The 53,887-nt window shown below is 33.5% G+C and carries 71 protein-coding genes and 2 pseudogenes; 55 read left to right on the plus strand and 18 right to left on the minus strand.

The annotated features are described in order from the left end of the window. Positions 1-239: 239 nt before the first annotated feature. The 8 genes and pseudogenes from D2K62_RS15340 (at position 240) to D2K62_RS15375 (ending at position 6,673) form a co-directional block, all read left to right on the plus strand. The gene (locus D2K62_RS15340; RefSeq protein ID WP_117161686.1) at positions 240-1,220 is read left to right on the plus strand and encodes an alpha/beta fold hydrolase; all 981 of its coding nucleotides are present in this window, start codon (positions 240-242) and stop codon (positions 1,218-1,220) included. A gap of 109 nt (positions 1,221-1,329) precedes the next feature. After that, on the plus strand, positions 1,330-1,929 hold the full coding sequence (locus D2K62_RS15345) for a hypothetical protein (protein ID WP_117161687.1): 600 nt from the start codon (positions 1,330-1,332) through the stop codon (positions 1,927-1,929). A gap of 121 nt (positions 1,930-2,050) precedes the next feature. Then, complete coding sequence (locus D2K62_RS15350) at positions 2,051-2,626, plus strand: histidine phosphatase family protein (protein ID WP_117161688.1); 576 nt, start codon at positions 2,051-2,053, stop codon at positions 2,624-2,626. Between the two features lie 168 nt (positions 2,627-2,794). After that, complete coding sequence (locus tag D2K62_RS15355; protein WP_117161689.1) at positions 2,795-3,304, plus strand: GNAT family N-acetyltransferase; 510 nt, start codon at positions 2,795-2,797, stop codon at positions 3,302-3,304. A 239-nt stretch (positions 3,305-3,543) separates the two neighbouring features. Further along, positions 3,544-4,371, plus strand: a complete 828-nt coding sequence (locus D2K62_RS15360) for a hypothetical protein (protein ID WP_198671312.1) — start codon at positions 3,544-3,546, stop codon at positions 4,369-4,371. Positions 4,372-4,550: 179 nt separating this feature from the next. After that, positions 4,551-5,437 (plus strand): annotated as a pseudogene (locus D2K62_RS15365) (SMP-30/gluconolactonase/LRE family protein). Positions 5,438-5,634: 197 nt separating this feature from the next. Continuing rightward, positions 5,635-6,168 (plus strand): hypothetical protein, encoded by a 534-nt coding sequence (locus D2K62_RS15370; RefSeq protein WP_117161690.1) that lies wholly within the window; start codon positions 5,635-5,637, stop codon positions 6,166-6,168. A gap of 229 nt (positions 6,169-6,397) precedes the next feature. Continuing rightward, positions 6,398-6,673 carry a hypothetical protein gene (locus D2K62_RS15375; protein ID WP_117161691.1) on the plus strand — a complete coding sequence of 92 codons (276 nt, stop codon included), beginning with the start codon at positions 6,398-6,400 and terminating at the stop codon, positions 6,671-6,673. Between the two features lie 843 nt (positions 6,674-7,516). Here D2K62_RS15375 and D2K62_RS15380 read toward each other — a convergent pair. Together D2K62_RS15380 and D2K62_RS15385 are read right to left on the minus strand one after the other, a co-directional pair. Next, positions 7,517-7,945, minus strand: coding sequence for an RDD family protein (locus D2K62_RS15380; RefSeq protein ID WP_117161692.1), 429 nt, complete (start codon positions 7,943-7,945; stop codon positions 7,517-7,519). A 43-nt stretch (positions 7,946-7,988) separates the two neighbouring features. Continuing rightward, a complete protein-coding gene (locus D2K62_RS15385) occupies positions 7,989-8,504 on the minus strand; it encodes a hypothetical protein (RefSeq protein ID WP_117161693.1) in 516 nt (171 codons plus the stop codon). 44 nt (positions 8,505-8,548) lie between these two features. On the opposite strand from D2K62_RS15385, the gene D2K62_RS15390 reads away from it, so the two are divergent. Further along, positions 8,549-8,803, plus strand: coding sequence for a hypothetical protein (locus D2K62_RS15390; RefSeq protein ID WP_117161694.1), 255 nt, complete (start codon positions 8,549-8,551; stop codon positions 8,801-8,803). Between the two features lie 116 nt (positions 8,804-8,919). Here the strand turns inward: D2K62_RS15390 and D2K62_RS15395 are convergent, their stop codons facing one another. The 5 genes from D2K62_RS15395 to D2K62_RS15410 all read right to left on the minus strand — a co-directional run bounded on the left by D2K62_RS15395 (position 8,920) and on the right by D2K62_RS15410 (position 11,335). Further along, positions 8,920-9,195, minus strand: coding sequence for a hypothetical protein (locus D2K62_RS15395; RefSeq protein WP_117161695.1), 276 nt, complete (start codon positions 9,193-9,195; stop codon positions 8,920-8,922). 187 nt (positions 9,196-9,382) lie between these two features. Next, complete coding sequence (locus tag D2K62_RS18805) at positions 9,383-9,550, minus strand: hypothetical protein (RefSeq protein ID WP_157967353.1); 168 nt, start codon at positions 9,548-9,550, stop codon at positions 9,383-9,385. 99 nt (positions 9,551-9,649) lie between these two features. Next, positions 9,650-9,997, minus strand: a complete 348-nt coding sequence (locus D2K62_RS15400) for a DUF4181 domain-containing protein (protein WP_117161696.1) — start codon at positions 9,995-9,997, stop codon at positions 9,650-9,652. A gap of 77 nt (positions 9,998-10,074) precedes the next feature. After that, a complete protein-coding gene (locus D2K62_RS15405; protein WP_117161697.1) occupies positions 10,075-10,692 on the minus strand; it encodes an NUDIX hydrolase in 618 nt (205 codons plus the stop codon). Next, positions 10,682-11,335 (minus strand): HAD family hydrolase, encoded by a 654-nt coding sequence (locus tag D2K62_RS15410; protein WP_117161720.1) that lies wholly within the window; start codon positions 11,333-11,335, stop codon positions 10,682-10,684. The genes D2K62_RS15405 and D2K62_RS15410 overlap by 11 nt, the downstream gene beginning before the upstream one ends. A 220-nt stretch (positions 11,336-11,555) precedes the next feature. Here D2K62_RS15410 and D2K62_RS15415 point away from each other — a divergent pair, with 220 nt between their 5' ends. The 7 genes from D2K62_RS15415 to D2K62_RS15445 all read left to right on the plus strand — a co-directional run bounded on the left by D2K62_RS15415 (position 11,556) and on the right by D2K62_RS15445 (position 15,606). Then, complete coding sequence (locus D2K62_RS15415; RefSeq protein ID WP_117161698.1) at positions 11,556-11,687, plus strand: DUF805 domain-containing protein; 132 nt, start codon at positions 11,556-11,558, stop codon at positions 11,685-11,687. Positions 11,688-11,989: 302 nt separating this feature from the next. Beyond that, on the plus strand, positions 11,990-12,157 hold the full coding sequence (locus tag D2K62_RS15420; protein WP_157967892.1) for a hypothetical protein: 168 nt from the start codon (positions 11,990-11,992) through the stop codon (positions 12,155-12,157). 341 nt (positions 12,158-12,498) lie between these two features. After that, the gene (locus tag D2K62_RS15425) at positions 12,499-12,723 is read left to right on the plus strand and encodes a hypothetical protein (protein ID WP_117161700.1); all 225 of its coding nucleotides are present in this window, start codon (positions 12,499-12,501) and stop codon (positions 12,721-12,723) included. 661 nt (positions 12,724-13,384) lie between these two features. Beyond that, the gene (locus tag D2K62_RS15430) at positions 13,385-13,579 is read left to right on the plus strand and encodes a hypothetical protein (protein ID WP_117161701.1); all 195 of its coding nucleotides are present in this window, start codon (positions 13,385-13,387) and stop codon (positions 13,577-13,579) included. A 316-nt stretch (positions 13,580-13,895) separates the two neighbouring features. After that, complete coding sequence (locus D2K62_RS15435; protein ID WP_117161702.1) at positions 13,896-14,183, plus strand: hypothetical protein; 288 nt, start codon at positions 13,896-13,898, stop codon at positions 14,181-14,183. Positions 14,184-14,839: 656 nt separating this feature from the next. Continuing rightward, the gene (locus D2K62_RS15440; RefSeq protein WP_117161703.1) at positions 14,840-15,289 is read left to right on the plus strand and encodes a hypothetical protein; all 450 of its coding nucleotides are present in this window, start codon (positions 14,840-14,842) and stop codon (positions 15,287-15,289) included. Positions 15,290-15,309: 20 nt separating this feature from the next. Continuing rightward, positions 15,310-15,606, plus strand: a complete 297-nt coding sequence (locus tag D2K62_RS15445; protein ID WP_117161704.1) for a helix-turn-helix domain-containing protein — start codon at positions 15,310-15,312, stop codon at positions 15,604-15,606. A 341-nt stretch (positions 15,607-15,947) separates the two neighbouring features. Here D2K62_RS15445 and D2K62_RS18810 read toward each other — a convergent pair whose 3' ends face one another. Continuing rightward, positions 15,948-16,127 (minus strand): hypothetical protein, encoded by a 180-nt coding sequence (locus D2K62_RS18810; protein ID WP_157967893.1) that lies wholly within the window; start codon positions 16,125-16,127, stop codon positions 15,948-15,950. Between the two features lie 221 nt (positions 16,128-16,348). Between D2K62_RS18810 and D2K62_RS15455 the strand changes: the two genes are divergently transcribed. From D2K62_RS15455 to D2K62_RS15480, 6 genes are all read left to right on the plus strand, one after another. Next, the gene (locus D2K62_RS15455; protein ID WP_117161705.1) at positions 16,349-16,696 is read left to right on the plus strand and encodes a DUF805 domain-containing protein; all 348 of its coding nucleotides are present in this window, start codon (positions 16,349-16,351) and stop codon (positions 16,694-16,696) included. A 247-nt stretch (positions 16,697-16,943) separates the two neighbouring features. Then, on the plus strand, positions 16,944-17,318 hold the full coding sequence (locus tag D2K62_RS15460) for a GntR family transcriptional regulator (RefSeq protein WP_112180405.1): 375 nt from the start codon (positions 16,944-16,946) through the stop codon (positions 17,316-17,318). 2 nt (positions 17,319-17,320) lie between these two features. Then, positions 17,321-18,010, plus strand: a complete 690-nt coding sequence (locus D2K62_RS15465; protein ID WP_117161706.1) for an ATP-binding cassette domain-containing protein — start codon at positions 17,321-17,323, stop codon at positions 18,008-18,010. Next, positions 18,007-18,837, plus strand: coding sequence for a hypothetical protein (locus D2K62_RS15470; protein ID WP_117161707.1), 831 nt, complete (start codon positions 18,007-18,009; stop codon positions 18,835-18,837). The genes D2K62_RS15465 and D2K62_RS15470 overlap by 4 nt, the downstream gene beginning before the upstream one ends. A gap of 12 nt (positions 18,838-18,849) precedes the next feature. Continuing rightward, the gene (locus tag D2K62_RS15475) at positions 18,850-20,067 is read left to right on the plus strand and encodes a hypothetical protein (RefSeq protein ID WP_117161708.1); all 1,218 of its coding nucleotides are present in this window, start codon (positions 18,850-18,852) and stop codon (positions 20,065-20,067) included. A gap of 69 nt (positions 20,068-20,136) precedes the next feature. Then, positions 20,137-20,679, plus strand: coding sequence for an RNA polymerase sigma factor (locus D2K62_RS15480; RefSeq protein WP_157967894.1), 543 nt, complete (start codon positions 20,137-20,139; stop codon positions 20,677-20,679). 215 nt (positions 20,680-20,894) lie between these two features. On the opposite strand, the gene D2K62_RS15485 is transcribed toward D2K62_RS15480, so the two are convergent. From D2K62_RS15485 to D2K62_RS15500, 4 genes are read right to left on the minus strand one after another with little or no spacing between them, the layout of a single operon-like run. Further along, positions 20,895-21,812 (minus strand): ABC transporter ATP-binding protein, encoded by a 918-nt coding sequence (locus tag D2K62_RS15485; protein ID WP_232828030.1) that lies wholly within the window; start codon positions 21,810-21,812, stop codon positions 20,895-20,897. Beyond that, positions 21,813-22,511, minus strand: coding sequence for an ABC transporter permease subunit (locus D2K62_RS15490; protein ID WP_117161710.1), 699 nt, complete (start codon positions 22,509-22,511; stop codon positions 21,813-21,815). A 25-nt stretch (positions 22,512-22,536) separates the two neighbouring features. Then, positions 22,537-22,821 (minus strand): hypothetical protein, encoded by a 285-nt coding sequence (locus D2K62_RS15495; RefSeq protein WP_232828031.1) that lies wholly within the window; start codon positions 22,819-22,821, stop codon positions 22,537-22,539. Further along, entirely contained in the window at positions 22,821-23,120 is a 300-nt protein-coding gene (locus D2K62_RS15500) for a DUF2089 family protein (RefSeq protein WP_117161711.1), read from the minus strand. The genes D2K62_RS15495 and D2K62_RS15500 overlap by 1 nt, the downstream gene beginning before the upstream one ends. 162 nt (positions 23,121-23,282) lie before the next feature. Between D2K62_RS15500 and D2K62_RS19500 the strand changes: the two are divergent. The 5 genes and pseudogenes from D2K62_RS19500 to D2K62_RS15525 form a co-directional block, all read left to right on the plus strand. After that, a pseudogene (locus D2K62_RS19500) lies at positions 23,283-23,393 on the plus strand (DUF805 domain-containing protein); the annotation flags it as partial. Positions 23,394-24,253: 860 nt separating this feature from the next. Then, entirely contained in the window at positions 24,254-25,090 is an 837-nt protein-coding gene (locus D2K62_RS15510; RefSeq protein ID WP_112180410.1) for an alpha/beta fold hydrolase, read from the plus strand. 452 nt (positions 25,091-25,542) lie between these two features. Further along, positions 25,543-27,150, plus strand: a complete 1,608-nt coding sequence (gene aspD / locus D2K62_RS15515; RefSeq protein WP_112180411.1) for an aspartate 4-decarboxylase — start codon at positions 25,543-25,545, stop codon at positions 27,148-27,150. Between the two features lie 146 nt (positions 27,151-27,296). Next, positions 27,297-28,007: a M23 family metallopeptidase gene (locus tag D2K62_RS15520; protein ID WP_112180412.1), complete on the plus strand. Its 711-nt coding sequence runs from the start codon at positions 27,297-27,299 to the stop codon at positions 28,005-28,007. 90 nt (positions 28,008-28,097) lie between these two features. After that, on the plus strand, positions 28,098-28,523 hold the full coding sequence (locus D2K62_RS15525; protein WP_117161712.1) for a PH domain-containing protein: 426 nt from the start codon (positions 28,098-28,100) through the stop codon (positions 28,521-28,523). A 161-nt stretch (positions 28,524-28,684) separates the two neighbouring features. Here the strand turns inward: D2K62_RS15525 and D2K62_RS19320 are convergent, their stop codons facing one another. Continuing rightward, positions 28,685-28,819, minus strand: a complete 135-nt coding sequence (locus tag D2K62_RS19320; protein ID WP_255421374.1) for a hypothetical protein — start codon at positions 28,817-28,819, stop codon at positions 28,685-28,687. A 192-nt stretch (positions 28,820-29,011) separates the two neighbouring features. On the opposite strand from D2K62_RS19320, the gene D2K62_RS15530 reads away from it, so the two are divergent. The 6 genes from D2K62_RS15530 (at position 29,012) to D2K62_RS15555 (ending at position 33,879) form a co-directional block, all read left to right on the plus strand. Further along, positions 29,012-30,241 carry a Bcr/CflA family multidrug efflux MFS transporter gene (locus D2K62_RS15530; protein WP_117149139.1) on the plus strand — a complete coding sequence of 410 codons (1,230 nt, stop codon included), beginning with the start codon at positions 29,012-29,014 and terminating at the stop codon, positions 30,239-30,241. A 177-nt stretch (positions 30,242-30,418) separates the two neighbouring features. After that, positions 30,419-31,009 (plus strand): DsbA family oxidoreductase, encoded by a 591-nt coding sequence (locus tag D2K62_RS15535; RefSeq protein ID WP_255421372.1) that lies wholly within the window; start codon positions 30,419-30,421, stop codon positions 31,007-31,009. A gap of 221 nt (positions 31,010-31,230) precedes the next feature. Continuing rightward, positions 31,231-31,722 carry a DUF2975 domain-containing protein gene (locus tag D2K62_RS15540; protein ID WP_112180415.1) on the plus strand — a complete coding sequence of 164 codons (492 nt, stop codon included), beginning with the start codon at positions 31,231-31,233 and terminating at the stop codon, positions 31,720-31,722. Positions 31,723-31,734: 12 nt separating this feature from the next. Next, positions 31,735-31,959, plus strand: a complete 225-nt coding sequence (locus D2K62_RS15545; RefSeq protein ID WP_112180416.1) for a helix-turn-helix domain-containing protein — start codon at positions 31,735-31,737, stop codon at positions 31,957-31,959. A 71-nt stretch (positions 31,960-32,030) separates the two neighbouring features. Then, positions 32,031-32,795 (plus strand): undecaprenyl pyrophosphate synthase, encoded by a 765-nt coding sequence (locus D2K62_RS15550; RefSeq protein WP_112180417.1) that lies wholly within the window; start codon positions 32,031-32,033, stop codon positions 32,793-32,795. A 244-nt stretch (positions 32,796-33,039) separates the two neighbouring features. Next, positions 33,040-33,879, plus strand: coding sequence for a nuclease-related domain-containing protein (locus D2K62_RS15555; protein WP_112180418.1), 840 nt, complete (start codon positions 33,040-33,042; stop codon positions 33,877-33,879). 194 nt (positions 33,880-34,073) lie between these two features. Here the strand turns inward: D2K62_RS15555 and D2K62_RS15560 are convergent, their stop codons facing one another. Further along, the gene (locus D2K62_RS15560) at positions 34,074-34,292 is read right to left on the minus strand and encodes a hypothetical protein (RefSeq protein WP_112180419.1); all 219 of its coding nucleotides are present in this window, start codon (positions 34,290-34,292) and stop codon (positions 34,074-34,076) included. A 300-nt stretch (positions 34,293-34,592) separates the two neighbouring features. Between D2K62_RS15560 and D2K62_RS15565 the strand changes: the two genes are divergently transcribed. The 5 genes from D2K62_RS15565 to D2K62_RS15580 all read left to right on the plus strand — a co-directional run bounded on the left by D2K62_RS15565 (position 34,593) and on the right by D2K62_RS15580 (position 36,706). Next, positions 34,593-34,682 carry a putative holin-like toxin gene (locus D2K62_RS15565; protein WP_255421373.1) on the plus strand — a complete coding sequence of 30 codons (90 nt, stop codon included), beginning with the start codon at positions 34,593-34,595 and terminating at the stop codon, positions 34,680-34,682. Positions 34,683-34,952: 270 nt separating this feature from the next. Further along, positions 34,953-35,063 (plus strand): putative holin-like toxin, encoded by a 111-nt coding sequence (locus tag D2K62_RS19195; protein WP_232824209.1) that lies wholly within the window; start codon positions 34,953-34,955, stop codon positions 35,061-35,063. A 430-nt stretch (positions 35,064-35,493) separates the two neighbouring features. After that, on the plus strand, positions 35,494-35,931 hold the full coding sequence (locus D2K62_RS15570) for an HIT family protein (protein ID WP_117161713.1): 438 nt from the start codon (positions 35,494-35,496) through the stop codon (positions 35,929-35,931). A gap of 60 nt (positions 35,932-35,991) precedes the next feature. Continuing rightward, positions 35,992-36,183, plus strand: coding sequence for a hypothetical protein (locus tag D2K62_RS15575; protein WP_112180422.1), 192 nt, complete (start codon positions 35,992-35,994; stop codon positions 36,181-36,183). 157 nt (positions 36,184-36,340) lie between these two features. Beyond that, positions 36,341-36,706 (plus strand): DUF4183 domain-containing protein, encoded by a 366-nt coding sequence (locus D2K62_RS15580; RefSeq protein WP_112180423.1) that lies wholly within the window; start codon positions 36,341-36,343, stop codon positions 36,704-36,706. Between the two features lie 46 nt (positions 36,707-36,752). Here the strand turns inward: D2K62_RS15580 and D2K62_RS15585 are convergent, their stop codons facing one another. After that, positions 36,753-37,136, minus strand: coding sequence for a DUF4183 domain-containing protein (locus D2K62_RS15585; protein WP_112180424.1), 384 nt, complete (start codon positions 37,134-37,136; stop codon positions 36,753-36,755). Between the two features lie 184 nt (positions 37,137-37,320). Between D2K62_RS15585 and D2K62_RS15590 the strand changes: the two genes are divergently transcribed. The 3 genes from D2K62_RS15590 to D2K62_RS15605 all read left to right on the plus strand — a co-directional run bounded on the left by D2K62_RS15590 (position 37,321) and on the right by D2K62_RS15605 (position 39,842). Next, on the plus strand, positions 37,321-37,830 hold the full coding sequence (locus D2K62_RS15590) for a GNAT family N-acetyltransferase (RefSeq protein WP_112180425.1): 510 nt from the start codon (positions 37,321-37,323) through the stop codon (positions 37,828-37,830). A gap of 338 nt (positions 37,831-38,168) precedes the next feature. Beyond that, positions 38,169-39,005 carry a Cof-type HAD-IIB family hydrolase gene (locus D2K62_RS15600; protein ID WP_117161715.1) on the plus strand — a complete coding sequence of 279 codons (837 nt, stop codon included), beginning with the start codon at positions 38,169-38,171 and terminating at the stop codon, positions 39,003-39,005. Between the two features lie 108 nt (positions 39,006-39,113). Beyond that, a complete protein-coding gene (locus D2K62_RS15605; protein ID WP_112180428.1) occupies positions 39,114-39,842 on the plus strand; it encodes an MOSC domain-containing protein in 729 nt (242 codons plus the stop codon). A gap of 78 nt (positions 39,843-39,920) precedes the next feature. On the opposite strand, the gene D2K62_RS15610 is transcribed toward D2K62_RS15605, so the two are convergent. The 3 genes from D2K62_RS15610 to D2K62_RS15620 form a co-directional block, all read right to left on the minus strand. After that, positions 39,921-40,817, minus strand: coding sequence for a glycine betaine ABC transporter substrate-binding protein (locus D2K62_RS15610; protein ID WP_117161716.1), 897 nt, complete (start codon positions 40,815-40,817; stop codon positions 39,921-39,923). A 320-nt stretch (positions 40,818-41,137) separates the two neighbouring features. Further along, the gene (locus tag D2K62_RS19200) at positions 41,138-41,215 is read right to left on the minus strand and encodes a hypothetical protein (protein WP_232828033.1); all 78 of its coding nucleotides are present in this window, start codon (positions 41,213-41,215) and stop codon (positions 41,138-41,140) included. Between the two features lie 128 nt (positions 41,216-41,343). Further along, positions 41,344-42,369 carry a DUF3231 family protein gene (locus D2K62_RS15620; RefSeq protein WP_112180430.1) on the minus strand — a complete coding sequence of 342 codons (1,026 nt, stop codon included), beginning with the start codon at positions 42,367-42,369 and terminating at the stop codon, positions 41,344-41,346. A 320-nt stretch (positions 42,370-42,689) separates the two neighbouring features. On the opposite strand from D2K62_RS15620, the gene map reads away from it, so the two are divergent. From map to D2K62_RS15685, 14 genes are all read left to right on the plus strand, one after another. Next, positions 42,690-43,430: a type I methionyl aminopeptidase gene (map, locus tag D2K62_RS15625; protein WP_112180431.1), complete on the plus strand. Its 741-nt coding sequence runs from the start codon at positions 42,690-42,692 to the stop codon at positions 43,428-43,430. A gap of 697 nt (positions 43,431-44,127) precedes the next feature. Next, entirely contained in the window at positions 44,128-45,819 is a 1,692-nt protein-coding gene (locus tag D2K62_RS15630; RefSeq protein WP_117161717.1) for a methyl-accepting chemotaxis protein, read from the plus strand. 304 nt (positions 45,820-46,123) lie between these two features. Then, positions 46,124-47,392, plus strand: a complete 1,269-nt coding sequence (locus D2K62_RS15635; protein WP_117149145.1) for a hypothetical protein — start codon at positions 46,124-46,126, stop codon at positions 47,390-47,392. 267 nt (positions 47,393-47,659) lie between these two features. Further along, positions 47,660-47,815 (plus strand): hypothetical protein, encoded by a 156-nt coding sequence (locus D2K62_RS18815; protein WP_157967356.1) that lies wholly within the window; start codon positions 47,660-47,662, stop codon positions 47,813-47,815. Positions 47,816-47,858: 43 nt separating this feature from the next. Next, on the plus strand, positions 47,859-48,149 hold the full coding sequence (locus tag D2K62_RS15640) for a hypothetical protein (RefSeq protein WP_117149146.1): 291 nt from the start codon (positions 47,859-47,861) through the stop codon (positions 48,147-48,149). A 188-nt stretch (positions 48,150-48,337) separates the two neighbouring features. Beyond that, a complete protein-coding gene (locus tag D2K62_RS15645; protein WP_117161718.1) occupies positions 48,338-48,946 on the plus strand; it encodes a transglutaminase-like domain-containing protein in 609 nt (202 codons plus the stop codon). 100 nt (positions 48,947-49,046) lie between these two features. Then, on the plus strand, positions 49,047-49,229 hold the full coding sequence (locus tag D2K62_RS15650) for a hypothetical protein (protein ID WP_117149148.1): 183 nt from the start codon (positions 49,047-49,049) through the stop codon (positions 49,227-49,229). 97 nt (positions 49,230-49,326) lie between these two features. Then, entirely contained in the window at positions 49,327-49,635 is a 309-nt protein-coding gene (locus D2K62_RS19205) for a hypothetical protein (protein WP_232824181.1), read from the plus strand. Between the two features lie 130 nt (positions 49,636-49,765). Then, on the plus strand, positions 49,766-50,605 hold the full coding sequence (locus D2K62_RS15660) for a phosphotransferase (protein WP_369974656.1): 840 nt from the start codon (positions 49,766-49,768) through the stop codon (positions 50,603-50,605). After that, positions 50,550-50,771 carry a hypothetical protein gene (locus D2K62_RS19505; protein ID WP_332871746.1) on the plus strand — a complete coding sequence of 74 codons (222 nt, stop codon included), beginning with the start codon at positions 50,550-50,552 and terminating at the stop codon, positions 50,769-50,771. Before D2K62_RS15660 ends, D2K62_RS19505 begins: the two co-directional genes overlap by 56 nt. Positions 50,772-51,034: 263 nt before the next feature. Next, complete coding sequence (locus D2K62_RS15665; protein ID WP_117149149.1) at positions 51,035-51,778, plus strand: metallophosphoesterase family protein; 744 nt, start codon at positions 51,035-51,037, stop codon at positions 51,776-51,778. 253 nt (positions 51,779-52,031) lie between these two features. After that, complete coding sequence (locus tag D2K62_RS15670) at positions 52,032-52,361, plus strand: hypothetical protein (protein ID WP_117149150.1); 330 nt, start codon at positions 52,032-52,034, stop codon at positions 52,359-52,361. A 570-nt stretch (positions 52,362-52,931) separates the two neighbouring features. Continuing rightward, positions 52,932-53,345 (plus strand): MarR family winged helix-turn-helix transcriptional regulator, encoded by a 414-nt coding sequence (locus D2K62_RS15680; protein WP_117161719.1) that lies wholly within the window; start codon positions 52,932-52,934, stop codon positions 53,343-53,345. Further along, positions 53,336-53,689, plus strand: a complete 354-nt coding sequence (locus D2K62_RS15685; protein ID WP_117149153.1) for a DUF3147 family protein — start codon at positions 53,336-53,338, stop codon at positions 53,687-53,689. Before D2K62_RS15680 ends, D2K62_RS15685 begins: the two co-directional genes overlap by 10 nt. The last annotated feature ends 198 nt before the right edge of the window (positions 53,690-53,887 follow it).

A 53,887-nucleotide genomic window follows, 5' to 3' on the forward strand; every position in this document is an offset into this window, starting at 1 on the left:
CAAATCTAATAATACATAGAATTGAATGAATTGGATTAGTTGGAACGCCGTATGCGGTGAAAGTCGCATGTACGGTGTGAACAGGGGGAAAAGGGAGCGATAACTTCAAACCCTTACCTATCTGTATTAATAAGCCTCAAGTCCTAAATAAAAATATACCCCAGGTTCATTACAAGAAATTCGTTCGTACGTTAAAATGAAATTGATAAGAAAGAAAACCATAGGGAGTAGAAGAAATTATGAAAACTAAAAAGAAGTTTAGATTTTGGATTGTTTTAAGGAATGCCTTATTAGCAATCGCAGCAGTACTTGTTTTTTGGGTGATTATCAGTAACATTATGACTGCATATGAAAAAAATAAGTATTCTGCAATAGGCCAGTTAGTTGAAGTAGATGGTAACAATATGCACGTCTATACAAAGAGTAATGGAGATAATACAATCGTTTTATTGAGTGGTCTTGGTACGGCAGCACCAACACTGGATTTTGAACCATTGATTAATGAAATGGCAAAGAATAATAAAGTAGTAGTGGTAGAGCCGTTTGGGTATGGATGGAGCGATAAAACTAACAAGGAACGGACAGTGGAAAACATAGTGGAAGAAATAAGAACTACACTCGAAAAACTAAACATTCAAGGTCCATACATATTGATGCCACATTCAATTTCTGGAATCTATAGTATGTATTATGCCTATACGTATCCAGATGAAATTAAAGCCGTCATAGGAATAGATCCTACATTACCAAAGGCGTTAGAATATTTTGGTGAAACTGCTCCTACAATGCCTAAATTCCTCAGCTGTGTGGCACCAACTGGCATTGCAAGATTGGTATCGTATTTGATTCCAGACAATATACTTCCTATAGCTGAGGAAGGTACTTATACAGAAGAAAATCTAAAGATGACAAAAGCGATTACTGCTTGGAAAGGCAACAACAAAAATGTGGTTGATGAAGCGAATGAAATAAAAAGCAATATTGACAAAACTGTTGATATGAGATTCCCTTCTGATATGCCAGTTTTATTCTTCACTACAAAAGAAGATAAGGTAACAGAGGATGGTAAAAACAATGTGACTTTTTATGAAACTCAGTTAACTAATTCACCTTTTAGTAAAATTATTACTTTACAGGGCCATCATTATCTTCATTGGACTCGCTATAAGGAAATGAGCAAAGATGTTGATGAGTTCATAGAATCATTCGAAACTAATTAATAAAACAAATAGGTAATCCCTTTTCTTCAACAATCGTCGTTAGTGTTAGTTTGTGAAAGATTGTACTTAAAGTAACGGGTGCTTTAGTTTAAAAGTAAGGGGACTTTATATGAGTGAAAAGGTAAAAGAAAGAATTAGTTGGAGTATAGCGGGATTCATTGTACTGATTGTCATTTTTATTTCTATAATAACTTATCTATATCCTTACTCGTCCTTCAGCGTTAATAAAAGTTATTCCTACCAACCAGAAAAAGTATTATTTAATGGTGAAAACTATGGAGAAATTTTAATTGAATTTAAAGATTCGTATGAAAAAGATTTAAAAGCAGATTCAGATAGTGAAAATTCAAACCTAACAATAGACCGAACAAGATATATTCTGCCGATTTTCGAACAAGATTGGTTAATTAGCGATAAATCTGTATCCTTTGATAAAGTTAAATTTGACATAATACATTCCGAGGTGCAGAAAACCAGAGAAGTATTGCTAAACCTTGTTGTTCAAGTCGATTATACAAGTGAACAAAGAAGATATTTAGTTGATATTATAAGAAATTTATTATCATTAGAAGATAATATTAGTGAATTGAAAGATGAAAATTATTTATCAAGAAGCGAACTTAATAATCGATTAGACAATATTTATAGTGAATTTACAAATAACTTTCGATTCTTTGTTACCTTTTATGATAGGTCAACTAATGAATAGTGTTATTCAACTAACGGGTAGCTTTCCTTTAATTAGGAATTACACCCTTGTTCATTCCACTAAAGCCACAGGATAGTTGAATAAGAGTGTAGAGTGACTTTTTTTTGAAGGAGGAGTTTTGATGGATTTAGTCTTTATAAGACACGGACAAGGGGAACACACCTTAGATTTACCTAGAAGTCTACATACTTTAGACCCTGCATTAACAAAGGAAGGGATAAATCAAGCCAAGACACTAAAAAAACAGTTTCCTTTATCGCAATCAGATGTAATTATAATTAGTCCAATTAGAAGAACCTTACAGACTGCACAAATTTGGAGTGAAGGTATAAAGTGTCAGAAAATAGTAAGCCCATTAATATCTCCAAGAATGTTTCCTCAAAATCCAGAATGGCAGACACTACCTTGTGATGAAATTCTAACAAAAGAAATAATAAAAGAAGATTTCACTGATTTTTACATCGAAGAAGAACTATCAAATGAATGGTGGTCAAAAGGGATAAATAAATCACCTGAAAAAGAGTTTAAAGTTATAGCAGAAGTTTTTTTAAAATGGTGTAAGCAAATTGGAAATAAAAGAATATACATAGTTTCTCACGATGAAACGATAAAGTCGTATAGACAGCTTATTACTGGTAGAGAACTCACCAGAAATGATTTCCCAAAAGAAACTGGGTTTTTAAAAGTTAATTGGTAATATTAAACCGGCAATAAATGAATTGGAATAAGAAATGTGAACTATTGTAATTAAAGTAACGGGTGCAAGAGTTGAACAAGGGGCTGTCGATGTGGCAGTTCCTATTGTGTTAAAGACGTAGTTATGTTCAACAAGACGATAAATCATTTATAGAGGGGAAAGGTCGTAATGATTAAGATAAGAAAAGCCATCTTAGAAGATATAGGTGGAATTATTAAAGTTTGTTCTGAAGGACATAGAAATACCTATCCAGAATTGTTACCTCAACATCATATAGAAAAGATAATTAAAGAATTCTACAATGAAGAAAGAATTAAGAAAGAAATTACAAATATTACCGAAGAATGGAACGGGTGGTTTGTTGCTATTGATAACGGAACTGTATTAGGTGCAGCTGGAGGCGGATTTATTGATAGTGGTGTTTCTGAATTATTCGTCATATATTTAGACCCTGAAAGAAAAAGAGAAGGAATTGGTAGTAAGTTGTTAGAAGCTGTAACAAAGGATCAAATCGAACGTGGAGCAAAAATACAATGGGTGTCGGTAGCAAAAGATAACTTTATGGGAATTCCATTTTATGAAGCGATTGGTTTTAAGTATCAAGGTGAACGTCCATCATATGAACTGCCAGCAGAAGAAGGGTATAAAGCTCTTAGATATAAAAGGGAACTGAACTAAACTGTTTCTACATTCTCTTAAACTCTAACGGGTGCAAATTCACAACAAGGATTTGGGGTCATACAGCTACTGATCCTTTTTCTGTAATTAGTAGTAATTGAAGAAAAAATACCTATAGGGGATTTGTATTTTAGTCGATTTCATTGATTCTTTTAATTTTTCTTGCTGTGTCTAACACTTTGGGCTGTGGTATATGAAATATATTGCTAATAATTTTCAATGAAAATGGGGAATCGGTGATGACGAAAACAAAATGGACTTTAATTTTTCTAAGTGTAATCGACTTGATGCTTATCATCATGTATCTAACAGACTATTTTATTCTTTTCTTGAAACCAACAGGTTATGTAATTCCATTAGTGACTAATATTATTGTTTTAGCTGTAATCGGCTTTCGTTCTAAGCGTTATCACAATTTATGGACTATTGTCGGATTGATCCTAAGTATTCCAATTTTGCTGATACATGGTTTTATGGTTTGGTTAGCGGATTATAGCTACACCAAGATCGATTCTCCCCATAATCAGCAATCACTCGTAATTGAATACAGTCACTTTACGCTAGGCGAAACCACATATTTTTATAACTTTTATAAGACAAAGTATGGTTTTATAGGAAAGCTTCTTAATGACCAATCGATTGAAATGATGGTTCAAGGTACAGAACATCCCAGTGGAGTAGGATCGGAAGATATTTTAGGGTTAAAAAGAGAAAAATGGATCACAAAAGATACTGTTCGTTTTCCGACTTGGCAAGGAATTAAAGATGTATATTTGAATCCCTCTGAATCACAAGTAAGTATAGAAGAAATCGAAGTTTTCATTGATATGACGGATAATAAAGTGAATGGTGAAACAATAACGATAAATGGTAATCATTTGACAGTACACTATGATGAGACATCTGGTCAAAGCTGGATTGAAGTGACAAATGATTATGATGACGGAGCAATACCAAGCCAACAATGTTCCCGTATCGTACCAAATAAAGAGCTAGGCTATTATATGTTAGAGGAATGTACACATCAATGGGAATATCCTTTGTATCCTATGATAGAAAATAGATAACCTAGCTTGTACAACATTATGGTAGCCTTTCTGTAAGTTGGTAGGGACGTTGTTTCACTAACGGGTGCTTTTCTTCAATAAGGAAATGCCACGCTTATTCCACTAACGGGCAGTAATGTGGAACAAGGATTTTGTCTTATTATTGCAGAACTTAGTATATTTAAAATAAATCGAACGAGGTGTTTGGTTTGGTAGGAGAATTGGAATTAGTTCTAGATGTAAAAGCGACACTTGGAGAAGGTCCGTGTTGGGATAATGTAAAACATCTATTGTATTGGGTAGATATTTTAGAAAAAAAGATATACATTTTTAATCCAGTTACAAATGAAAACCGTGTAATTCAGTTAGAACAATATATTGGAGCAATTGTTCCCAGAAGTTCAGACGAAGCTGTATTGGCATTGGAAAACGGTTTTTATTTTTTAGAATACGACACGGAAAAAGTTACCCCATAGATGAACCAGAGAGCCATTTGACAAATAATCGATTCAATGACGGTAAATGCGATGCTTATGGACGTTTTTGGGCAGGTACAATGGATAAATCTTATGCTAAAGAGCAAGGTGCTCTTTATTGTTTAGATACAAATTTTAAAGTGAAAAAGAAGTTAAATAAGTTCGGAATATCAAATGGGATAACCTGGTCCCCAGATAATAAGTTTATGTATTACATAGATACTTTAACTAAAAAGGTTTGTAGTTTTAATTATAATATTGTTACAGGGGATATTAAAAATCCCATTGATATTATCAGCTTATCAGTAGGACAAGGAATGCCTGATGGAATGACTATTGATGAAGAAGGAATGTTGTGGATTGCCCATTGGGGTGGCTCAAAAGTATCTAGATGGAATCCTAAAACAGGAAAACAAATAACCACCATAGAAGTCCCTGCATTGAATGTAACATCGTGTATATTTGGAGGAAAAAATTTAAGTGAGTTGTATATAACCACGGCAAGGACGGGATTAAGTAAAGAACAACTAAATAGTTTTCCTTTTTCAGGAGGGCTTTTTAGGATTAAAACGGATGTAATAGGAAGTCAATCTTATTCATTTAAGGGTTAAAAATAAGTCAAGCAGGTGGCAATTCTTATTAAACTAACGGGTGCGTTAGTGGAACAAACTGTGATTGCTTATAGATGCTGCTAACGGGCAGAATTGATTAAGACCGAAACTTCCATTTGCAGTGTTTAGCAGTTATAAGAAGGATAAGATGACATAAAAGTCTATACCTGTCCAATGATTTGAGAGTGTGAATTAACTTGTATGGTAGGAGAACGTATGAAAATTATATTGACCGTCCACTTTTTGGTGCTACAACAAAAAAACTAAATCTCGATAAAGATGGTGACAAAATTGGTGAAATGAATCGTTGGTTCCATCCGCCTTACGAAAGAACTGCAACAAGCCCAATATATGATGTGAATATAAAGGGTGCATCCAGAATGAATACATTTGAGATTTCACAGCAATCCTTTTCTTTAAGTGAAGGGCATCATTGGAAGTTAGAACAAAACGGGATTGAAATTGGTGAAATTATTGGTTCGAAAGGATTAAAAGAGAAGCATAAAATTGAATTACATAGCGAAAGTTTTCCTCATATCTTAATTGAGACAACATGGAGAGGCAATGGGATAATATCAATAAATGACAAAGAAATTGGAGAGACAAAAGTTACTGGTTTTTTAATAAACACAAAATATATTACTGAGACAGAAGCAATTAATAATCTTATTGAACCATCCTTACTTGCAGGAATTATCTATACTTTTTGGTCATCACATACCCAACGTTAGATATAATATAGAATACTATTGATTTTGGGAAAAAGTAAATTAAGGTTGGATATACAATTTGTGAAGAGTTACACTTAAATAAACAAGTGCTTTAGTAAAAGAAGGACTTGTCGCTTCTATAGCTCCTATATTCTTATTTAAGTAAAGAAGCAGGTTTCTGAAAGAAGGAGTATAATAAATTTACATTGTAAGATACAGTTGTTTTCATTAAAAGGTGAGGTGGGTGGCGATGAATTTTGGAGCATGTATTTTTTTCATTGTTGTAGTAATAGGGCTAATATTGGCAGTTAAAAACAAAAAGATTACAAAATTAGATATGTCATTATTCATTGTTATTACCCTTGTGTATTACTTAATTGCTTATATGTTTGATTATGATATGCTAAGTCCTTTCATCTTCAAAGAGAATAGTTCCACGATTAGTTTCATAGGTATTATCTTGTTATTTGGCACTTATATTCTTTTAAAATATGTAATCAATAAATTCAAGGAAATTAGCAATTAATATTAAACAAACGGGTGCTTTCGTTTAATAAGAAATTGCACCCTTATTCAACTATAGGGCAGAAGAGTTCAATAAGAACTTAATGAAATAAGGAGTGGATTTTGATAAAGAAAAATGTTATTGAATTTTTATTTAATGAAAAAAAAATAAAGTCGAGAAATTTTTTCTTCTAATTTTGTTTTTGTTTGTAGTCTTATATCTAACTACTACATTTCGACTTTCCCTAATCGATATATATATTACTGTTTTAATATTTGCATTGGTAATGTCTGCAATCAATATAATGTGGTACAACAAGAAAAAGAATATCAAAACAAGGGTAATAGATTGGATAGGAGTGATATTATGCCTTATTGTTTTAATTGTGGCGTTGTTTCTATTCTTTAAAGAAAATAAATTGGAAAATGCTGTTCATAATGTTATTGAAGAAAAAGTTGAAGATGAAAATTTTACAATAGAATTTATTGACGAAATGAAGAAAAAAAAATTACATTGTTGTTAGCTACACCATTAAAGGTGATCACACTAATTATCTGGAATGGTATTATTGGAGAGATGGAGAATTGGTTCATGATTTAACAAGAATTGGAGATGAAAATGATTAGTTTGTTGAATTAACGGGTTGCTTTACTTTAATTAAGAAAAAGAAATTTTCTATCAACTAAGTAGCGGTTAATTTTAAGTGTCTTTTCGAACGAAGAGGTTTAAATTTAAATAGAAGTAAATGATTTTTTTATTAAACAAAATGGTGCAAGAGTTTAACAATAGTTTGCCAATTACTACGATCCTATTTTAAATTAGATGCTAAAAACTTAACAATGGCGGTGATAGCTTATTCTACTATTAGCCCCCTTTATTTGGTGGGTTTGTTGTAACATAGGTTTGTGCAATAAAGTCGTGAATTGCACGTTTATCTTCTCTTAGCCCTACCATAAAGGCACTTACAATCAAACCTATTCCTAATGTTAGAATATAGGCTATTCCTGCAACTAGATCCCTTAATATCATTGTGCCAATTCCAACTTTTTTCCCATCGACTCTGACAATGCGATTTCCTGCCATTCTTCTACCTAATGTGTATCCATACCAGAAAACAGGTATTATCAGGGCATAGATAAATCCTAATATATCAATCGGACGAAAATTAGTATCATTATAAAATTCTCCATATATAAGTAGCGAGATGAACCCTGTCACTATAAATATAATAATTAAATCTAATATTCTTGCTACAAACCTATTCCCAAAACCTGCTGGATTATTAATATCCATACAAAAACCCCTTTAATGATCTTCTCTTAAACATTAAATACGCTTAATTATTGTTCTTGTTAAAGAAAAGTTGATTAGTGGTGTATTCACTACTATCAATTTCAGTTTTTATTTTGTTTTTTAATTCATCATCAACATCATTATCCACCCAAATATTCACTTCTATTTCTTGTGTTTCTGTAGAAATCACTTCAACATTTACTTTTGTATATTCTGGTATGTATTCTTGTGCTATAGCTGTTACGTCTTCTGTTACCGTTTTTTTAAAATTTTCAAATTTGTATCCATCCGTAATTTTTTTATTACCAATATTTTGCCCAACATAGAATTGAATGTCTGGTTGATTTATTTCATATGCTTGTGCGTGATAGGTGTTATGGATAAGGTCATAGGAGATATCACTGATTATAAAATCACTTTGGTATTCATTTTCTAAATGGTTTTCAAATTCCTTGTTGGAGTTATATAAACTCCAGGGTGTTCCATAATTAAAAAAGAAAACAAAACTACCAATAAGGATGAAAGACACCCAAAAGATTTTGGATTTTAATAATTTCACTAAAATTCTCCTTTTTATCTTGGCTATATGTCCGCTGCAATTCAGTGGGTCCACTCATTTGGGACATAAGTAAAGCAAAAACTAAAAATGCACCACTTCCAAATGCGATGATTATCGCTAAAATCGCAATGGAGTTTTTTTCTGTATCTTTAAAAATAGCTATAAAGCCAAAAATCAAAGATAAAATGATGGACAATGAAACAAGAAAAAAACCGAAATCAGGATGGATTCTTATTAGTCCATACATTAAAGCAAAGAAAAATGGCATTGAAAATATGCTTAATAGTAATGATCAGTAGCTTAAACAAGAGAAATTTTTCGATTTAATCACTTCTCAAATATTTAACTATTGTGCCTCCTTAGCATAAGAAACGAATGTCCTTATTAAACAATAGCACGCGTTTGTTCAAAGAGTTTAGGCTTTATCCTTAAATGTTTTATAATATTCTTGTCCTAAGATTATTAACCCTAATATAGTTAATAGAACTCCTATAATAAATGGAAAACCTAAAAATAAAGACTGTACAACTTCACTGCCATATTGCTCTGCTCCAAAAATTGCATGCCATAACTTCGACTTACCAGACCATTCTGTTATATTAGTTGCGTAAATAGACCCAGCTAAAATAATTGTTAAAGTAACTAATAAACCACCAAGCATTATAAATCCACCAATTACAATCCTTTTCATTATTTGCCCTCCTTATTTTTATTGTCGTCTTACCCTTCTTTAACTCAGCTAATTTCACTAAACTGCTTCGTAAGCACAACAAGCAAATGTTCGTTAATGTTATTAGTCTCTATACATCCTCGTGAGAATTAATAATACAAAGAGAAACCACGCTTAATAAAGTGGTATACGTAATATTACACCCATTTTAAAAAGGCGATCGTGTAAACCACCAAATTAAAAGTAATATAACTGCTACAATAAACCAAATAAATGCGATAACATATTTTCTTTCAGTCTTCTTCTTTCCAACATTAGCAGCGACTACACCACCAATTAAAGCAATAGTTATTGCTAACCAAGTCCAAAAAGTCATAGAAACCCAACCAATCTTTAAAATTTAATTCAATAAAATTCATTGAATATTATTTCCACGTTAGTTCCATAAGCAATAAGAGCAGCGACATATTATCTGTTAGCTGAAGAAGATAAAAGCAACAATACCTATATTAAGCCAAGTAAATGCATCTAATAATGAATAGTAGTATACCTTTTCCTCTTTCTTGTATAAAAATTGTTCCACGCTCGTCAAAACGTCAAATAATGCAAAAGCAAGGGGCATTAGAATGAAAAGATTTGCATTAGGAAATATAAATGGAATAGAAAGATAAACGATAATACCACAATAGAAAATCGTAGCGAATAATTTATTCTCATGCTGAATCCATCTAAAACCTCTTCTGGATATAGTTAACCTTTTCTTTATTGCTCTGTTTATAAATATATAAATAATTATGATAACGGATATAATTAAATATCCCATGTATTAATACACCTCTTCTATCTTATAAGATCTAAATGTTATAGATTATTAAAGTATGAAACAACTATATTACTAAACTAATCGAATATGGGTGCTTTATTTGGATCTCGAAAATGATTAAAAAGCATAGTTATTTGTTCTTCTGTATTTCTACCAGTTGATAGGTTAGGAAGTTTATTTTCAGAGAAAAACCTCACATCTTTCGTTTCCAAACCAGGCTCCGCATGTCCTCCTATTAATTCGCATTGAATAAATATTTTGTAATAATGATAAGGTTGGGGTGGATGAGAATGTTTATTCATATCTAACAATGCAACTAATTTTTTTGCGGTTACATTATAACCCGATTCCTCTTTTACCTCTTTCATTATATTTTCAGAAGGTGACAAACCAATATCACAAAAACCACCAGGTAATGACCACTTATCATCAATTTTTTCGCGTACCATTAAAATTTTGTCGTCAGAAAAAACAGCCCCACGGACATCTACTTTAGGAGTTTGATAACCTGTTTCGTTTGTAAATAACGGTATTATCCTTTCCATTTTTAGATCTGTATATTGCTCCATTATCTCAACACTAATTTTTCTCAACTCTTCATACCTTTCAATATCATAGATATCGTTTGAAAATGATAGCCCTGATTGTGATAGTGCTTGAATTTTCTTTGCCCATTCTAACCATTTATAACTCACTGTGGACACCTTTTTCTAAATGTCTTTTTAAATCAGTAACACGATCGAAAATATAATTTGGTTTTACTGAAAATTCACTTGGTTGGTAATCAGGCAACCACTTTACACCTGCTGTCGTTACATTTGCTTTCAATCCTGCTTCAATATCGGCATCACTTTCACCAATAAACATAGAATCATTTCTTTCCACTTCTAATAGAGATAATGCTTTAACCACTCCTTCTGGATGAGGTTTTGGATGGATAACATCATCACCTGTTATGATAATTTCAAAGAGGTTATCCATATGAAGTGCTTTTAATGAAATATCTAAACTTCTTCTTGCTTTACCCGTTACAATTCCTGTTTTAATATCTTTTTCTTTTAAATACCCTATCATTTCAGTAATATCATTATTTGGTTTTACTAATTGTTCGTGATATTCTAAATATTTTTCATAGTATAATTCTATTGCATTTTCCTTGTTTGTATTTTTAAGGTTTTCAATGATAATTCCGGTTTCTGAAGGTCCGAACATTGATCTAATATCTTCGGAGGAAAGGTCCTTGTTATCAAACTCTTTAAAGACACTCTGGAATGCTACATAACAAATAGGTAAGGTGTTGGCTAAAGTACCATCAAAATCAAAAATAATTGCTTTAATAAAAAACACTCCTTTTATGTATTAACTTAAATTCTAGAATTAATCTGTACATTAGTTGAACAAAAACGCTTAACAAAGTCTACATTTATTTTAACATAAAAACCCATATCCTTTTTCAAAATAACTAGATTTTTCCATCATCCATCCTGAAAATTCTTTCGTTGTATCATTGATTAAATTTTCGTTAGAGTAATATTGTACATAATAAGTAGAAAGCGAATTGGTAAAAGCTGTTTTTGGATTTTTGATTAACTTTATCCCGCTTATTGGTTCTATTATCTTATTTGTATTCACTTTGCTAGATAGTGAACAAGGCGAGAATAGATACGGACCCAATCCTAAATTTGAATAAATTTTGTTCTTATTGATAAAAATAAAAGTCGATCTTCTTAGTTGGAGGATCGGCTTTTATTTTGTGTTTTCTAAATTGTAATACTTATGCGTTTGCTTGAGAGGGAGTTGTCAGGCAATAGGCTAATGCTTCCTTATCCGTGATAGACTAATATTCGTTCCAATAATTTAATAAAAGCAGGTGGTCTGGCATTCTTTGCGCATTAACACAATTTGAAACTATTATTCTGTTTAATACGTATAAATATAAAAGAAAACAAGAGAGTGGGAATTAAAAGATTTTATATACTGAAGTTTTTGGGGATGGAAAACCAATTGTATTTCTTCATACTGGATTATAAACTGGTTTTGAAAAATAAGAGAGGTTACTTTAAAGATGTATATAAAGTTATTCTACCTGATTTACGTGGTTACGGAGAGTCAATAACAGATGACCTGACCAATTTCTTTGAAGATTCAGCCCATATTTGACTATTTTAAGTGTTATGTTCGAAAAACCAAGTAATTAGCTAGAACTACACAAGCAGGATATGGAACGTCAAGAGCAGTTATTGAAGAATGAAGGTATTTTTGATTACTTTAATAATTTGCATAAGTCAAATTGACAGCATTACCTTGAGATTGCAGAGGAGAAAATTGGTATCCATTTGAAATAACAAAAGATTTGGAAGGTATTACTTCTCCTGTTCTATTTATGGTTGGTGAGGGAAAAAAGTCTGAAACCCAAGGTGCATTATTTTACCAGGAGCAGTAACATATTGACATTCGTCTAATACTAAATAAGATATATCTAAATGTTGGAGGTTTTTAACTTGTTTCCTTTATATAAAATGTCACTAGCTTGTTTCATTTTTAATCTTTTTATCCTGTTTTTTCCTGGTTTGATGTTATTTATATCGCCCATGTTTTTTCTATCCGGAATTTTATTAGGAATTGGTGCGTTTATAGCCGAAGATAAGATAGGTATGTCCATTCTTGCAACTACATTGAATATCTTATACATGGTCAGCTACATTATTGTTATAGATAACTTGTAATGCAAATCATTGAGGAGTAGTAGAATATATAGAATTGGATAAAAAACATTTTATGAGCTAGCCATGATGGGTGAAAAGAGCATTGCATTTCTATAACTAATACTAAATTTGTTTTCTTGAAATATCAACATTCATTATTCTTTTTACTAATTTATAATTACCTTAAAGTAACCCCTTTTAGAATGATCTGTCCCACAATACTAATAGCTTTTCTATTAATTTATCTTTTCTTATTATTTGCATTAATCCGGGAGTGAACAAATTTAGTATTTCTTCAATTATATTTCTCCGTTTTCCTTCTTCAAGTATTCTGCTTCTCGACACGAAATGTCACAGTTTCCCGTCATTTTGTGTTCCATCTAACGCTATGTACTTACCCTAATAATAATACCGGATAACCACAAAGAAATTATATTTCTATTATTTAAAGAAATCGCCATGTAATTAAAGGCTGAAAGAGTCAATAATAAAATTTGTGAATTAATCCATCCTCACTCATGAAGACTCTCCTATAAAGTGCTGTTTCCACAAATATATGCTAGTTGAGGGAGAATATCAATGAGTGGGTTGTTATTTAAGTCGGAACTCAATAGGCATCTGTTTGAGTTAACTAGATAATGTTATAATTAAATTGAATAAATTTCCATAGGAGGCGTATATTATGTTTGATTTCTTTATTATCATAGCTACTTTTCTTTTACCTATATTTGCAATTGTTTTCTGTTTGAATTTGGTCGCTATACTTAAAAAAGTTAAAGAAGAAGAATTTACAAATGGTAATACTATTTTATTAACATTATCTTTTACTGCAATAGTATATACCTTTTCCATGTTGATAATTCAAACAAGTTCTTAATTAGATTTTCAAACTAGCTTTCTTATCAAAATTATCACTCGACAAAGATAAAACTCCCTGTCATTAATAATTTATAAATTGAAATGAAAAGCAGAGTCTTTAAGTCTAGTACTCTTGGGTGATTGATGGTGCACTTATTTTTATCTCAGGTGCTGCAGTTAAGTCGGGAGCGGCTTTGTCAAAACTATTAAAAGGTACTTACGTTACGGTCAAAGAGTAACTAGAGAGCTCGTTAACCAAATAAAAGGATATGGAGGTGTAACAGCTGGAGGCATTGCTGGTAAAGCAATAACTGCTATGTTTCGGTTAAATCAAAATGATTAAAAACTTAGAGCAAAATAATGAGATTACTGTGATAAAAAATGCACATAAGCCTTCCTTAGTGATGCTAATAGTCCTTACATTAATATCAATTGGACCTAGTGGCAATTTATTTCTTGAAATAACAGACGGTGACTATAGTAGAGTATTTCTTCTATCTTTAATGTCATTACCATTATTAATTTTTATTGGAGTTATTTGGACACGATATTTTTATCAAATGGGTAAATACAAACAAGAGTTAGAAGATTATATGAGAGACCCATCTGATTATGAATGGTAATTAAAAGTTATAAACGTTAGGGCCAGACACTGTCGAAAGACGACATGATAGATATGTAAATCAGATAGTAGTGGTGGCTGATCACTTACCAGTTTTTGTCGAATAGAAATGGTGAAGCATAGATATAAACAAACATGGGAGGGCATTTAGCTCTCCCATGTTTGAGTGCGATATCAACTGTAATATAAGAAGCACATTTTCTCGAAATATCTACTATGTTAGAAATCTAATCGGTACATGTCTTTTTCGACTAAATAAAACAATTACAAATACTACTGCTACTAATACGGTAGCAATAAAGATCATCGTAATCTTCCAAAACCGTTCCAATCATACTCGACAAGTGTGTAGCTAATGTTCATTATTGTTGCAATACTAACCCAGCCTAGGTAAACGGAAAAAGGTAATAGGTCACTAAAGCTTGTTACAACAGTCTTTACGCGAGTGTATAAGACGATTAAATTGATTAAAAAAACAAGCATAATTAGGACAGATAAGATGAAATATTCGTAATGAACGATTTTTATTCCTAATTTTTATCGAAGGCGTCATATTCAGGGAAGTGACAGGGACTATGTCTAAATTATAGGATTGAAATTCAATGGCATAAATGCTATCATATTGGTAATAATATAATATAGAAAAGGATAATTAAAATGTCGGAGCTAAAAAAATTCAAAGTAGTATATGAGGGAAACGTGGAAAAGTTTGAAGAACAAATTTTAATTAATTCTGCTCAAGAAATAAGAAAGGGTAAGCCGCAATTATGGTGTAAGTTAGCGGACGAATATGCTCGGCAACTTACTATCATCAGTATCAATCCGTATCCTGAAAATGTTGATCAGAATAAACTAATAGATGATGAAACACCTCCATCCATAAAGTATATAAGTGAAAATACATCCTATAAAAACTTTTACAGGTGGGGTCTACGAGGTGGTAGAACAGGGAATCATCGTATCATTTATGCGACACATAATTATCACAAGGTGATTCTGCTTTATCACTTTGATAAACGTTACAATGGATTAATTAAGCGTAATGATCTAATTCCAGCTGAGTTGAACTATAAAGAATACTGTATAGATGATCCAAATCTTTATTAAGATGAAAGGAGATAAGAATCATGGGCGACTTTTTTGAAAAATACTCCGAAATTCGTGGAGATGACTATGTGAAAAACCTTCAACTTGAAGGAGAAATAGCTGCACAAATCAAGACTAAACGACAAGAATTAAAAATGTCTCAGCAAAAGTTAGCTGATGCAGCTGGAATTCCTAAATCTACAGTTGGTAGAATAGAGGCAGGGCTAACTAGTCCCAAATTAGAGACATTATTGAAAATATCGAAAGCATTAGACACACCATTTGTTATTGATGGAACATTAGAAAGTGGTAACAATAATTTATATATACAAACGTAAATTTTGATTTCTATTATTACTTTACCTAACCCAAAAAGCATCCACCCATTAGAACTACAACCTTGGAATTTATTAAGGCATTATCTAAGGGAAAGGAAATATTTTAGTCGGTTTATGATGTGAAAGAGATGGATTGAAGGTGAATATCATTTTAAAAAGCCGACTTGGATCAATAAACTAAGTCGGCTACTTTTATTTATGGCGCCTGTGGCTTTTGATTAAACAGCGTATTATCTACGCCTGACCGTGGATGTTTTTCCTTATATTACATTAAAGCTGGAAACAGATTATCCTGAGATGATTCCTGAATTGATAGGTGGTATTTGTTATAAGTTTAACTATTATCTGTCCGAGTATTTACTTTCTACAATTTTAGATACACCCGTAAGTAGCAACCCAATAGTAGCAATAATATAAGAAAAAATATTACTGCTATTTAATTCATTATCCATAATAGCTAAAGCTAGTCCACCAGCTAGAAACATTAAGAACCCTAGCCAAAATAATTTTGTGTGAATCATACAACACCTCGAATTCAAGTTTTTAATAATTATGTTAGTTAGTTGAACAAAAACGCTTAACAAACTCTATACTCATTTTAACATAAAAACCCATATCCTTTTTCATAACAACTAGATTTTTCCATCCTGAACAGTCCTTTCGTTGTATCATTGATTAAATTTTTGTTAGAGTAATAATGTACATAATTAAGTAGAAAGCGAATTAAAAAGGAGGGGTGAAAATGGAATGGTATGTAAAAGCAATACAAAAGTATGCAGAGTTTAGTGGGAGATCAAGACGGAAGGAATATTGGATTTTCACATTAATCAATACAATTATTGGAATCATCCTTACAAGCTTACAATCAATCAGTGAATTATTTGTTGTCCTAACCGTATTATATTCTCTATTTGTTTTAATACCAGGTATAGCAGTTACCGTGCGTAGATTTCATGATATTGGTAGAAGCGGTTTTTGGATTTTGATTAGCTTTATCCCGCTTGTTGGTTCTATTATCTTATTTGTATTCACTTTGCTAGATAGTGAACAAGGCGAGAATAAATACGGACCCAATCCTAAATTTGAATAATTTATTTTTTTTAGAAAAAATCAAAGCCGATCTTCCAACTAGGGAGATCGGCTTTGATTTTATATTATTATAAATTGCAGATGAGAGAGTATTTAGTGGTTTTCTCTTTCCTTAAAAATAAAATTTTTAATTGTAGTTGACTTCTGAGGTGTATTAACCATATAATACACATATAAATAGTGTATGAACTAATTAATACACACACTTCAAAATGGATTGCATAAAAGCGTGTATAGGAGTTGTTTTGATGAATGTGAAGCTGAATAATCGTGATCCAGTCTATTTGCAAATTGTTCGGTACTTCAAAGAGAAAATTGCAATTGGTGAATTCGAACCTGGTGATGAAATACCATCAAGACGTGAGTTAGCTGGTCGGATGAAAATTAATCCTAATACCGCACAACGAGCGTATAAGGAAATGGAGGAACAGGGATTGATTTATACGGAAAAGAATCTTCCAAGTAAAATCACGACAGACCAAAAGACACTAGGTATGGTGAGAGAAGAATTGCTGGTGGAAGCTGTGGATACGTTTGTAACATCGGTTCGAGCGATTAATGTTCCAGTAGATGAATTACTTGATCTGGTTAAATCTAAGTACACGGATGATGAGGAGGCGTAAGTATGATTGAAGTTAAAGGGATCGAGAAGAAGTATGGGAGAAAGAAAATATTAAAAGACGTGTCTTTTACAGCGAACAAGGGTGAAATTACGTGTTTGATTGGAATAAATGGAGTGGGAAAAACAACGATTTTAAATGCAATTATGGCGCTAACACCCATTAACAAAGGGCAGATTTTAATTGACGGAGAACCGTTAGATAAAAACTCCTTTGAGAAAATCACCTTTATTCCAGATGCAATTACAATGCTTCCGCATATGACGATTGCAGAGACAATGGATTTTATGAATGACTTTTATGCCTGTTGGAATCAAGATCGTGCAACGGAATTACTAGGTTTTTTCCGACTGAATAAAGAAGAGAGAATTTCAACCTTATCCAAAGGAAACACAGCAAAAGTTAATCTGTTACTCGGTTTAGCGCTTGATGTCGACTATGTATTAATGGACGAACCATTTTCCGGTATTGACATGTTCAGTCGAGAAGAAATTGCTAATGTGTTCACGAGTCATTTAATTGAGGGACGCGGAGTTATCATTACGACACATGAAGTAGGGGATATTGAACATTTAATCGATAAAGTTGTCCTACTGGATAACGGCTGTGTCACAAAGGAATTTAACGCGGAAGAAGCGCGTGAAGACGACGGGAAATCTGTCATTGATGTGATGAGAGAGGTGTACCAAAGATGAAGAATTATTTAAAGCTCGTTAACTTTGAATTTAACCGTGTGGTAAAATTATTTGCCGTATTATTAGGGCTCACGTTTGTTGCACAGATGGCTGGGGTGTTTTTTCAGTCAAGAAAGTATCTTGATCAGGCGAATGAACAAATCTATGAATTGATGATCCCGAAAGAACAGTTTTTAGCAGACTTTGGCCAGATGAGTTTTATTGATGTTGTTAATAGTTTATGGTTCTTGGGGCCAATTGCATTATGTGCGGCAGGGGTAGGATTCTATATCTTTCTGATTTGGTACCGTGATTGGTTTGGCAAAAATACCTTTATCTACCGTTTATTAATGCTACCAACAACAAGATTGAATATCCTTTATGCCAAACTTACGGTGATTTTAACGATGACACTCGGTTTGGTTGCCTTTCAACTTATTATTTTACCAATCGAAATGATGCTTCATAAAGGCATGGTAACAGATGAATTTCGCTTGGATATGAGTTTGACAGAAATTTTGGCAAGTACTGGATTAAACATCATTATTCCACAAAGCCTCACACAATTCTTTATACATTATGGATCAGGGATAATGGCAGTTAGTGTTCTTTTTACCGCGATTTTATTGGAAAGAAGTTTTAAGTGGAAAGGAATCTTCGCAGGAATAGTATACGGTGCGCTTGCAGTAGGCGTATTTATATCGCCATTGCTTTTACAGGACTTAGTGTTAGATGGATTCTTCTATCCAATTGAATTGTTTGTTATTGAAATTGTTCTGGTTTTGATTGTTATCATAGTATCTGTTTGGCTGAGCGGATTCTTATTGAAGAAAAAAATCACGGTATAAGGAGTGAGTAAAATGAAAAAGTACTGGAAATTAATTTCCATCACAGCTATTATTGTACTTAGTATAGGAACGTTTTATGTGAACGTTGCTTTGTCAGCGGAACAATTCCCGACGTTTGTGATTAAAACGGTAAGCGGTGATATAGCTGAGATAAAGCCATTGGTGTTGCAGGGATATTACGAAGAAACTAATAGTTATGTTAGCAATAACTTAACTATCACAACAGAAGGGTCTACATACATGGGCTATACCTTTCTAGATCAATTGATTGGAAAGCCAGATGTGATGATTAAGGAATTACAGGAAGAGTATCGAGGCTTTATGCGTGGTAAAACGGACATGATAAGTTTGTTTTCTGAGGATGATCAGTATTTAGCTTATGGAGATGTAAGTTATAAAATGGGTTCGATGCGCTTAAGTGATTTTAAGTTTGATGTTTCTCTTTTAAACAAAAAAGATGGGGACACGAATGCGTTCACCTTAGATGTTCCGAACAATGAAAATTTAGACTATATGTTTGTCGATAGTGTCCAACTAAATGGTAATGAGCTAACCCTAATTACTCAAAATTCGATCCGAAAAAATGATGAGTACTATGATGAAAAACATATTTACACGATTAATATAGATGATCAAGCGATAAGTAGTCATGAAGAACTTTATCAGGCTACTCCAAGTGACGGTAATACGTACACTAATGTTCAATTGATTGGAACAAATACTACCAATACGAATGAACATATTATTCTTTTGAAAACAGAAGAAGAAATGATGGAAGAAATGGAATCTTCTAGAACAGTAGAAATGAATCAAGAAATCATTTCCTACAATCTAGAAACGAAAAAAAGAGAAACCAATGATGTACCAGAATTAAATTTAGAAGAGAATCAACTTAGCTTCTTTGAAGGTTCGACGCTTTATTTTACAAAAGTAGCCGAACAAGAACTGGTAGTCACTCCTTATAGTTTAATGGATGATCAAGTAGGCCAGGCAATAACTCTACCAATATCTAGTGAAAATGAGGAAGGTGTTCAACCCCCAATGATCATGGTGAATAATGGTAAAATCTATGTAGCGGAATCACAGATGAACAAGGATCTTGATTCTAATGTAGTCGTTGCAGACTTGAATACTGGTGAAACACTTTTTGAAGGACAAATAGCTTTAGGAGATTCCTCTGAAGAAATAGGAAATTATGAATTATATTTTCATGAAATAGTATTGAGATAAAAAGGCAAGGCAAGTCATGCATAAGCTTCTAATAAAATCAAACTTTCTAGAATGAGGAGAGGGCTTTATATGAAAACAATAGTAAATCACTCCTACTTTCTAGGAAGTGTTGATCAACATATGACGGAGAAAAAAATAAATGAGCTTTATGTAGAATATAAGAACAGGGTTTACAGACTGGCACTATCTTATGTAAAAGATAGCTATCTAGCAGAGGACCTTTCCCATGAAATTCTTGTTAAATGTTATATAAAACGCGAAAAATTCAAAGGAGATTGTTCTTTTCATTCTTGGATAAATAAAGTTGCAAGTAATCACTGCATTGACTTTTTGAGGAAAAATTATCGTCACCAGGATTTGCTTCAGGAGAACCTAGAGCTATTTACTAGTGATGTAATTTGTTCGCCTGAATCTGAAGCAATAACAAACTGTGATCATGAAGAAATTAGAAACAATCTAAGACAGCTATCCTCGAAATATAAGGAGGTTATTGTTCTCTATTACTTTAAACAATTATCATTGAAAGAAATAGCTGATCAATTAAATTTAAATCTATCAACAGTAAAAACACGCTTGTTTAGAGCAAAGAAGATGTTGAAGGATATGTATTAATGGATGGGAAGCAGGGGATGGTTCTCTGCTTCCTTAAAGTTTTATAAATATTTGTTTTTAGAAAGCAGGCAATTGGAAAGATTGCAATTCTGCTTAAACAGGTCTTTATTTCACTATGCTGCTGCGTTTTAAGCAAAAGAAAAAACAACATGGCCGTTTGTGGAACTTTACGATTTCATTTTAAAATTGAAAATACCTTTGACTATCATCTTAATTTAAGTATTCATAAATACATCCTCTAATGAGCGTTGTTCCACTTTTATTTCATACAAAAGAACACCAGAGTCTATTAGCTCAATTGATAACTTTGGAATGTCGTTATCTGATGCGACATTTAAGAGCGTATATTCTTTTTTCGTCTCTACAAAGTTCAAATCCATTTCAAGCTTCTTAGATAGCACCTGAATATAATCTTCCTGCAAAATCGGTTTTGTCCGAATAGAGATACTAAGTCCAGCTTCCATTTCTTCTTTTAACTGTCGTGGAGTCCCCAACTTCTTGATGACCCCATCGCTCAAAATACCAACCCTATCACTTACTTTATCGATTTCATCAAGATTGTGAGAGGTAAGAAGAATTGTTTTCCCTTGTTCTTGTAGCCTTGTCACTAATTTCCGTATTTTAATTGCTGATTCTGGATCCAGTCCTGAAGTGGGTTCATCAAGAATAATTAAATTCGGGTTTCCTAACAATGCTTGAGCTATGCTGATTTTCTTCTTCATACCAAAGGAGTAAGATTTAATCTTTTTCTTTTCTGCACCCTCTAATCCAACATCTTTCATTAAAGATTCATAGTCTTTTTTGCTACGTTGATCACCTACCAATTCTCCCATATATCGTAAGAAATGAATTCCTTTCATATGTTCATATAAATTGGATATATCCGGCATAACGCCCATTTCTTTTTTTGCCTTATCAATCTGTTTATCTGGAAATCCCATTATTTCAAATGAACCGGAGCTTTTGTTAATAATACCAGTAATAGTATGAATAAGGGTAGACTTTCCTGCGCCGTTATGACCAACGAACCCAAAGACCTCACCTTGATGAACTGTTAAATCAATACCTTTTAAGACTTCCGTTGTTCCTCCATACTTTTTCGTCAATTGATTTATTTTAATTATCTCCATCATTTATAAGTCCCTTCTTCCCATAATAAAAACAGATATTAGAAAATAGACAGTACCAATAGCCAATGGAATCAACATCATGAAAATTGAACCTTCTAAGTATTTGTATGGCAGGATATATTTAAATGGTACTAAATACCATTTATCGGACACGGCCGCTATTAATCCTATAATTGGTAAAGTAATACCAATTATAATACCTAAGAACATCGTTAATTTGGTCTTCGTGATCACTGTGGACATTAATAGTACAAAACTGATAATATAAAATAAAAATAGTAAGGATTGAAAATAGTCTTTCGGAAACCATGATCCTGCAATCACAGATAATATTGCAAAGGATATAGACACTGTGACAAACCAAAAAAGCATCGTTCCTAAAAACTTTCCGATCATGATTTGTAGCCTAGATACTTTCGTCACAAGTAGTCGCATCGTTTTCAATTCAATCTCCTTGTTAACCAAATCATGTGATGTTGCGAAAACGAATAAAAACCCAAAAACTATTACAATCAATGCAATTGCGGCTGTATATAAAGATCCTTCTTCGTTGCTACTTTCCATAAATTCATTAATAAAGCTAGGATTGTTATCAATGTATGTTGCTGATTGGTACGAAATAAATGTAATAAATAATATAATTAGAATGGACCGTACACTTGTAAATGAATCGATAAACTCTCGTTTTAATACATGAATCATTTTTTTCCCCTTTCTACTTATCAAACTACTTCAGATCATGAGATTCCATTTTTTCTAATTCTCTTCTTCTACGTTTACGATGGGATTCTCTACCACCAAACCACTGTCCAAGTAAAAACAGCATTCCAACAATGAGATAAAGGATGAAGGCGAAGATGTTTTCAATATGATTTGTTACAAACATATAAGTTAAAAATAGTATAAAAACTACTGGTATAAACGCACCCCAATAAACATTATTTCTAGTAGAAAAAAAGTATTGTACAGCAAGTATTCCTGCATAAATAAAAACCATATCAATATCAATCATTATTTCTCACTTCTTTCTTTTTTGTATTTTTCAATAATTAATTTTGCTTCCTCTAAATTTATTCGGTCATCAATCGAAAGTTTTTTTATAAATTGAATGAACTCCTCATTATCCATATCATCATTTAATTTTATCTTCTGGATTAACCTATCCAGCTTAATCCTCACTGTTGGGTAAGATACATCATATATTTTTGCGATTTCTTTTAAAGAACCTGAATTCGTAACAAATTTTTTAATAAATTCCATATCTTCTTCATCTAAAGATAAAATCCAATTTGGCACATTTTTTATATCCATTTAGTCACCTCATTTCATTTGTTTTATAAATTCACCTTAACATAATACTTAATAAAATCAAGTTATTTATAAATATTATTTAAGTTTATCTTTAAAAATAATTTATTATTGTTATGAAAATTTCCTTGGAAAGAGGGGTGGAAATAGAATGGTATATAAAAGTATGCAAGGTTTAGTGGGAGAGCAAGACGAAAAGAATACTGGATAATTACATTGATCAATATAATTATTGGAATCATCCTTGCAAGCTGCAAACAATCTGTAATTTATTTGTTTTCATGACCGTATTTTATTGATGAAATAATATTAAAATGATTAATTTGTTTTATAATAATAGTACGATCTTGATAAGGAGGTTTGTTTAAGTGAATACAAAAGAAGAAGCAATAAAGTTAATAAAGGATTTACCGGAGAATGCAACTCTTGAAGAGATCATGAGAGAACTTTATGTAAGATAAAAAATTGATAAAGGACTTCAAGAATTAAACGCGGGAAAAGTTGTTTCTCATAACAAAGCTAAGGAGGAGTTAGGGAAATGGCTCAGCTAAGATGGACAGAATCTGCTGTAATGGATTTAGATAAAATATGTAATTATACCTCCAGGATTTCATAATGATTATGAAGTTGTTAAAGTCCGCCCAATTTTGCTTCAATGAATACCTCGTTTAACTACATCCGGCTGGTATTAGAATGGAATCAGGGGACGGTTCGGACCCAGTGAAAAAATAGTCTATTTCCGGGGTACTTAAATGTCTCAGCACACGACAAACGTGGTTTAGAAGCGATTCTATGGCCACGTTTTTTAATTGCATTTTTTCACTTTGAAAAAGTTGGACTTTATCATCGGTCCCGAACCGTCCCCTGTTCCCTGAAACAAAAATATGAAATTATTGTTAATTTAGTTTGCAATGCTATGTAAGGGTTTACCTTCATAATAGTGCACTTTGCGTAGGATTAAGGTTAATCGTTAGACCTTAAACCATGTATGAATCGTGCACTGTTCTGTTTCGAACCATGTCGAAGAAATTAATATTTTCTTTACAATAAACGCGTTGATTAAAAATTTTTATACGACTAATATTGATTAGAAATATTTGTAATAAAATTAGGGATGAAAAATGGAGGAATAGCAAATGGGAAAGGTTACAGTTGGACATGAAAATGAAATTGAGATTGAGCTTCACTATGAGGATGTAGGAGCGGGTAAACCGGTTGTCTTGATTCATGGTTGGCCGCTCAGCGGAAGATCTTGGGAGAAGCAAGTGCCTGCATTGGTGGAAGCAGGTTATCGAGTAATTACTTATGATCGTCGAGGGTTCGGTCAATCCTCACAACCTTGGACTGGTTACGATTACGATACACTCGCAGCAGACTTGAATAAATTGATCTTACAACTGGACCTTCAAGATGTAACGCTGGTTGGTTTTTCTATGGGAGGCGGTGAAGTGTCGCGTTACATCGGCACTTATGGAACAGATCGTTTGGCAAAAGCGGTGTTAGCCGGCGCAATTCCTCCGTTTCTGCACAAAAATTCAGATAACCCGGATGGAGGATTCGATGATGAGACTATCCAAGGTTTTCTAGACGGGGTGAAAGCCGATCGATTGGCGTTTCTGGATACGTTTATGACAAACTTCTTCGCATCGGGGGATCGAACTGATTTGGTTACCGAAGCTTTCCGTCTGTATAATCGCGATATTGCCGCCTTCGCTTCACCGAAAGGCACACTTGATTGCATCTCAGCATTTAGCTATACAGATTTTCGTGGGGATTTGGAGAAATTCAACTTGCCAACGTTAATACTCCATGGTGAAGCCGATGCGGTTGTACCTGTTGAAATCAGCGGTCAGAGGGCACATGATCAGATTCCAGGCGGCCAGCTAGTACTAATTAAAGACGGGCCGCACGGATTTAACGCTACACATGCAGAAGAATTTAACCATGCATTGGTGAAATTCTTAAATTCCTAATGCAATGGAGAATGGCGCTTCCCAGGAAAAAGAGTAATGACGATCAAAAGACTATCTAAATAAGCAAATTTCTAAATGGAAAATCCACACCGTGAACTACGGTGTGGATTTTCCCATGAATATGCTTTGAAATGGGAAAAGCTATGTAATCAGTTAGAAAATTATAAATTAAGTAGGCGTGACAATAAAAAATGAGATAGCCTTTTCCTATGAAGATAGTAAAATATAATATTTAGAGGTCTATATTGAGCGACTTGAAGAACATGGTTGGCGAGTTGTCACAAAAGAAGATTAAAAACGCTGATTATTGCAGATGCATTGAGCCCAAGATGAAAGTCCATAAGTCATCTTAAACACACTATTATCAAAAAAACATATGCGTTCCATTATAATCCACTTCTATTGTGGAATACTCTTTGTAGATAGTAGTTTGTTTACGAGGAGGATCTGTTATGGATGAACCAAAGAAGGAAAGTCAGCAATTAGATAAAATAAGTCCGTTTGAATTGAAAGACAAGCTCATTGATCTAGCAATTGGAAAAAAGAGAATAACGAGAACGATGTTAGATGCGGGGCGTGGTAATCCGAATTGGATAGCAGCGACAGCTCGGGAAGCGTTTTTTGCACTTGGACAATTCGCTGTTATCGAATCAAGAAGCGTTTGGAATGAAGGCGATTTAGCTGGCATGCCAAATCGTGATGGAATTGCGGAACGAATTTCTAACTATGTGAATGAAAATCAGGGTATTCCAGGAATTCCGTTGCTGAAAGAAGTTATTGCTTACGGAATTAATCAAAAACAGTTTGAGGCTGATGCATGGGTCTATGAATTAGTCGATGGCATTATAGGCGATAACTATCCAAATCCCGATCGAATGCTTGTTAGAACGGAACAGGTTGTCCATGATTTTTTAATGAAAGAAATGGGTGGGCAAGATGTGTCAGGGACTTCATTTGATTTATTTGCTGTAGAAGGTGCAACAGCAGCAATGTGTTATATCTTTGAGACGTTATATAGAAATCACTTACTCTCCAAGGGATCGAAAATAGCGGTGATGGTTCCCATTTTTCCACCGTACATAGAGATTCCAGAGCTCCCTAACAATGATTACCACCTTGTGCGAATAGAAGCAAGTGGTGTAGATGATGAAGGAAATCACACGTGGCAATACCCCGAGGAAGAATTAGAAAAGTTAAAAGATAAGGATATTAAAGCACTCTTTCTCGTTAATCCAAGCAATCCACCATCTGTTTCGATCAAAAAAGAATCAATCGAACAGATTATACAAATTGTGAAACAAGATAATCCCAACTTGATGATTATTTCCGATGATGTCTACGGGACTTTTGTTGAAGGATTTCGTTCATTAATGATGGATTTGCCTTACAATACAATTGGCGTATATTCTTTTTCAAAATATTTTGGTGTGACAGGTTGGCGGTTAGGAACTGTCGCCATCAATCAAACGAATGTGTTTGATCAATTAATTAAAGCGTTACCGGACGAAGAGAGGGAAGTTTTGAATAAAAGATATGCCTCGCTTACGTCGGATCCGGAAAACCTTACGTTTATCAATCGCATGGTAGCGGATAGTAGGGACGTCGCAATGAACCACACTGCTGGATTATCGACACCACAACAAATACAAATGGCGATTTTTTCAATTTTTGCGGTGCTTGATACGAAAAATGTATATAAACAAAAAACGAATGACATTTTACATCGCAGAATGCATTTATTATATGAAGGTCTTGGTTTGCCGAAGAAAGACTTACCATACGAGGCTGACTATTATACGAAGATTGATTTGGAAATCTGGTGTAAGCATCATTATGAAGAAGGGTTTACAGACTACCTTAAAAAGAACTACAAACCAGTAGACATATTATATCGCTTAGCCGAAAAGTCATCGATTGTATTATTAGGTGGCGAAGGATTCTTAGCACCAGCATGGTCAATCAGAGTGTCACTTGCTAATTTAAATGACGAAGCATATTCGCGTATTGGTCAAGAATTGAAAAATGTGCTAGAAGATTATGTGAAGGAATGGAAAGGATAGTACCACCATTTTAATTAGAATTTTTATGTGTTTCAAATAATTTCCATGTTACAGTTGTAGTGATTAAAAGATAAGCCAAATAAGAATTCTATAAAAAAAGAACTTTTGCAATTTTGATTGATACTATGATAGGAAAGGTGATTAGTATGCATGATAATGAAGCATCTGTGTCAAGTAATCTTAGTGGTCATGACGTGATTGGGTCTCTGCCTTTTGTGGGCAGATGGTTAGTTGGATCTACCCCAGCAAAGCGGGTGCCGAGTCATGGTACAGATATGTTTGGGGTAGGTTATGCTATTGACTTTATTGCAGTCGATGAACAGAATCGATCAAGTACATCCACAAGTTGGCGTACACATTTAGGGACCGAGTCTCCTGAAATATTCTATGCATTTGGTCTGCCGGTTGTCTCACCTGTTTCTGGAAAAGTAGTTAGCATTCATAATGGCGAACCCGATCATGAAGCACGGCGATCGGTTCTAACATTGATACCTTATATGTTGGGGCAAGGCAAGAGAATTCGTAAGGGACCGGAAACAATCGCTGGAAATTACGTAATAATTGCACCAGACAATTCTGATGTATTTATTGCCATTGTTCACCTACAGTTAAATTCACTTGTAGTGGAAAAAGGGCAGTATATATCAGAAGGACAACACATCGCTAATTGTGGCAATTCTGGAAACTCAACGCAACCACATATTCATATTCAAGCAATGAATAGTACAGACTTTTCTATTACGCAAGGTGTTCCGTTATACTTTCGCAAGTTTTCCCAGTGGAATAAAGGAGAAAGCGTACGAAAGTCTCGTAAGAACGCTTTCCCTGATGCTGATACTATTGTCAGTCCTGAGTAAATCATCAGAATAAAGTAAAGGCAGGAATTTGTTGATTTTTGTAGAAACTAGATACTATGAAGAAATATCTATTTTGAGGGAGTGAAGTTTATGGGTTTTATGGATGGTCTATTAGGTAATTACTCTGAGGTAACAATTGACGAACTACATAGTCAATACGGTGAGTATTTAATGCTTGATGAACAAATTGAAATGGGATTTAAGTTAGTTCGAGATACATTTATATTTACGGAAAACCGGTTAATCTTGCTTGATCACCAGGGTGTAACAGGAAAGAAAACACGAATCCTTTCTATTAGCATTGATGCTATTTTCAATGTGACATTGGAAACTGGTGGAACAGGCTTTGATGATAGTGAACTCACCGTTCACTACATTGTTTCACCTTATTATAGGGCGAACAATGTGGAGACAAGCACCTATACGTTTGAATTTGGTAAGAAATTTAACGTGCAACCAATTTATGTGGCGCTAACAACGCTCGCGCATGAAAACAGAACTAGAATTAATAAATAAGGATAGGACTGTAAACCTTCTTTTTAAGGGGACTGTTAATAGCGTAAAAATGGTGTCAGGCACTTTTTAGTTGCCTGACACCATTTTTTTATTTCCATATCGTCCTGTTGTTAAAACAACATGTTTGATCAATGCGTGTTTAGTCATGCATTCCTCCGGCTTCACGAGAAGTCATTGCACCTTGGCCGTCTTTTACATCTTTTTGAATTTGTTTTTTTAACTTTTTGTGGATCTGTACCAGCAAATTCAGGTTCCATATAATCTACGTTTTGTTTCGCTTGTTTATTTTTTGGCATAAAAGTTTCTCCTCACAGGATTGTTTGGTTACACATATGGTTTACAGAAAGTACTGGTTTATTCAAAAATAAAACGGTCAGACATAATTAGTGAAAATTTTTCTCTAAAGTAATACAATATGTAAAGTGGATAGAGAATGAAGGTTTTCTAACTCATAAAAACAATATGACGTATGAAGGGTGATTGATAAATTGGATACATTAACAAAGACGAAACGTTTACAGATAGCTTTATTGTTGGGATCGCTTTCTTTACTGGGTCCTTTCACAATAGATACATATTTACCGTCCTTTCCAACTATTGTAGGAGACTTAAATACAACTGCTTCTTTAGTGCAATTAAGTTTAACGACGTGTCTTTTAGGACTAGGCGCGGGACAATTGATTATTGGACCAATGAGTGATGTGATAGGTCGTCGTAAACCATTGCTTATTTTTCTAAGCTTGTATTTGCTTGCATCATTAGTTTGTTCTGTAGCACCTAATATCTATGCGTTGCTTGCTTCTCGTTTCGTGCAAGGCTTTGCAGCTGCAGGTGGACTTGTTATTTCAAGAGCAATCGTTAGGGATCTCTATAGTGGAAGGGAACTTACGAAATTTTTTGCTACATTGATGTTAGTCGGAAATCTTGGTCCAATTATTGCACCAATAGCAGGTGGTGCTATACTTGCTTTTGCTAATTGGAAAGTGGTCTTTCTTTTCTTGGCTTTCGTTAGTTTGATTTTAATAGTAGTTGTTTCTTTCAAGCTCGAAGAAACATTACCAGCGGAAAAGCGTATACCAAGTAATTTTAGAAATGTAGTTGGTAATTTTGGCACCTTATTAAAGGATAGTGAATTTACAGGTTACGCATTTGCGCAAGGTTTTACGATGGCTGGAATCTTCGCATATGTATCTGGGATTTCTTTTGTTTATCAAAATATCTATGGTGTTTCGCCACAAGTATTCAGTTTGTTATTTGGTGTAAATGGTTTGGGTCTAATCGTAGGTACGCAAATTGTTGGTCGAGTTTCAGTTATTTCTGAGCGCGCTTTTTTGAAAATTGGTTTAGCTATTTCTAATTCTGCAGCTGTTTTATTGCTGATCGCTCTACTATTAAAAGCACCATTAATAGCTGTTGCCATTCCTATTTTCTTTTTCGTAACCTCGATCAGCATTATTGCAACGTCTGCTTTTTCTTTGGCTATGGAAACGAAAGGGCATATGGCGGGAAGTGCATCTGCATTACTCGGTGTACTGCCATTTTTACTAGGATCGTTAACTGCTCCACTAGTGGGAATAGCCGGAGAAAATTCAGCAATTCCAATGGGGGTTGTTATCTTGTCGGCAAGCTTGCTAGCATTTTTATCGTATTTTATATTAGTCCGAAAAACGCCATTCAAAGTAAATAGTACAGAACAAATGGTTAAAAATAACTTATAGTTTAGGGTTAATGTGACACCTTTTTTTAAAAATGAGATCATACTTCAGTGCTAGTAACCGAGCATATTGAAACTAAAAGTTGAAGACTTTTGGTACAATAGATGATAGATAAACATAAATGGAGGGATTATTTTGCATATTGAAATGTGGACTGACTTTGCTTGACCGTTTTGCTATATTGGCAAAAAGCATCTGGAGGATGCTCTTAAAAAAATTGATCACCCAATTGAAGTAACTTATAGAAGTTTCGAGTTGGATCCAACATCGGAACGAGATATAAAAGAAAATATGTATGAAATGTTAGCGAAAAAATATGGAATGACTATAGAGCAGGCAAAAGCAAACAGTCAGAACATGGTTAAGATGGCAAAAGAAGCTGGTTTGGATTACCATTTAGATACACTGATTTTAACCAATACGTTTGATGCCCATCGACTGGCTGTCTTCGCTAAAAAACATGGTTTGATGAAGGAAATGACTGAGAGAATATTGCATGCTTATTTTACAGAATCAAAACACATTGGTGACCATAATACATTAACAGAATTAGCTGTTGAAGTTGGATTGGATCGAGAATTAGTGACCAATATGCTTGCTAGTGATGAGATGAAGGTAGAAGTACGTGCAGACGAGCAACAAGCAACTGCATATGGCATTAATGGTGTGCCTTTTTTCTTAATTGATAATAAGTATGCCCTTAATGGCGCGCAGCCTACAGAGGCGTTTGTACAAGCAATTGAAAAAGTAATAGCAGAGAACGAATCATAAAGTGTTAGCGTGTTTGGATTGAATCGATAATTTAATCAAGACAAATAATTTTAGAGAAGCTTGTGCTCAAGCTTCTTTTTTTTGGCATAATTTGTTCTTCATGTATATGTATATATTGATCGAAACAACAAAATATACATGTAATTTAATAATATTTTATTGCAAAACGATAAATAACTTGTTAAGATACAAATAGAAAATAACTAGGTGAGGTGCATGTGATGAATCGAGGATCAACAATTTTTTTAAAGATATCTATTTTTGTGATTGGAATTCCAGTGCTCGCTTTGTGTAGCTTTTTATTGCCAAAGATAGCAATGGAAGCCATCGAACAGGCGCAAAACGGGGAAGGATTAGGGTATGTTGTATTAGGCATTTTAATTATTATGTATGGATCGGCAATACCATTTTATATTGCGTTGTATCAAGGTTTGCTGCTTTTAAGTTACATTGACAAGAACCAGGCTTTCTCAGCATTATCAGTGAGCGCGCTGCGGAAGATAAAAAAATCTGCCAAACTAATTTTTGGTTTGTATGTAATGGCTTTACCATTGATTTTTATCATAGCGGAGTGGGACGATGCACCTGGCCTCGTATTGTTCGGGATGGTTATTGCTGGTGCTTCGCTGATTGTCGCAGTATTTGTTGCCACGCTTCAAAGACTCCTGCAGCAAGCGATCAACATAAAATCCGAAAATGATTTAACAGTCTGAGGTGGAAAATAGATGATTATAATCAATATTGACGTGATGCTGGCAAAAAGGAAGATGAGCGTAACAGAGCTTTCTGAGAGAGTTGGGATAACGATGGCTAACCTTTCTATTTTAAAAAATGGTAAAGCAAAAGCGGTTCGATTATCAACGCTGGAGGCAATTTGTAAGTCACTAGATTGCCAACCAGGGGACATTTTAGAATACAGAAGTGACGATGAAGATCAGGATCTGGCGTAAATGTTAAGTCTGATACGCTGTTGTGATTTCCACCTGTTATTTAGGCAAAACAATGATTTTAGGGGGATACAATCCATATGAAAATTCCTTTTTTAACGAAAAAAGATGAGGAAACAAATTTTTATTATACAGAAGCACAAACACCGGACCATATCGCGATCATTATGGACGGAAACGGGCGCTGGGCTAGTAATAGAGGGTTGCCAAGGTTTGCTGGCCATAAAGAAGGATTATCTGTTGTTGTAAAAGTGGTCAAGGCAGCTGTCAAATGCAAGGTCAAGGTGTTGACACTATATACGTTTTCCACGGAAAATTGGAAGCGTCCAAAGCCTGAGGTCGACTTTATATTGAAGCTTCCCAAAGAGTTCATGCATGTTTATCTGCCAGAGATTAAATCCAATAATGTACGTATTGAGGTTATCGGTAATATGGAAGGTCTTCCAATTTCTACACGTGAAGCGCTACAATATGCGATTGACTCTACGAAAGATAACGACGGCCTTCAGCTGAATCTCGCCCTTAATTATGGAAGTAAACATGAATTACTGCAGGCGATGAAAGGTATGTTTGCTGATCTACTCGATGAGAAATTGTCTCTTGATGAAGTAGACGAACAACATTTTTCAACGTATCTAGATACAGCTGGTATTCCAAATCCAGACCTACTTATTCGAACTGGTGGAGAAAAGCGCCTAAGCAATTTCCTATTATGGCAGATGGCCTACACGGAGTTCTGTTTCACTGATGTGCTGTGGCCAGACTTTTCCGAGAAGGAATTTAGACTTGCCCTGGAAGAATACCAGCTACGAAAAAGAAGATTTGGTGGATTAGCATGACGTTTTCGAAATGGGGGGAGCATTTAGCTTCTCTTTTTTTTGGTTATTAATTTAAACCTGGAACAGTAGGTAGTGGTGAACTGTCCATCTTAAACCAGTTAATTAAGCTGAATTTTAGATAACGTATTTTTTATAAGGAAAAAGTAATAGTTTTTACTTATTAACTCGAACTTTCTGTTAAACTAGTAAAGGGTTTTATACGAAAGGCTAGAGAATCGAATGTTGGATAATAAGGAGCAGGACAATGTTTAAATTTTTCAAGAAAAAGAAGCAAGTAGAAAAAAAGTCTGTACAAACAAAGAAGCAAAATCCAAAGAAAAAGAAATCACCAACAAATAGAAGTAATGAGGAACTTGCTGCGGTTAAAGGCGAGATTGGCGAACATAAGATTGATATTCAGCTGGCTCAGATGCCGAAAGAATATCGGTATGTAAATGATCTTATGATTAAGAATTCTAAATCAAAGTCTGGTTATTCTCAAATAGATCATGTAGTGCTCACGCCTTACGGAATTTTCGTAATTGAGACAAAAAATTATCAAGGAACAATTTATGGTGGAAAAGATAGAAAGACATGGCTTGTAAATGGGAAGTTTAAGTTCATGAATCCTTTTAATCAGAATTATGGACATATTAAAGCGTTACTGCAGGTAGCGGGTGTGAAGCATAAGGATCTTATTATTTCGATGGTGTCGTTCACAAAACGCTGCACGTTTAAAGTAGGGCTGGAATTGCGCAAGATTACTTCTAATAATTTGATTGTTTATGATATTGAATTATCGGAATTTATCTATAGAAAAGTGAATGTCCAAAAGATTACACATAAAAAGCCACTTTTGACAGATGAGCAGATCGATCGAATTTATCAAAGTTTACTAGATGTAAACATTACAGATCAATCGATTCGCGCACAGCATAATGAAGCGATAAAGGCTGTGACCTCTAACGTTACTAAAACCGCTGCTTCAACAAGTACGTGTGTTGTATGTGATAAAGCTGTTACCGAAAAGGTGAAACAGTATTGTTTAGACAATGAACGCTTTAAAGGAAAAGTGTATTGTTACGAACATCAGAAAAGTTTGTAGTGAGGAAGCAGGTGACGGTTCTTTGCTTCCTGTCGTCATACACTATAGCATTAGGGCGTGCACATTAAGTAATTCAATAACTGTTGAAGATGAATATTTCGTATTCAGTGTCAGAAAATAATTAATAGTATAGGATTAGATAAAGAAGCCCCTACAATTGTGGGGGCTTCTAATAGTATATGCAGTATGTATAATTATTCTTTGATTATTATAGTTTTAATAGCGTGATAAATTACCAATAAACCAACAATTATTGCGGTTGTCCTCATTAAAAATTCTGCAATTAAAAGTCCGCCTAGGGTCCTTTGTATATCATAGCCCTGTCCCGTTATAATTACTGGAGCAAAGATTATCAGGGTACCAATAATTAGAGAGAGAATTAAAAAAGAAAAATTTGTTATGTTTTTTTTCATATAATAACTCCTTTGCATTAAGATAATGTAATCTTGTACATACAATCTCCTATTTGAGGACTTAAGTATATAATGATAGCAACCTATTGTAAATAGTTTACAAGGGAGTATTTGTGTTGTTTATTTAGCAATTGGTGGAAATGCGGAAAAGTCTTAGGACTTATGTTGTTATAAAAAATCTTCATACAAAGAACAACAGTTCCTTTTTTGATCTTTGTTTATGGTATAATTTAGTAAGATAATGTTCTGTTAGGGAGAGGTCGGCTAAGTCCCCAATGAGAGGGGGTGATGCCTATGGGTATGTATGAAAGTTTTATGGTGTTGTTTGGCTTTGGCACCTTCTTGCTTGCACTACTCGCATTGATCGTAACGTTGATCAATAGAAAATAGACCTCCCTATTTACCCATCAGTTCTTAGGTGAGGTCTATCTAGAAAAATGATAGCCGATCCCTCTGGGGGAACCGCTTATCTATAAACCACAGTTAGCGCTGTGGTTTATTAGTATATAATGATCTTAAATAAATTATACCATATTTATTAAATACAAGAAATAATTAGAATGCAAATAATGAACCTCAATTTTATCGCTTCGATAATTTCCATGATAATATCAAAATGTTCCGGCTAACCCCATTTGAGAGGGGGTGATGCCTATGGGTATGTATGAAAGTTTTAGGCTGCTGTTTGGTTTTGGCATCTTCTTGATTGCACTACTCGCATTGATCGTAACGATCAATAGAAAATATACCTCCCTATTTACCCACAAGTGACTAGATGAGGTCTATCGAAAACCCGATAGCCGATCCCCTGGGGGAACCGCTTATCTATAAACTACAGTTAACGCTATGGTTTATTAGTATATAATGACCTTAGTTAAATTATACCATATTTAATAATTAGAATGCAAATAATGAACCTCAACTTGAACCCTTCGATAATTCCCATAATAATATAAAAATGTTCCTTGAGATTTCGATTCATTTCTTTTAATGGAAGCAAAGAACTGTCCCTTGCTTCGACCTTTTTAATCCAAAGTATGCTAAAATTGTAAAATATAAATTAAATGAACTAGATAAATGATAACACAGTTATTCATATAATGAGTGTTGAAATTCGCGTTATTTTAACTGTTTAGATCTATGAGAAACTTGAGTTTCTGAATTTTTAATAGAGCGATATTAGAATGAAGGTTGTGATAAGGTGGACTGTTTAGGTTGTAATTTAGCAAATAAACTGGAACAAGCCTATGTAGTATTAGAGGATAACTATGTTTGTTGTTTCTTGGACCATGACCCGTACAATGAAGGACATATTTTAATTTTACCTAAAAATCATATAAGATACTATGATGAACTTGACGATAATACAGCAAATTCAATAATGAAGTCTGCGAAAATTATCACTAAGGTAATGAAGGAACTTTATAAACCTGATGGTATTACTATATGTCAAAATGGTGGGATTTTTGATGAATTAACCCATTTCCATATGCATGTTGTTCCAAGATACGAAGAGCAAAATTTCGCAGAATTTTTTACTGAAAAAGCTGAAAAAATAGCAGTGAGTGGTAATAGTTTATCCACTACCAGAAGGAATATAATCGAAGCGATAAATAGTCTTTATAAATTTTCTTCTTAATTATACGGAGTTATGTTAATAAAGCTATGATCTAAGTTGACTATAAGGGGAGCGATACAGATGGAAGTTGTTGCGATACTTGGTTTTTATGTTTTACCAATATTGACTATTGTCTTTTGTCTAAACTTAGTATCAATTATAACAAAAGTGAAGAATGATGAGGCAACTACATATAATACTTTATTGCTGACAGTATCATTCACTATGCTTATGTGGTACTTTGCATTGCTTATTGTGATGACTGCAAAATAATATGTGTCTTAATGACAATCACTGACAAGAGATTGTCGTTATCACTTAGAACAATCCACAATACATCTTATCATAGTAGGGGTCTCTTCACTACACAAGTATTAATTGCTTACATAAATTATAAATATAATTAATTTAGATGTGAGGAGTATCAAAAGTGGAATCAATTCAAAAGAATAAACACTATATAACTGTTCCACGAGTCTATGATACAGTTAAAACAATAACCAAACACAATATTAATTTAAAATTTTCACCTTTGAAACGAAAAGTGGAGACTTATCAATACAATGCATATTCAGATGGTGTTAAAAAAGTATATAAGAATAGTGATGAGATTACCAAATATGGAGATAAAGGTATCTTAAATCCAGAAGATGTTTCTTATATTAACTTATTCATTAACGGGGTTCTTCAAGCACCAGTAAATTATCAAATTGAAGCAGGGAAATTGATACTAAAAACAGAAGATATACCTATTAAAAGATCCTTAATTATTATACAATTCATCACCGTTTATTAAAAAAGTAGCACATTATTATTTGTGCTACTTTTTTTATGAACATATTTTATGTTGCAACATCTGTAGTTGTACTTGGAGTATAATTTATTACTTCGATTACAACTGGTGAATTAGTTAAGATTGGATCAGCACCTGTTGGGACGGTGAAATCAAGTGAACCAGTTCCGGTAGCACCTGGTGTATAAGTTGCATTCCCCTGCATTTGCAAGACACCATTGATATAAACGTTAAAATAACTGTTATCAGTTGCTAGTTCAGGTAATTCAGTTACTTCCGAACCATCATCTCCAAAAAAGTCTGCTGCATCGATAGATAAAGTTGCATCAGCAGCGGTTTCAGAATCCGTCACATAAAAAAATCTTTCAGGTGATGGTTCAACAGTTACATCTGTTGAGGCTGTTATTGCGAGTTTCATTAGTTGTAAGGCCAAGATTATCCCTCCTTTACAAGCAAATATGATCACTTGCAATAATAGTATATGTCTGGTTAATATAAGATGTATAAGTTAATTTACTAGAAAATAGAAAGAATAAACGAAGGCCTAAACTACTTTTAAGAGAATTTATGTCTAATATAAATGTAAAAGTTTTTTTGGGGGAAGGTGGGCAAATCGGATGATAAATATAATGAAGGCAGATATAAGTCACGTATCTGGTATTGCAAAAGTTTGTAGTGATGGATATTGGGAAACCTATAGAGATATTCGTAGTGAAGCATATATTAAAAGAATCATAAAAGAGTTCTATAATCATAAAAGAATAATAAATGAAGTTACTGAAACGAGCAGAGATTGGGGCGGCTACTTCGTTGCTATGGAAGATAACGAAGTAGTTGGTGCAATTGGTGGAGGAATGACTAACGATACGATTGGGGAAGTATTTGTTCTATACCTAAATCCTAATAGACGTAACGAAGGGATTGGCATGATGTTATTAGATGCCCTAACAGAGCAACAAAAAGAAGTGTTTCATGCAACTGAACAATGGGTGTCTGTGGCGAAGGGAAACCAAAAAGGAATTCCATTCTATGAAGCAAAAGGCTTTATTTTCAAAAATGAACAGTACGGATATGGTAATCTAGAGGAAGAAAAATATATAACCCTAAGATATTGTCGTCAAATATGATTTAGTTTTTCGTATTCAATTTAAATGGATATTTCACCTAAAAGTTTTGAAAGAAAGAAGATGTATCAAGGGGGTGAGAGCTTGAAGACCTTCAGGATAATAAAACGTACAATTGGAGTTTTAATCTTATGTATACCTATCTACCATTTATTCATTGAAGAGATTCAATTATCGCCGCTTCTAGTTTTCATATTTTCAATACTGTGTTTATTAATAACTGTAAGTGAAAAAATTATAATTGAAAAAGCCAAAGAAAATAGAGGCGAGTGATTGGAAGCAAAGAACCGTATCCTACTTCCCATTGCTGTAATTTTAAAAAATGTTAAAGAAGGTGTATCATGAGAAATGTTATTTTTATGGATATTGATGGAACACTTGTTAATGAAAATGGTGTAATACCAGAATCGGCTAAGCTTGCAGTTCGAGAGGCAAGAAAAAATGGACATTTAGTCTTTATCTGTACAGGTCGTTCTAAAGCTGAACTATTTCTTGAAATATTAGAGATAGGCTTTGATGGTATTATTGGTGCTGCGGGAGGCTATATTGAAGTTGATGAAGAAGTTATATTGCATGAAAGAGTGAAGACAGAGGATGTAAAGCATCTTATAAAGTTTTTTAACCAACATGAAATTGATTTTTATTTAGAATCAAATGGTGGGTTATTTGCAAGTAAAAACTGTAAAAAGCGAATTCGTTCCATTATTGAAAAAACGCTTAAGGAAAATCCTGAGGCGAAACAAGAAGTTGAGAAAGGGATACAGCCTTTTCATGATGCCCTTATAGAAGGCGAAGACTTACTAAGAGAAGATATTAATAAAATCTCCTTTTTAGGGTCTGATGTACCTATTGAGATAATCAGCGAGGAATTCGGCTCGAAATTCACTATTATTCCTAGCACAGTTCCTGTATTTGGTGAAAATAGTGGTGAACTATCTATTCCAGGCATTCACAAGGCAACAGCGATTGAAAAGCTTCTTGAGCATTTAAAAATTGATAAAAAAGATACTTTCGCATATGGGGATGGATTAAACGATATAGAAATGCTTGAATTTGTTCAATATGGTATTGCAATGGGAAATGCAAAAGATGCTGTTAAAAAAATTGCCAACGATATTACTGATACACACAATGAGGGTGGCATTTATAATAGTTTTAAAAAATATGCCCTGGTTTAAATTCATTTTATTTTATTGATTTCATCGTTAATTGTCGCCTTAGAGTAGAGTTGAGGTATTGGCTCTGTTAAACTTACTGTAGAGACAACTAATATTGGAGTGATTGAAGTGTTAATCGGTCATATGAAAGAAATTGTGCGTCATCCGATAAAATCTTTTCGTGGAGAAAGTGTCAAACAATCTAAGATAATGGCTTATGGTTTGTACGGAGACCGTAGTCACACTTATGTAGATGAAACAAAGAATGGCAATTTTTTAACCATTACAAAGTTTCAAGAAATGGTAAGATATAGGGCGCGTTTTGTGGGCGAAGAATCAATGGACGCATATCCTAAAGTTGAAATAACCACACCTGAGGGAAAGGTTTTTGATTGGGAAGATCAAGCATTAATTAAAGAAATGGAAGACAAGTCTAATCGAAGAATCTCTACTAAGAAATATACGCCAGTAGATGTACCAATTGGTCCAATTGCAGTAGAACATGTTTTACTTGCAACAGATGCGTCATTAAATAAGTTGAATGAATTATGGGGCAAAGATGAAATTGATTTGAGAAGGTTTCGTCCTAATTTATTTATTTCATTAAAGGAAAAGAAACCTTTCATTGAAGAAGAATGGATAGGCCGACGTATTAAAATAGGGAATGAAGTGGAAATGGAATTCGTTGGACATTGTAAAAGGTGCATGATCATTACTGTTGATCCTGATAATTCAGAAAGAGATGCGAGTTTACATAAAACAGTGATAAAAGAGAATAACAATAATTTTGGTGTTTATGCTTCTGTGATAAAAACAGGCGATATTCACGTTGATGATGAAATTCACCTTCTTGATTAAATTTGTAAATAAAAAAATGCTCCCCTTTAGTAGTCAAGCTACTTTAAAGGGGAGCATTTTTTTTAGTATGCAGTGTGCTTACTCTGCAGGTTCAAGATCTTCAATAGAATCAATATCCATATAGCTTGGTACAGCTAAACCGATTCGAGCGCCTTCCACGTTTGCACCTAAGTCTACAAATTGACCTTCATACTCTTCATAGAATGCACCATGTGTTGCAGGCATCCATGGAGAAAGAGAAGCGTCGGAATCACCTGTTGCTATTGCTTCAAACATAATAGATGGATCAACTGGTGTAAGGCTAACATCGTAACCTTGTTGTTCAAATACGATTTTAGCTACATTCGTCGTGAAGCTTTCTGCATCCCAAGGAGTTAAAACTAAATCAATTGACTCACCATCAACAGGTTCTACCCCTTCTGTCCATTCTGCAACTATTTCTGAATTCTCATCGACCCATTCTTGGGCTACTGTTTCAAAATCAAAATCCATTTCCTGTGCATCAAGTAAGGCTTCTTCTAATACTGGTAGTTCCCAGTATAGTCTATCAAGAATCGTATAGGCACCAGGCATGTCATCTTCCAATCCATTTCTTACGATTGTTGTAATGTGTTCTGCCTCACCGAAGACAAGATTAGGATCTGCTAAATACTTTATGTCGTATTTAGCAAACATATAGTGAGGTGACCATGCAGCGACAATAATGGGTTCTTCATTATCAATCGCATCACCTAAAGCTGTTAACATAGCAGCTGCTGAAGACGTTTCTTGTTCCCAGCCAGCAAGACTTTCATATTCAGCTATAGCCGTCTCATTTGTCTCTGTTTGTCCTGCACCTGGTTCAATACCAGTAATTGTATATTCCAAATCCTCACTTACATTAGTCGTCTCATTTGACTCCTCTTGGCCACACCCAGCGACTACAAGAGATAAAGATAAACTAGTAATAACCCCGATCTTTTTCCAACTAAACATATATAATACACTCCTCTAGTTTCTTTTGCTACAATTTTAGATATGTAGCAATTCATCATAGTTGTCTTCAATGTATTATGCCTCAAACAGTAAAAAGCATATGAAGTCACCGATAAAACGAACTATTTTAAATTATACCTCTTCTTTGTTGTATTATTCAAACAGCTTATACTATTAATACTGTCGATATAGAATGAACAGTAGAGATTGAGGTAATTTCCAAGGATATAACGCAAATTTGCTTTGTTTTACTCCGTATTAGGTTATTATATCCAAGTTTATTTGATGTAAACTGATTTACTTTACCTATCTAAAGATGTTTATGTGCTAGGCCCACCAACCTTAACCAAACCAAAAGCGCTAAGAATTAGCAAAAATGCAAGACTTACTAATGTCATACCAAAGACTCTTTGAAGTGTATTAAGTTTCCTTCTACTTTCCCACAACGAATTTCCATCATTTTACGATTATCTAGGGGTTGAGCTGTTACAAGATTAGATAATTGCTTTCTTTATCCATATCTATATTAAATACTTTGATTATTCTTTCTCGCTAACTCATCCCTGTCTGACGCCATTGGAGGTTGTTCAAGCCATCTATTTTTAATCAGGATATTAGAGGCATCCTCAGAGTAGAGCTGAATTTGTAGTGATAATTTGTTATACATTATTCCTAAATCCACTCTAGGACTTTGGGCAACCCCCGTACCATAGTACCCAACACTCAAAGCTATTAGAGCAGATGTATAAAACATCATGAGTTTGTCGGAAAAGGCATATGTTGTACTATTTGTTGTTTCTGTTACCCAAGTCATTGGAACAGTTAAGTAGCTTTCTTCTAATTTTTTTGCAAATGATTTAACATGTTGGTTTGCAATCTCTAAGCCTCTTATCAAAAACTGTTTAACATCCTTGTCTTGAGCCACTTGACTAAACCCGATTAAAGTAGCTGCTCCTAATGCATTTCTTTGGAGATTAGAATATAAATTAGCTGCTTCTAATGCTATTAGTGGTCTTTTCTCCCCAAACATATCCCAAACAAATTTTTGCTTTTTAACATATTCAACACGGTCTAAATTTTGGAAATATGGAGCTCGATAATATAGTCCTTTTGCTAATAATAAATCCTTAGCCATTTTGTATAATCCGATGGTTTCTTCAAGACATTCTTTATAATAATCAGTTATATCTGCTCTTACAGCTACAGATAAACCGGCTGAATAGGTAGTTAGGGAAATCTTAGCCATATTATGAATGAAATTTAAAACATAACTATCTGTATATAATCTAGGAGCATTTAAATCAACATCTTCCTCCACCTTAAAACCATGAGGAATTGTATTTTTTTCTTCAATAAATATAGCTGTTAATTTTTTAATATGTCCTTCAGATAATTCTAAAGCATGTTTAATTACAGGTTTAATCTCTGTATCCTCAGCCTTTTCTAAAAAATAGGTAAGCATACATATACTCGAACTATCATTTAAGTACTGAGCCCAAAGTTGTCCTAATTCTGCAGAAGTTAATCTTATCTGTTTTTTCTTTTCTTCCATATATTTACCTCCAAAAAATGATATCTATTACTTATATTCTCCATTAGTTATACAGGTATTCATACAATAAGTATTAATATTTTTAGTATTTGATTATATAAAGGAGTGACAGATTAAATGACCATTAGAATAGTAAAACGTAACAATGAAGATCAATATGATTGATACGCAGTCTGAAGAGATGGGTGATGAAGAACAAAAAGACTTTATAATGAGCATGGCCCCCTCAAATGAATATTTTGAAAGATAGATTAAGCCGATTATGATAGAATCTAAAATGAAATGATAATCATATAGGATTGAAAAAGGGAGGACACACGATGATAGCAAAGACAGAAGAAGATTTTAATGGATTAAAAGAAATTGGTAAAATATGTGGGGCAATTCGAGATGAATTAGTCCTTTCTACGAAGCCAGGCATTACTACAAAAGAAATAGATGAGATTGCTGGAAAAATGTTTGCTAAGGCAGAAGCGCAATCAGCACCAAAAGGAGTATACGATTTTCCAGGTTATACGTGCATTAGCATAAATGAAGAAGTAGCACACGGGATTCCAGGAAGACGAACAATTAAAGAAGGGGATCTTGTAAATATTGATGTTTCAGGTTCTAAAAACGGATATTTTGCAGATACTGGAATTTCCTTTGTTGTTGGGCAGGGAGAGGTGATTTTGCAGAAAATATGTGATGTTGTTAAAGAAGCATTCGAAGCTGGGCTTGAAAAGGCAAAACCAGGTTCAAAAAAAAGCGCGCTCGGAAAAGCTGTACACAACGTGGCGAAACAACATGACTTAACTGTGATAAAAAATCTTACTGGACACGGTGTTGGACGTTCGATTCATGAAGCACCAGATCATATTTTCAATTACTTCTCTCGATGGGATGACGAAATTTTAAGAGATGGAATGGTAATTGCCTTTGAACCTTTTATCTCTACATTAGAAGAGGAAGTTTACCAATCTGACGATGGATGGACCTTCCTAACAAATGACAGCCATGTGGCTCAATATGAACATACAATTATTCTAACAAAAGAAGGACCAATCATTACGACATTGTAAGAGCATAATAGGATGTAATTCTGTAATAAGAATTGCGTCCTTTCTGTATGTTAATCATCGAATTCGATGTTTATCACTTTCTACTTCTATATAAATATTGGTTTTCATGTCGAATATTGGTGGAATTTGAAATAATATCTGTTGTTTTGTAATTGATCATGGTATTATCATATTAGTTTTACTGTATGCAAAAGCCTTTTCCGAAAACTAAAAATGGGTATGCGAAGCTAGAGGCAGTCAAATCATATGTAAAAGAGGTGAATTTTAAATAAGATGACAGATTACAGCTAGTGCCGAATAAGTACTTAACCGACAGACAGAGAAACGTATCTAAGATAGCAAACTATCGTTCGAAAACATGACTTCTACCATTCAATGAAAAATCACTCTTCAGAAATAGAAAGTATAGTAGAATTTATTACTTATATTTCAAATCAAACAAATCCTATTGACACTAAACACACTTGGGTTAGTCCTCCATTGAACAATAAGTTGAAATCCTATCAATCAAATTCATTATTTTTATATTACTATGAGCTACTTGACTCAAATAAAAACTTTGATAGTCACACTATACAAAATAGACATCATTCTCTCTTATAAAAAGCAAGATTTATGATTTACATCTCTAAAACTAACAGTTAAGTGAAAGGTACTAAATTTCAGATATACATTTTATCAATATGAGGTGAATTAATTGAAATTACAATTAAAATTAGCTACAAAAATAAATTTAATCGTTTTAGGCATTATTCTTATCTTATCTACAGTAATAGGAATTGTGGTAACTCGTGAAATAACCGATGGTGTAAAGGGGTTTGCCGTTGAAAAAGCGAAAGGAGATTTGAGTTTAGCTTATCGATATATTGATAACAAATATCCTGGGGATTGGGAAATCCAGAATAATCAATTGTACAAGGGTGCAACAATGATGAATGATAATTTTGATGTTGTTGATAAAATTGGTGAAGATACTGGAGATACTGTTACAATCTTTCAAGGCGATACACGTATTGCAACTAATGTAATGTTAGATGGAGAACGTGCTGTAGGTACACAAGCTTCACCAGAAGTTATTGAAACAGTTATCACTAATGCGGAAAGTTTTTATGGTGAGGCTGATGTAGCAGGAAATAACTATCAAACAGCTTATATGCCAATTGAAAATGGAGCAGGGGAAGTAATAGGAATTTTTTATGTTGGTGCATCTGAAAAGATTATTAATAGCATTTTAGATTCATTCTTAGTTAAATTTTTAACAGTATTGGCTATTATGATAGGCATTTCGGTACTATTGGTATATATCTTTACTAGAAGATTAAGAAAAAGACTTTCAACTATAACGAGTGCACTTGAATTAGCTGGTAAGGGGGATTTCACATCTGACATTCATGATCAAGCAGGAGATGAATTAAGTGACTTGGCGACTAGCTTTAATAAAATGACTACTAATCTTAAATCAATGATGGATGAAGTCATTTCAACTTCTGAATTAGTTGCTTCTTCAGCTGAGGAATTGACTACAAGTGCGGAACAAACAAGCAAATCTACAGAAACGATTACAGAATCTATCCAACAAGTTGCAAATGGAGCAGAAAGTGCAACTAACAGTGTGCAAGAGAGTGCGACATCCTTAGAAGAAGTAAATACGGGGGTACAAGCTATTGCAGAAAGTGCTTCATTAATTTCAGATGTAAGTTCACAAGCAACTGAGAAAGCAAAAGAAGGCGGAGTGTTTGTAGACAATACTGTTAATCAAATTAATGAAATTAGTCTTTCTGTTACACAAAGTGGTAATGTAATGAAAACATTAGAAAATCGATCTCAAGAAATAGGAGAGATTACTGAAGTCATTTCTAATATAGCAGAACAAACTAATCTGTTGGCACTGAATGCAGCAATTGAAGCAGCTAGAGCTGGTGAACATGGGAAGGGATTTGCTGTTGTTGCGGATGAAGTTCGAAAATTAGCTGAAAAGTCGCAAATATCTTCCTCACAAATTTCAAATCTTATCAAAGCAATACAAGAGGATATGGTGCACTCAAACGAATCGATTGATAAGGTATCAGTAGATGTAAAAGAAGGCTTAACGATTGTAAAACAGACGGAAGTAAACTTCAAAGAAATTTACACATTTATGGAACAGTTATCGGAACAGATAACGGATATGGCAGCAACGGCTCAGGAAATTTCTGCAAGTACACAAGAGGTTTCAGCAACCGTTACTGGTATCACGAAGATTTCCAATGAAACTTCGATGCACTCTCAAAATGTAGCAGCCTCAGCAGAGGAACAGCTCGCTTCAATGGAAGAGATTTCGACTTCAGCAAATTCATTATCAATTTTAGCTGAAGATTTCCAAGAACTAATCAGCAAGTTTAAAGTTTAAAGATCAAAAAAAATTCATGAGAAAAGCCTGTATCTATGCAAATAGAACAGGCTTTTTTAATTAACATTGACAGAACATGCCAAGATAAGTCTTACCATAGGGCGACGTATTAATCTAACATACGTGGTTTTTTTGATGAGATGATTCGTGTGTATTGTTTCTATTAATAACTTAAGATACCTAAATAAGAGCACCAATATGTGATCAAGAAGCTAATCATAAACGGTAACCTTTGAGAGAATGAATAGTACTGTTAATTTTTTGGAATACTATAAAAGATTTCAAGCCGAAAGAGAGGATACTTATGCCACATCAGAAGTTTCAGTCAGCCATCATAAAACCTCGCTATGCGAAGGGGGCATTATCTGTATTCGGAGCTAACTCGGTTTATCCTCGTATTCCTTGGGTAGCGGCTTGGTGGTCGCTTACTTTCCCAGGGTTTGGTCATATCTATTTAGGTAGGTACTTACCTGGTTTTATTCTGATTGCTTGGGAGCTTGTGGTAAACACGCAGGCTAATCTAAACATGGGTATAGCCTTATCCATGCTTGGTAGGTTCGAAGAGGCAAAAGCTATCATAAACGAGGAGTGGATTCTACTATACATGGGAGCATACATATTTAGTATCTGGGACAGTTACAACTCTGCTGTTGAAATGAGCAAAAGTCACATTCTCTCCGAAGTGGAAGATGCACCTGTCGTACCATCAGTTGTGAGCGCTTTTGATATAGTCATCGTTTCTAAGAAGAACCCTTTGTTAGCGGCAGTTTGGTCAACGTTATCACCTGGCTTAGGACAACTATATAGTGGTCATACGATTGCAGGCACATTTATTTTGGCATGGTGGATATTTATTACTCATAAGGCTAACACGATTGGTAGCTGGTTTTATTCGTCAATTGGAGATTTTAACAGTGCAACTGCAATGGTGGAATGGCAGTGGTTTCTTTTCTTACCTTCTTTGTACGCTTTTGCCATCTATCAAGCGTATGTAGCTGTAAATGAAAATAATACATTATACGATATTGAGCAAATACGTTACCTTAGAGTGAGGGATGAAAACTTGTCACAACAAAAACAAAGCACGCTAGAAAACGATACATTACAACTAATTGCCACATTTGAACATTCGCCCTTTGTGGAGATGGCTATCCATGATATGGAGACGATAGGAGTACCATCGAAAGATATTGTTGCATTGCCTCTAGAAAATGTTGAATCCGATACATATATAATTGACTCGCTACATCGTGTTGACGGCAGAAGTGTGCTGGATGGAGCTATGGTGAGCGGAACGATTTTTATGCTTTTGGGAACGATATATGGTTTTATATGGTACTGGGGCCCAGTCATTTGGGGTTTGCTGGGCTTAATTGCTGGTTTCTTCATAGGATTAATAATCGAATTAGCCTTACAAAAAAATAAAGTAAAGCTTACAGCGAGTCGTAAGAATGAGGTTTTTATGCAAGTAACATGCAATACCACCATGAAGGAGCAACTGATTAAAGTTCTAAAATCAAGAAAGGCTAATGGATACGTTATTATGCCGCAACGAATAACATCTGATAGATAACATTACGAAGTTAATTTGGATAAACATAGAAATAATAAGTTACTAAAATAACGTAACAAAAACCCAATTTTCACAGACATGGAGATATTCATCACCATGTCTGTGATTTTATGTACAATTTACTATAAGAGTCAATAAAATTTGGATATTTATGTTAGTATGATAATAAATAAAATACTTAAAATTAAGTGTTTACTTCAATAAGGAAAAAAGGATTTCTTTTTTAAGTGATTAACGAAAAAGAGCTACTGATGAGGAGGAATTATGTTGAAGAATTTTTTATTTATTGTACTAATTCTATTTTTATTAGCAGGGTGTCAAAACGACGAAATGAGAGATAATGCAGCAGAGTTTAACTTAGAAAATATATCTTTGAGTGCATTTGAAAATAGTACAAAATATTTTATAGTAACCCCCTTTTGAATGGAAAGGGGAAGATGGAACTTCGTTAAAGTCAATTCATATTGTGAATAGTCAAGGAGAGTATATATCCGATGAAGAAGGAATAAATGCTACTTTTTATATAGGAGACTCATCTAAGAAAACAGGTATTTATAGAAGAGATGAGATAGGTAAAAAAAGAAAAGTGAATGGTTATTACCTTACTGAAGCACAAACTTTAATAATCGAAACAGAATTAGTTAATGTAGAGGAAAATAGTGCGAAAAGCTTGAAATTCATTTATGAAACAAATGGAGAGGAATATGAAAAAGTTGTGGATTGGAGCACTCTTTCCACTTTGAAGACAAACAATTAGATTATTACTATTTCATAACTTATTTTAAAAACTGTACACAAAGTAACTTGTGCGATAGTGGAACAACCTATCATTATTTTTGTTGAAATAATACGTAGAATAGTTTAATAGTAAATCATCTTTATTCAATTTCAACTTAGCATATAATAATATTTATAAATAGGTATTTAATCAGGGGGATGGAGTTAATGGAAATGATATGTGAGTCAGATCAATTAGAAGATTATTTACTTGAATTAAATGAAGTTAATTATTCTAATCCAATCATTAAAGCTAAAATTGAAGTGCTTTTTAATTCAACCCAAACAGAAGTTGAAAAAGCAAAAGTTGCTTATGAATTTGTACGTGATGAAATATCTCACTCTTGGGATATTCAGGGGAAAAGAGTGACTTGTGATGCTTCAGATGTTTTGAATTATAAAGAAGGAATTTGCTATGCAAAATCAAATTTATTAGCAGCTTTATTACGATCACAACAAATTCCAACAGGTTTCTGTTATCAGCGATTGATGTTGTTTGATATGCCAGAAAAAGGATACTCGCTCCACACTTTAAATGCTGTTTATCTAAAATCTTTTAAAAAATGGATACGATTAGATGCTCGTGGAAACAAAACTGGTGTTGATGCTCAATTTTTAATAGATGAAGAAAAATTAGCTTTTTCAGTTAACGAAAATTATGGTGAAAAGGACTATCCAGTTATTTATATAGAACCAAATCCAAAAACCATAAATGTTTTAAAGGAGCATAGTGATGTAGTAGAAATGTATAAACATCATTTGCCTGAGAGTATATAGTTAGTTCATTCATATCATCTAGGCTTAGCCCGATCGATTAATTTAATAGTAAAACTTTAATTTTCTTATTCATAAGGGATAAATCAAGGAGGGATTAAATATGTCTAATGATATGATTACCATAGTATCTATAGTTTCTATTGTGATTTGGATTGCTGTTTCTAGAGAGGCTGTTAAACCTTCAAAAGAGATAAATTGGAGAAAAATGATAACCTTACTTTCTGCAGGGTCTTTATCGGTATTAGTTATAACCATTTCTCTCTTTCAAAGTCTGCTGTTTTAGTTCTCTTAAGAGATTTCAATGGTTTAATTAGAATCGTCGCTTCTTTTACTAATGTAGCAGTAGAATAGTATTTGTTTTTGAGGAGGGAATTAAATAAATGAAATTACGTAAACCAGATGAAACAGAACAAAGTCAAAATTTAAAGGCTGCTAGAAATACTTTTATGTTTTATACCATAGCATTGTTTACCTGGGCTGCTTACGATTTTATCACTACTGGTGATTATGGCTGGCAGATGACAATTCTTCTAGCAGGGGGCGTAGTTTTTTGGTGGTCAAGAGTTATTTTATACAAAAATACTAAAACTGAAGAAAAAGGAAAAATACCATCAAAAGCAATGCTATGGACAATCTTTTACCTTGTTATTTTTCTCGCTATCATCTTTATAGCTAATTACTTTTCTTAACATTTGTGATAGTTAATTAAGAAGGTCATCAAAATTAATGATCTTTTTATATAGGACCAAAATCAAAATGGAACCTTTCAACATACGAAGTAGGATAGTTGAAGAATAATTTTTAAGGTGGAGCAGTTAAATGATTGATATTCATGTGTTTGAGAAGTTATGTGAAGATTCCAATCTTGGACAAATGGTTGGGTTTCCGTTGTCAATTTCAGGGGGTCTTTTGCATAAGATGTATGCTATTGAAACAGACAAAGGAAAATATGCGGTTAAAATGTTAAATCCCCAAATTATGATAAGACCTGATGCAACGAATAACTTTATTAATTCAGAAAGAATTGCAAATTTAATATCAAAGAAAGTACCTGCTGCTCCAGCAAAAATAATAAATGGTAACTCTATTCTAAAGATAGATAATCATTTTTGTATGATTTTCGATTGGATAAAGGGAAAAACGCTTAAACCAAATACAGTTAATTGCAGTCATAGTGAAAAAATTGGTTCTCTACTCGCTGAAATACATACGACAGATTTTTCGAAACTTAACATAAAAAAAGAACTAAGAAATAATGAACAATCAATAGACTGGAAAAATTATATTAAAAAGGGCCAAAAAGCTAACGCTGAATGGGTTGAACTGTTGCTTGAAAATTTTGATAAACTTTACGAGTGGACTTCATTAGCAAACAAAGCAAATAAAGTACTCTCATTAAACTTAGTAATTAGTCATAGAGATTTAGATCCAAAAAATATTATATGGAATAAAGACAAACCAGTTTTAATTGACTGGGAGTCCGCTGGTTACATAAATCCAATGCACGATTTAATAGAAACTGCACTATACTGGTCTGAAGATGAGATAGGAAGTATAGATAAAAAAAGATTTTTTACTTTTATAAATAGTTATAAAAAGAGATATGAAGAATTTCAGACTGATTTGGTCTATTGTCTTAGAAAACGGATTTACAGGTAAGTTAGGTTGGCTTGAATATAATTTAAAGCGTTCCTTGTGGATTGAGTGTTCAGATGAAGTAGAACAAATGATGGGTACGACTCAAGTAATTGAAACATTAAAAGAAATCAGAGATTATGCAGAAAAAATTTCAACATTAGTTTATTGGCTTAATAATGCAGAATAATCAATTCTTATTCATTAAATGATGACTTTCTTGAAAGAATTACATATTGGTTTATTAATGGCAATTATATTGAACGAAATGTCACTTCATACTAAAGAGTGACAAGGGAATTAGTATTTTAAAAAGGTTTTGAAATGACTAAGAAATTATTTAAAAACTATGTTCTTAACAATAGTATTTCTATTCTTTTTTATTCGAACTGTTGGGAGTGATTGAAATATTTTTTTATATAATTAGCAACTGATAAATTGGGAGGATATATAATGGAAAAAAATAGTGTAATAGCTATTATTGCAGATATTCATGGTAATAGTGCAGCGTTGAAAGCAGTTTTAGATGATATAGAAAAAGATAAACAAATAGAACATATTATTTGTCTTGGTGATTTAATAGGCATAGGTCACGAAACTAATAAGGTACTAGAATTGTTGTTTTCTCGTGAAGATATATCTTTTGTAATGGGAAATCATGATGAAGAAGTATTGAAGATAATCGACGGTAAAGAGCCAGAAAGTGTTGGAGAGGAAAGAGAACATCACGAATGGATTGCCTCTAGATTGGATGTACAATATATCCCTAAATTACGAAGTATCGCAAAAAAGCATACGGAGAAATTAGACGAAATAAATTTTCTGTTTTTACATTATCATTTGAATGAAAAAGATGAATTTTTGCAGATTGATAATCAACCAAGTACAAAAAGACTTGAAGAGATCTATGAAGGAACTGATTATGATGTTGTTTGTTTTGGACATCATCACGCCATTCATCATTTTAAATCAAAAAATAGACTGTATGTAAATCCAAACTCTCTAGGTTGTACACCAAAGGCATTTGCACCTTATAGTAAATTACAAATAGGTAAGTCTGGTGCAATTGATGTTTCTTTTCTAGAAGCGCCATATGATAATAAGAAATTTTTGCTAGCCTACGAGGAGTTAAATGTTCCCGCTAAAGATATTATTTTAAAAGTTTTTCATGGAGAACAACATTTGAATTATATGTAATTCGATTCGATATTTAAATATCAAACAATACGTACATTGTTAAATTAACGGGGCAAAGCGTTGACGATCGGTTTCCTTGTAAATAAAGTTAAAAGTATGTTAACAACAATCCTTATTGCAGTTGCAATTATATGCTTGGTTTTATGATAGGAACATAGTTTGCTAACAAAATTTTCTTGATTAAGAAATTGCATCTTTTTCAATAATGAAACAGATAAACACGATTAAATTTAGAGTAAAGGTGGCGGGTAAAGTGACTGGAAGGTCTAAATGGATTAAGTTTATCGGTATAGGAATAGTACTTCTATTGGTGGGCGGAATAATCACATGGCAGTCGTTTGACAGACACGAGGAAGTTCAAGAAATTGAGTTGAAATTGGGTTTTGATATAACGGTGGTAGATAGACAATCACACGCCGCATGGTGGGCAGCAACGAGAACGTATCGTGTAAAACCAGTAGAAGATGGTGAGGAAGATAATTTGGAATACTTATTTTACTTGAACAAGGAAAACGAGATCGAGCAATGGGCGAAAATCACAAATGGAAACACAATCATACAAAACCGCACTGAAAAAGAATAGAGGACCCAAATTGTTGAAGAAAGATATTTTTAACTACGAATAATTTCATATAGAAGATGAATAAGCAAGAGCTACGTAAAAACAACGTTTAACAGAGCCAATCAAAAAATAGTGTTTTACGTAGGCATACAACGAAATTTCAAAAAGGAGATTATAATGTCCAAATCTATGAAGCCCTTCATCTTTACATTTATAGTAGCGCCTTCTATTCTAGGATTGGGATTGACACTTTCTGTGGAGGTCATTCCTTTTATTTGGAGTATTATTACACAACAAGGTACAGATTTAGACTTTAAAAACGTAGTCCTTAGCTTCCTTTTAGGTTACGCAATGTATCTAGTTTATATTATATACAAAGCAATAGTACATAAATTCAATAAAAATAGAGACTAATTTAAAGTAACAATTAAATAACGGATGATAAAAGTTTAACAGGGTATCGTCAAAAGTGCGGCTTCAACAAAAATTAAATAGTAATTAGTGTACCGCTTGAATAAGTGGTACTTTCTTTGTATAATATATCGTATAGTAAGATATATTCTTGTGAATAGATATAACGGAGGTTAAAAGATGAAAGGCATAGCAGAGTTGAATAATTATTGGACAGATATTTATTATCATTTACATTTTTCTCATCAGGAAAAGATAACCCATCAGGTCATCAGAATACTTCAGCATATAGAAAAAAATAATTCTATAGGTATTGGAGAATTAGCTGATTTTTTAGGTGTTTCTCATAATACTGCTTCAGAAAATGTTAAAAGAATCATTAAGAAAGGCTATCTTCAAAAGAGAAGGGATCCATTAGATGAAAGAAAAGTTACTCTTAACCTAACTGAAAAAGGTAGGGACGTATTATACCGTAATACTAGTCTTGATGTAGAAAAATTAAAAAAAGTATTAACTTCTCTTAGTTCAGAAGATAGACAGTTAATAGAGTTAGGTTTTAGAACGTTAAGTGAAGGTGTAAAAAAATGTACATAATAATGAAAGTAGTTATTTCCGCAATAATAATAGGAGTAGTTACTGAAATAGCAAGAAGATTTCCTACATATGGTGGGGTAGTTGCAGCATTACCATTAGTAAGTTTACTTAGCATAATCTGGCTTTATTTTCAGGGGGAACAAAGCACAACTTTGAGTAAGTTTGCATTAGGGGTTTTATGGGGTTTCCCAGCAACGGCTATATTACTATTAATAGTATATTTTCTATTAAAGAACTCAATACCATTGTATGTTTCGATAGGGTTTGGAATATGTGGATGGCTTTTATTTTTATTTGTTCAAGGCTTTTTACTGAAGATTATAAAATTATCGTTTTTCAATTAACTGGTGCTTTAGTGGAACAAGGAGCTGTTGATGGTAGAGTTATTATGGCTTTTTTAGCTAACGAGCAGTTTAGTTGTGCGAAATGTTCCTAGTTTAAATGGAGGATGGCTACATCTCTCTGGTAAAGGCTAGGCAATTCCTTACGGAATTGAAGGATTATATTGAAGAATCAAATGAAGAGGTAACGCTCGGAAGGGT

Origin of the sequence: Paraliobacillus sp. X-1268 (assembly GCF_003426095.1) — a bacterium.
In the GTDB taxonomy this organism is placed as follows: Bacteria; Bacillota; Bacilli; order Bacillales; family Amphibacillaceae; genus Paraliobacillus_A; species Paraliobacillus_A zengyii.

Coding starts and splice junctions, on each gene's coding strand:
- D2K62_RS15500 (WP_117161711.1), bottom strand. CDS start 23,120: ATGGATATAAAAAATGTGCCAAATTGGATTTTATCTTTAGATGAAGAA.
- aspD (WP_112180411.1), top strand. CDS start 25,543: ATGGATGAACCAAAGAAGGAAAGTCAGCAATTAGATAAAATAAGTCCG.
- D2K62_RS19195 (WP_232824209.1), top strand. CDS start 34,953: ATGTATGAAAGTTTTAGGCTGCTGTTTGGTTTTGGCATCTTCTTGATT.
- D2K62_RS15460 (WP_112180405.1), top strand. CDS start 16,944: ATGAATGTGAAGCTGAATAATCGTGATCCAGTCTATTTGCAAATTGTT.
- D2K62_RS15660 (WP_369974656.1), top strand. CDS start 49,766: ATGATTGATATTCATGTGTTTGAGAAGTTATGTGAAGATTCCAATCTT.
- D2K62_RS15520 (WP_112180412.1), top strand. CDS start 27,297: ATGCATGATAATGAAGCATCTGTGTCAAGTAATCTTAGTGGTCATGAC.
- D2K62_RS15685 (WP_117149153.1), top strand. CDS start 53,336: ATGTACATAATAATGAAAGTAGTTATTTCCGCAATAATAATAGGAGTA.
- D2K62_RS19320 (WP_255421374.1), bottom strand. CDS start 28,819: ATGCCAAAAAATAAACAAGCGAAACAAAACGTAGATTATATGGAACCT.
- D2K62_RS15610 (WP_117161716.1), bottom strand. CDS start 40,817: ATGTTTAGTTGGAAAAAGATCGGGGTTATTACTAGTTTATCTTTATCT.
- D2K62_RS15510 (WP_112180410.1), top strand. CDS start 24,254: ATGGGAAAGGTTACAGTTGGACATGAAAATGAAATTGAGATTGAGCTT.
- D2K62_RS15435 (WP_117161702.1), top strand. CDS start 13,896: ATGATTAAAAACTTAGAGCAAAATAATGAGATTACTGTGATAAAAAAT.
- D2K62_RS19205 (WP_232824181.1), top strand. CDS start 49,327: ATGAAATTACGTAAACCAGATGAAACAGAACAAAGTCAAAATTTAAAG.
- D2K62_RS15475 (WP_117161708.1), top strand. CDS start 18,850: ATGAAAAAGTACTGGAAATTAATTTCCATCACAGCTATTATTGTACTT.
- D2K62_RS15545 (WP_112180416.1), top strand. CDS start 31,735: ATGATTATAATCAATATTGACGTGATGCTGGCAAAAAGGAAGATGAGC.
- D2K62_RS15565 (WP_255421373.1), top strand. CDS start 34,593: ATGTATGAAAGTTTTATGGTGTTGTTTGGCTTTGGCACCTTCTTGCTT.
- D2K62_RS15575 (WP_112180422.1), top strand. CDS start 35,992: ATGGAAGTTGTTGCGATACTTGGTTTTTATGTTTTACCAATATTGACT.
- D2K62_RS15350 (WP_117161688.1), top strand. CDS start 2,051: ATGGATTTAGTCTTTATAAGACACGGACAAGGGGAACACACCTTAGAT.
- D2K62_RS15445 (WP_117161704.1), top strand. CDS start 15,310: ATGGGCGACTTTTTTGAAAAATACTCCGAAATTCGTGGAGATGACTAT.
- D2K62_RS15620 (WP_112180430.1), bottom strand. CDS start 42,369: ATGGAAGAAAAGAAAAAACAGATAAGATTAACTTCTGCAGAATTAGGA.
- map (WP_112180431.1), top strand. CDS start 42,690: ATGATAGCAAAGACAGAAGAAGATTTTAATGGATTAAAAGAAATTGGT.
- D2K62_RS15395 (WP_117161695.1), bottom strand. CDS start 9,195: ATGAAAAGGATTGTAATTGGTGGATTTATAATGCTTGGTGGTTTATTA.
- D2K62_RS15635 (WP_117149145.1), top strand. CDS start 46,124: ATGCCACATCAGAAGTTTCAGTCAGCCATCATAAAACCTCGCTATGCG.
- D2K62_RS15490 (WP_117161710.1), bottom strand. CDS start 22,511: ATGATTCATGTATTAAAACGAGAGTTTATCGATTCATTTACAAGTGTA.
- D2K62_RS18810 (WP_157967893.1), bottom strand. CDS start 16,127: ATGATTCACACAAAATTATTTTGGCTAGGGTTCTTAATGTTTCTAGCT.
- D2K62_RS15400 (WP_117161696.1), bottom strand. CDS start 9,997: ATGGGATATTTAATTATATCCGTTATCATAATTATTTATATATTTATA.
- D2K62_RS18805 (WP_157967353.1), bottom strand. CDS start 9,550: ATGACTTTTTGGACTTGGTTAGCAATAACTATTGCTTTAATTGGTGGT.
- D2K62_RS15665 (WP_117149149.1), top strand. CDS start 51,035: ATGGAAAAAAATAGTGTAATAGCTATTATTGCAGATATTCATGGTAAT.
- D2K62_RS15375 (WP_117161691.1), top strand. CDS start 6,398: ATGAATTTTGGAGCATGTATTTTTTTCATTGTTGTAGTAATAGGGCTA.
- D2K62_RS15345 (WP_117161687.1), top strand. CDS start 1,330: ATGAGTGAAAAGGTAAAAGAAAGAATTAGTTGGAGTATAGCGGGATTC.
- D2K62_RS15540 (WP_112180415.1), top strand. CDS start 31,231: ATGAATCGAGGATCAACAATTTTTTTAAAGATATCTATTTTTGTGATT.
- D2K62_RS15485 (WP_232828030.1), bottom strand. CDS start 21,812: ATGATGGAGATAATTAAAATAAATCAATTGACGAAAAAGTATGGAGGA.
- D2K62_RS15340 (WP_117161686.1), top strand. CDS start 240: ATGAAAACTAAAAAGAAGTTTAGATTTTGGATTGTTTTAAGGAATGCC.
- D2K62_RS15420 (WP_157967892.1), top strand. CDS start 11,990: ATGGAAAACCAATTGTATTTCTTCATACTGGATTATAAACTGGTTTTG.
- D2K62_RS15590 (WP_112180425.1), top strand. CDS start 37,321: ATGATAAATATAATGAAGGCAGATATAAGTCACGTATCTGGTATTGCA.
- D2K62_RS15645 (WP_117161718.1), top strand. CDS start 48,338: ATGGAAATGATATGTGAGTCAGATCAATTAGAAGATTATTTACTTGAA.
- D2K62_RS15355 (WP_117161689.1), top strand. CDS start 2,795: ATGATTAAGATAAGAAAAGCCATCTTAGAAGATATAGGTGGAATTATT.
- D2K62_RS15440 (WP_117161703.1), top strand. CDS start 14,840: ATGTCGGAGCTAAAAAAATTCAAAGTAGTATATGAGGGAAACGTGGAA.
- D2K62_RS15495 (WP_232828031.1), bottom strand. CDS start 22,821: ATGATTGATATTGATATGGTTTTTATTTATGCAGGAATACTTGCTGTA.
- D2K62_RS15465 (WP_117161706.1), top strand. CDS start 17,321: ATGATTGAAGTTAAAGGGATCGAGAAGAAGTATGGGAGAAAGAAAATA.
- D2K62_RS15470 (WP_117161707.1), top strand. CDS start 18,007: ATGAAGAATTATTTAAAGCTCGTTAACTTTGAATTTAACCGTGTGGTA.
- D2K62_RS15650 (WP_117149148.1), top strand. CDS start 49,047: ATGTCTAATGATATGATTACCATAGTATCTATAGTTTCTATTGTGATT.
- D2K62_RS15560 (WP_112180419.1), bottom strand. CDS start 34,292: ATGAAAAAAAACATAACAAATTTTTCTTTTTTAATTCTCTCTCTAATT.
- D2K62_RS15480 (WP_157967894.1), top strand. CDS start 20,137: ATGAAAACAATAGTAAATCACTCCTACTTTCTAGGAAGTGTTGATCAA.
- D2K62_RS15455 (WP_117161705.1), top strand. CDS start 16,349: ATGGAATGGTATGTAAAAGCAATACAAAAGTATGCAGAGTTTAGTGGG.
- D2K62_RS15555 (WP_112180418.1), top strand. CDS start 33,040: ATGTTTAAATTTTTCAAGAAAAAGAAGCAAGTAGAAAAAAAGTCTGTA.
- D2K62_RS19200 (WP_232828033.1), bottom strand. CDS start 41,215: ATGACATTAGTAAGTCTTGCATTTTTGCTAATTCTTAGCGCTTTTGGT.
- D2K62_RS15380 (WP_117161692.1), bottom strand. CDS start 7,945: ATGGATATTAATAATCCAGCAGGTTTTGGGAATAGGTTTGTAGCAAGA.
- D2K62_RS15680 (WP_117161719.1), top strand. CDS start 52,932: ATGAAAGGCATAGCAGAGTTGAATAATTATTGGACAGATATTTATTAT.
- D2K62_RS15430 (WP_117161701.1), top strand. CDS start 13,385: ATGTTTGATTTCTTTATTATCATAGCTACTTTTCTTTTACCTATATTT.
- D2K62_RS15525 (WP_117161712.1), top strand. CDS start 28,098: ATGGGTTTTATGGATGGTCTATTAGGTAATTACTCTGAGGTAACAATT.
- D2K62_RS15600 (WP_117161715.1), top strand. CDS start 38,169: ATGAGAAATGTTATTTTTATGGATATTGATGGAACACTTGTTAATGAA.
- D2K62_RS19505 (WP_332871746.1), top strand. CDS start 50,550: ATGAAGAATTTCAGACTGATTTGGTCTATTGTCTTAGAAAACGGATTT.
- D2K62_RS15360 (WP_198671312.1), top strand. CDS start 3,544: ATGACGAAAACAAAATGGACTTTAATTTTTCTAAGTGTAATCGACTTG.